Consider the following 55,920-nt stretch of genomic DNA (forward strand, 5'->3'; position numbering starts at 1 on the left):
TATATCGATTATCTATTGGGACAGACTCACAGGCACATCAAAAAGATACGAGATTTATTACGGCAATCCATATTCACCGTGTTGGAAAAGGGGCTTGGGGATGTTTACACCATAGGTCAGTAAAAGATAAGCCGGCAACATTACGGGAGAAAATATATTTAGAAACACAGTTTAGTCAAGAAATCGCTTGCCTATTTACTCCTAACCATATACAAACCATATGGGATTTATTGCATCCATATGCTCAAGATGGGGCTGGGTTCATAATGGAAATTCATTTGGACATAGGGAATGATGGTTTAACAAAAGAATTTATTTTAGATATGACAGCGAAAATTCAAGCGATGGGATTAACTGCAAAAATTAAGCCGGATGCTTATGCGGCATTTAGTTATGCAAATCGATATACGAAATAATTTTTATATGGTTACAATTGTTACATGTTTTTATTAAAAACTGAATATTACATCTACTAAATAAGTTGGAAATTTTATATAATGAGAGTAACGATGGGATTATAAGGAGAGGGGTATATGCAAAGGGAATTTGTTTTAACGAAAGAAGAAGAAAGTTTGTTACTAGATATTCTATTTCAACAAAATTATGCGAGTGAAATTTTAGCTGTAGAACTTACAGATATTGAGAATGGTTTGAAACAGACAGATGTGACGCAATATAAAAAAATCACAAGGTTATTTTACAGATTAAAAAATAAAGGGTATTAAGCGCTACCGTAATGGTAGTCTTTTTTTTGTGTTGTATGCTAAAATAGCTGTGTAATTGTATTTTTATTGAAATAAAGTTAGGACAAAATAATAATATGAAAACGCTGTCATAAAATAAGAATAGAGTCGATGAATATAAGCAGGAAAAAGGGAAAATGGGGGATGTAACATGATTAGTATTCCGAAAGACGAGTTTCAGCAAATTTTTGTGAAAGATTTAATGATTTCATCAGAAAAAGTAGCACATGTCCAAATTGGGAATGGATTAGAGCATGCTTTACTCGTTCTTGTGAAATCTGGATATTCGGCAATACCTGTTTTAGACCCAATGTATAAATTACATGGGTTGATTAGTACTGCTATGATTTTAGATGGTATGTTAGGGTTAGAGCGCATTGAGTTTGAAAGACTTGATGATATGAAAGTAGAACAAGTGATGAAGGAAGATATTCCGGTTCTTAAGTTAGAAGATTCATTTGCAAAAGCTTTAGAAATGACAATTGATCATCCTTTTATTTGTGCTGTAAATGAAGAAGGGTATTTCGATGGGATTTTAACACGTAGAGCTATTTTAAAATTATTGAATAAAAAAGTACGGCAGCATAATAGATAGATAATAGGAGGAAAGTGACTTCATAGAAACGGAGAAGTCACTTTTTTTCGTGCATATCAGTTGTGTATGTATTATATTTAAAAAGACATAAAACATAAGGAAAGTTCGAACTGAAAAATTGTATTTTTTGTATAAAAGTATTCAGTTAAATTCAGGATGAAAAGCTTATTGAAATAAGGTGTATGGAAGCTAAGGAAAGAGGGAGAAAGTTGCAAATTGATGATTTTCAAATGATGGTTGTGTTAGCCCAGGAATCAAATATGAGAAAAGCGGCGGAACGTTTATTTGTTTCCCAACCTGCGCTTAGTCAACGATTACAATCTATGGAGAAACAATGGGGAATGAAATTTTTTATTCGTTCACAAAAAGGATTGACAATTACACCTGAAGGGGAAAAAGTCGCAAATTATGCAAAAGAAATGTTACAAAGAGAAGAGAATATTAAGAGCGAACTGGCAGTTTTTAGAACGGAAACATATGGAACGTTAAAAATAGCTGTTGCATCGGTTATTGGTCAATATTGGCTCCCTCCTGTGTTGAAAAAGTTTGTACAAAAGTATCCTTCTGTGAAGATATCGCTGTTTACTGGCTGGAGTAGTGAAGTGCAAAAGCAATTTTATGAGGGCGATGTTCATGTAGCTATATTAAGGGGATCACAGGAATATAAAGGACAAAAGCAACAATTATTTGAAGATGAATTATATTTAGTCGATAAAGAAATAAAAGATATTTCGATGTTAAAAGAAACAAATAGACCATTTATTCAATTTAAAAGTGATTCGACTTATTATGGTCAAATACAAAATTGGTGGTATGGGTTATTCTCTAACCCACCTAAGCGAACAATTGTAGTTGATCAAATTGAGACGTGCAAACAACTTGTTCTAAATGGTATAGGTTATGCGTTATTGCCTTCTACAGTATTAAAAGAAGTGCAGGAAAATATGTATAAAACACCTGTTCAATTAACGAGAGAAACATGGTTGTTAACAAGTGAATCAGCAAGACAATTGAAGCAAGTACAAGCGTTTTTAGAAATTATAGAAGAAATTCAAAGGGAAAAATAAGATTATTGTCTTGCTACTCGCTCTATCGTTTGGTAGAGTAACAATATAAATGGATTTAGGAGGCAACAAGAATGAAAATGATGGACGCTAACGAAATTATTTCGTTTATTCAAAAAAGTGAAAAGAAAACTCCTGTAAAGGTATACATAAAAGGGGATTTAAAAGAAGTAACGTTCCCTGAAACAGTACAAGCATTTGTAAATAAAAAATCTGGTGTAGTATTCGGAGAATGGTCTGAAATTAAGACAATTCTTGATGAAAATAGCAAGCACATTGTTGACTATGTAGTTGAGAACGATCGTCGTAATTCTGCAATCCCAATGCTTGATTTAAAAGGTATTAAAGCTCGTATTGAGCCAGGCGCAATTATTCGTGACCACGTTGAAATTGGTGACAACGCTGTTATCATGATGAATGCAACAATTAACATCGGTGCTGTAATTGGCGAAGGTACTATGATCGACATGAACGCAGTGCTTGGTGGACGTGCAACGGTTGGGAAAAACTGTCACGTAGGTGCAGGTGCTGTACTTGCGGGTGTTATTGAGCCACCTTCTGCAAAACCAGTTATCGTTGAAGACGATGTTGTAATTGGTGCAAATGTAGTTGTTTTAGAGGGCGTTACAGTAGGTAAAGGTGCAGTTGTAGCAGCAGGAGCTGTTGTAACAGAAGATGTGCCTCCATATACAGTTGTTGCGGGAACTCCAGCACGTGTAATTAAAGAAATTGATGAGAAGACAAAAGCGAAAACTGAAATCAAACAAGAGCTTCGTCAATTAAACCCAGAGAAATAAAAAACAAAAAGCGTAAGAGCATAAATAGGCTCTTGCGCTTTTTATAGATAGAGGTGCAAAAATGACAGTAAGCAAATTTGTCCAAGTTCGTAGAGATTTACACAAAATCCCGGAAATTGGATTTAAAGAGTGGAAAACACAACAGTACATTTTAGAGTATATAGAAACACTTCCTAACGAATATTTGGAAGTGAGAACATGGAAAACAGGTGTAATTGTTAAAGTAAATGGGAAAAGCCCAGAGAAAATAATAGGTTATCGTGCAGATATAGATGGTTTGCCAATAACAGAGGAAACTGGATACGAATTTGCTTCTGTACATAAAGGAATGATGCATGCATGTGGACATGATTTGCATACAACAATTGGTCTAGGCCTCCTAACAGCAGCTGTGAGTGAAAGAATAGATGACGACCTTGTGTTTCTATTCCAGCCGGCAGAAGAAGGTCCAGGTGGCGCTCTTCCTATGTTAGAAAGTGAAGAGCTAAAAGGATGGAAGCCTAATATAATTCTTGGTCTTCATATTGCACCAGAATACGCTGTAGGAACAATTGCGACAAAAGAAGGTCTGTTATTTGCGAATACATCAGAATTATATGTTGATTTAAAAGGAAAAGGTGGACATGCGGCTTATCCACATACTGCGAATGATATGATTGTTGCAGCCAGTCACCTTGTTACACAACTTCAATCCGTTATTAGTCGTAATGTGAATCCTCTTGACAGTGCGGTAATTACAATTGGAAAAATAACAGGTGGTACAGTTCAAAATATTATCGCAGAAAAATCTCGTTTAGAAGGAACGATTCGAACATTATCAGTGGAATCAATGAAGCGTGTGAAAAGCAGAATTGAGGCAATTGTTGCAGGTATCGAAGCTTCTTTCCAGTGTGAGGCGATTATAGATTACGGAGCAATGTATCATCAAGTATATAACCATGAAGAGTTAACGAGAGAGTTTATGCAATTTGTACATAAACAAACTGATATGAATGTTATTACATGTACTGAGGCAATGACAGGTGAAGATTTTGGTTATATGCTTCGAGAAATCCCTGGATTTATGTTTTGGCTTGGAGTAAATTCAGAATATGGTTTACATCATGCGAAATTAAAACCAGACGAAGAAGTGATTGAAAAGGCAATTACATTTTTAAGCCAATATGTAAAGTGGAAAGGAAATAGAAAATAAAACTTCCGCTTTCTTGAAGGTTCCAAAAAACTTTTTGTTCGGAGGTGTAAGTAACGCTCGTATAGATTGATTTTAGACATTTACATACAAATGAAAGAATTAAAGTTAATTGTACTGTTTTAATAATGAGCAGGGGGTTTTAGCCACTGCTCATTATTAATTATTTGACTAACTTATATATGTTTACTTTTAGTATGAAAAGTGTGTAAAATCAATGTGAAACATAGAAAAAAGGGTGGGGAATTACGTGCAAATTAGCAGTGCGATTTTATGTTTCGTCTTATATGCGTATGTTATTATTGCGGCGGTTTATTTTGGAATAAGTTTTTATGCCTATCGTCTAGTAGATAATAATGAATATGACGAAACATACAAATGGGTGAAGAGGTATTTATCACCTGTACTAGAAATTATGAATGGGTTTGTGCTCTTTTTATTTATTGGATTAATTGCTTTCTCAACGAGTTTAGTAGGGAATAAAACTACATTATTTGTACTAGGTATCATTATTTTTATGCTGCTAGGTATACGAATTGGTAATACGGTCTTTTGGAATGAAAGAAAAGTAGATGGTTGGACGGGAATGTTAATCCCGTGTATGCTAGCTGCAATCGTGACAAATATAGAGCATGAATATTATCAATTACACTTTTGGCTTATTATCGTTTTAACGATTCTTTCTGTTTTGTATATAAGTACAGTAGTACTAACATACATTGCATATGAAAAAGGAGATGTTCAAGGTACCCGCTTCTTTAGAGGGCGAGCACTATTCTGGAGTGTGCCAACAATGGCGGTTATCGGGATTATTGCGATATTAGTGAATGGATACCAATTTTCTAATTGGCAACTGTTGTTAGAAAATTGGTGGATTTTCATCGTTTCATTTATTGCTTTTTTAGGCGCAACGCATTATTTATTCCATCAACATCATTACATATGGGCGCTTGTATTTGCTTTTACGCAGCTTCTATTTGCTTTTTTCGGCCAAGAAACGTTATTGTTCGTTTTTGAAACATTTAGTTCGTTTGGAAATATATTTGTATTTGGTATGTTACTTGTTGGTATCGCCTTTTATTTACAACAATATTTTTATATACAAAAACAAAAATAAGTATGATTTACACGTTTTTGTGACGTATATAAAGTATGTTACAATGAAAATACATAGTACTTGAAGTTATTGGAGGAATTCCTGTGAGTGAGAAAGAAAAAGAATTTGCTGTCATCGGGCTTGGGCGTTTCGGTGGAAGTATTTGCCGAGAACTAGCTCAATTAGGTATGGAAGTAATGGCAATTGATTCAGATGAGGATAAAATTAATGAGTTTGCAAATATAGCTTCACATGCTGTAATTGCAGATTCAACAGATGAGATGGTATTGAAAAGTCTCGGCATTCGTAATTTTGATCATGTAGTCGTTGCTATTGGAGATAATTTAAATTCAAGTATTTTAACAACGTTAATTTTGAAAGAGTTAGGTGTAAAAAATATTACTGTAAAAGCTCAAAATGACTATCATGAAAAAGTATTAAGTAAGATAGGTGCAGATCACATTGTACATCCAGAGCGTGATATGGGAAAACGGATTGCTAATAATATTGCATCAAGTAATGTATTAGACTATCTTGAGCTTTCAGATGAGCATAGTATTGTAGAGATTATTGCAAATAAAAAAATTGATGGGCACTCTTTAATTGAATTAGATATTCGTGCGAAGTTTGGATTGAATATTGTAGCAATTAAACGTGGTAAAGAAGTTATCGTCTCTCCTCGAGCTACGGAAAATATTCAAGCGGGGGATATATTAATTGTAATTGGTCATGATGACGAAGTAGATCGTTTTAAACACTTTTTAAGATAAGAGAAAAGGACAATGCCATGAAGGCATTGTCCTTTTCTCTTATATTTCCATAATGATTGGTAAAATCATTGGGCGACGTTTCGTTTTTTCGTATAGGAATGGTGCTAATGTGTCTGTAATCTCATTTTTAATTTCAGACCATTGTGTTGTTTTACGTTCCATTACTTTTTCTAAATGTGTTGTAATCAATGTTTGAGCATCGTTAATTAAATCGCTGCTTTCACGCATATAAACGAAACCACGCGAGATGATATCAGGTCCTGCTGCAACTTTAAATTCTTTCATATCAATGCTTACAACTACAATTACAAGCCCTTCTTCAGAAAGGATGCGACGATCGCGTAATACGATATTACCGATATCTCCAATACCATTTCCATCAATATAGACAGAACCAGATGGAATTTTTCCAGCTACACTTGCTTCATCTGAACGCAAGGCAAGAACATCTCCGTTATCCATGATGAAACAGTTCTCTTCTGGAATACCGCAATCATTCGCTAATTTCATATGCATACGTTGCATACGATATTCACCATGAATTGGCATGAAATACTTTGGTTTAATTAGACGTAGCATTAGTTTTTGCTCTTCTTGTCCGCCATGTCCACTCGTATGAATGTTTGACAGCTTGCCATGGACTACATTAGCACCAGCACGATACAACATGTTAATTGTACGGCTTACACTAATTGTGTTACCAGGGATTGGTGAAGAAGAGAAAACAACTGTGTCGCCAGGAATAATTTGAATTTGACGATGAGTACCATTCGCAATACGGGAAAGTGCTGCCATTGGTTCACCTTGACTACCAGTACATAAAATAACCACTTTATTAGCTGGTAGGCGGTTTAGTTGAGATGTGTCTATGAATGTATCTTTTGGACATCGGATATACCCAAGGTTTTGTCCAATCTCGATAGCTGCTTCCATACTTCGACCAAATACAGCTACTTTACGATTATTTTCAACAGCAGCCTCAACAACTTGTTGTAAGCGATGGATATTCGATGCAAAGGTTGCGAAGATAATACGACCTTCTACTTTGCGGAATATATCTTGAATACTATCGCCAACACGGCGCTCAGACATCGTAAAGTTTGGAACTTCACTGTTTGTACTGTCAGATAAGAGACAAAGTACACCGTCTTTTCCGATTTCAGCCATTTTTGTTAAATCTGCTGGCTCACCGACTGGTGTGAAATCGAATTTGAAATCACCTGTATGAACGACTTGTCCTTGAGGTGTTTTCACAACAACTCCGTATGAATCCGGAATACTGTGAGTTGTACGGAAGAAGGAAACAGATGTCTTTTTAAATTTAATAACATCATCTTCTTGAATTTCATAAAGCTTCGCTTTACGAAGTAATCCGTGCTCTTCTAATTTGTTTTTTATTAGTGCAATTGCTAATTTTCCACCGTAAATTGGAATGTTTACTTGACGTAATAGATAAGGGATTCCACCGATATGATCTTCGTGACCATGTGTAATGAATAATCCTTTAATTTTATCTTCGTTTCGCACAAAATAAGTGTAATCAGGTATTACATAATCGATCCCGAGGAGTTCGTCTTCTGGAAATTTAATTCCAGCGTCAATTATAATAATTTCATCTTGAAATTGAACAGCATATGTATTTTTACCGATTTCACCAAGACCACCGAGAGCAAAAACGGCAACTTGATCATTTTTTAGAAATTTCATATGGCTATACAATCTCCGCTAATACTAAATCAGCGTTTTGTTTTTCATATTCAAGATGAGCGCCAGTAACAGACTGAACAAACTCGATATTATATGCGAACTTATTTAATTTTTTACGAACATCCTTTTCAGACGTAGCCTCTAAATATACAACTTTTGTATTTTCACGTACTGGGACCTCAGTTAATTTTTCTTGATAAAATACTTTAAAAATCATTTGGAAAACCTCTCCTTGTCTATGTTTTGCATTATCTGTTACTTATTATAAAGCAAACAGTCACGATTTTCATGTTTTTTCGAATGAGAATGAAGAAAAAGCCCGAAATGGGCATAATTTAAGCGATTGTCTTCTTCCGGACTAAATCGTTTAAATAACGCTTAAGCTTTTTCTTCAGCTTCTTCAGCATGATTACTCCTTCCTTTCCTTATTCTAAACATGCATATTACTAGTGAAAACTCTATCTCTGACATAAGAAAGAGGGGAAAGTGAATGGAAAACCTTGTCCTTTCTCATACAGTGAAAGTTATTCTATAGTAACGATTAGTAGCCGTTAGTTATAGATATAGTATGAGGAAGAATGGACAAGAAAATTCATTAGAACAAGTATTCACCCTTTTTACTAATATATATATGCATGTTTCATAAATAAGGTCAGAAAGTGAACGCTTTCTTCACAGATGTTTAATATGTTATACTTTTTTTTAGAATTTGAAAAGCGATTATCAAAATAGGAGTAAAGAGTGCCAGAAAGGGTTTTGACAAATGAATGATAAAATTGTCTTTTTTGATATTGATGGAACATTATTAGATCACGATAAAAAAATTCCGCAATCTACACGAGATGCAGTAAGACATTTGCAGGAAAAAGGGGTGCATGTAGCAATTGCGACAGGGCGCGCACCGTTTATGTTTGAAGATATTCGTAAGGAACTCAATATACATAATTATGTTAGTTTTAATGGACAGTATGTTGTCTTTGAAGATGAAGTAGTATTTAATAATCCGTTACACCCAGCTGCCTTGCATAAGTTTACTCAGTTTGCAAAACAAGAAGGATATCCACTTGTATATCTTGACCATCAAGAAATGAGAGCGACAGTGGAATATCATGATTATGTGAAAGAAGGTTTTGGAAGCTTGCAGTTCGAGCATCCGGCATATGAACCTGATTTTTACGAAAAACGCGATATTTATCAAACGCTTCTTTTTTGTGAAGTAAATGAAGAGGAAAAGTTTATTAATCAATATCCAGATTTTCATTTTATTCGTTGGCATGCGTATTCAATGGATATCATTCCTAATGGTGGTTCTAAGGCAAAAGGGATTGAGAAGTTCATTGAAAAATTAGGATTTAGCCGTGAACAAGTGTATGCATTTGGGGATGGTTTAAACGATTTAGAAATGATCGAAGCAGTTGGGACGGGCATTGTGATGGGGAATGGTCATGAAGATTTGAAAAAACTTGCAAATCATGTGACAAAGGATGTAAGTGAAGACGGTATATATCATGGATTAAAATGGGCTGGCCTGTTATAAGTAAATATGGAACCCATTTCATAAAATAAAAAGGCGGGAGATTAATTCCCGCCTTTTTATTATTAGCGCTCTAAAGGTTTTGAATCATCAGGAGCGGTAAATGGATTTTCTTTATTAATATGGTCATAGAACATAACACCATTTAAATGATCAATCTCATGTTGGAATACAATTGCCGGTAAGCCTTTTAAGCGTAATTTTACTTCTTCTCCATTAATAGATGTTGCTTTCACTGTAATTCTTGTGTAACGAGGGACATAGCCAGGTACTTCGCGGTCTACAGATAGACAACCTTCACCGCTTTGTAAATATGTACGTTCAACAGAATGACTAATGATTTTTGGATTGAATAATGCATGGCTATATAACGTACCGTTCGTATCAGTTACATGAACCGCAATCATTTTCTTTGAAATACCGATTTGCGGAGCTGCTAATCCGATTCCAGGGCGTAAACTGTATTTTTCAGCCAGTTCAGGATCCTGGCTATTTATTACAAAATCAATCATTTCTTTAAGGGTATTTGTATCTTCTTCACTCGCTGGTAACGACACCTCTTCTGCAACATCCCGCAAAATAGGATCTCCTTCGCGAATTACATCGTTCATTGTAAGCATATGTAATCTCTCCTTTCCTCTTTAGTCTACCAAAGGAGATGAGAAAAGTCATCGGCAAGTAAGGGTAACTATTTGCAAATCGTTCTTCTATAGAGGAGTTATGTATGAGATAAAAAGAAAAGACGGCAAAGCCGTCTGTTTCTTTCCATAGTTGTTTCATTTTACATTAGCGAATGCAAGCAGCACCAACGATAATTAAAAGGATAAACAACACAACGATTAAGGCAAAGCCGCGTCCAGATCCGCCACAAGAACCGCCATAACCGTAGGAAGGATATGAACAAGTTGGATAGCAATATGAGTATCCGTACATGAGATGACCTCCTTTTTCATTTCCCGCTAATACTGCGGTTACTATAATGTATGGAAGAGAGTGTGGTGATGTATAGGTATTTACCTAAAAAAGGAAGAAGAGTTTGTATATTTTTGTTACGAAGAGAGAAAAACTAAAGAGAATTAAATCGTTTACATATTATTCTAAGAGAAAAAATAAGTGAAAAAGGGAATAATATAACAGTGGGTCAATGCTTACTAATACAGATGTGAAAAATAAAAACACGTTTGTGTAATAGAAACCTGCATATTATTTATAAAAAAACGTATTCAAAGTAATTGACATCGTAATTAGAATAGTTGTAAACTAAAAAACGTGATCAAGATTGTATTAATATGTTTCTGAAAAAACATTAGTACAGATTGTTAGGTACACAAAATTATTCTCAACCGACAGACAAACATGTTGGTTTACATCGTTGCGCTTTTTAAACTGGAAAATAGCCAGTGAAAGCGTTTCAGAATATGGTTCAAGAGAGGAAGAGGTGAACGGAATGGGTACTAAAACAAAAAAGACCCTATTTAATGTTGATGAGCAAATGAAAGCTATCGCAGCTCAATTTGAAACATTACAAATTTTAAATGAAAATGGCGAAGTTGTGAATGAAGCAGCTATGCCTGAATTATCTGATGATCAATTAAAAGAATTAATGCGTCGTATGGTGTATACTCGCGTACTAGATCAACGTTCTATTTCTTTAAACCGTCAAGGACGTTTAGGTTTCTACGCACCTACAGCTGGACAAGAAGCTTCTCAATTAGCAAGTCATTTCGCACTTGAAGCAGAAGACTTTATCTTACCAGGATACCGTGATGTACCACAATTAGTATGGCACGGATTACCATTATATCAAGCATTCTTATTCTCTCGTGGACACTTCATGGGTAACCAAATGCCTGAGAATGTAAATGCACTAGCTCCACAAATCATTATCGGTGCGCAAATCATCCAAACTGCTGGTGTTGCGTTAGGTATGAAACTACGTGGTAAAAAATCTGTTGCAATTACTTACACTGGTGACGGTGGTGCTTCACAAGGTGATTTCTACGAAGGTATGAACTTTGCAGGTGCATTCAAAGCTCCAGCAATCTTCGTTGTTCAAAACAACCGTTATGCAATCTCTACTCCAGTAGAAAAACAATCTGCAGCTAAAACTGTAGCACAAAAAGCAGTAGCAGCAGGTATTTACGGAATTCAAGTAGACGGTATGGATCCATTAGCTGTATACGCAGCAACTGCTTTCGCTCGTGAGCGCGCAGTAAATGGCGAAGGCCCTACTTTAATCGAGACTTTAACATTCCGTTATGGTCCACATACAATGGCTGGTGATGACCCAACTCGTTACCGTACAAAAGATATCGAAAACGAATGGGAACAAAAGGATCCAATCGTACGCTTCCGTAAGTTCTTAGAAACTAAAGGCCTATGGTCTCAAGAAGTTGAAGAGAAAGTAATTGAAGAAGCAAAAGAAGATATCAAACAAGCAATTGCTAAGGCTGACCAAGCTCCAAAACAAAAAGTTACTGATTTAATGGAAATCATGTACGAAAAAATGCCTTACAACTTAGCTGAACAATATGAAATTTACAAAGAAAAGGAGTCGAAGTAAGCCATGGCTCAAATGACAATGATTCAAGCAATCACTGATGCTTTACGCGTTGAAATGAAAAATGACCCTAACGTACTTGTGTTTGGTGAAGACGTTGGTGTAAACGGCGGTGTATTCCGTGCTACTGAAGGTTTACAAGCTGAATTCGGTGAAGATCGTGTAATGGATACTCCACTTGCAGAGTCTGGTATTGGTGGACTTGCAGTTGGACTTGCACTTGAAGGATTCCGTCCAGTTCCAGAAATCCAATTCTTCGGTTTCGTTTATGAAGTAATGGATTCAATTTCTGGTCAATTAGCTCGTATGCGTTACCGTTCTGGCGGACGTTGGACTGCTCCAGTAACAGTTCGTTCTCCATTCGGTGGCGGTGTTCATACTCCTGAACTACATGCTGATAGCTTAGAAGGATTAGTGGCTCAACAACCTGGTCTAAAAGTTGTTATTCCATCTACTCCATACGATGCAAAAGGTCTTTTAATCTCTGCGATTCGTGACAACGATCCAGTTATCTACTTAGAGCATATGAAATTGTACCGTTCATTCCGTCAAGATGTACCAGAAGGTGAATACACAATTGATTTAGGTAAAGCTGATATCAAACGTGAAGGTACAGATGTATCTGTTATCGCTTATGGTGCTATGGTTCATGCTGCATTAAAAGCTGCTGAAGAACTTGAAAAAGAAGGTATCTCTTTAGAGGTTGTTGACTTACGTACAGTTCAACCATTAGATATCGAAACAATCATCGCTTCTGTTGAAAAAACAGGCCGTGTAGTTGTAGTTCAAGAAGCTCAAAAACAAGCTGGTATTGCAGCTAACGTTGTAGCGGAAATTAACGACCGTGCAATCTTAAACTTAGAAGCTCCAGTTGTACGTGTTGCAGCTGCTGATACAGTATTCCCATTCTCTCAAGCTGAGAGCGTATGGTTACCAAACCATAAAGATATTGTTGAAGCTGTTAACAAAGTAATGAACTTCTAATTTTTAGTTTTTCATGTGCAAAAGAAATCAGCACATGCTGGTTTCTTTTGTACATATTCCATAATAATGAAATGAATCAGGGGGCTGAATTCCGTGGCATTTGAATTTAAACTACCAGATATCGGTGAAGGTATCCACGAAGGTGAAATCGTAAAATGGTTTATTAAACCAGGCGATGAAGTAAATGAAGACGATGTACTTCTTGAAGTACAAAATGATAAAGCAGTAGTAGAAATCCCTTCTCCTGTTAAAGGTAAAGTACTTGAAGTACTTGTAGAAGAAGGAACAGTTGCAATTGTAGGAGATACATTAATTAAATTTGATGCTCCTGGATACGAAAACCTTAAATTTAAAGGTGACGATCATGATGAAGCTCCAAAAGCTGAAGAAGCAGCAGTAGAAGCTCCAGCAGCGGAAGCTACTCCAGCAGCAACTGCAGAAGTAGTAGATGAGCGCGTTATCGCTATGCCATCTGTTCGTAAATATGCTCGTGAAAAAGGTGTAGATATTCATAAAGTAGCTGGATCTGGTAAGAACGGTCGCGTTGTGAAAGCTGACATCGATGCATTTGCAAATGGTGGACAAACTGTAGCAGCAACTGAGGCTCCAGCAGCAGTAGAAGCTACTCCAGCAGCAGCGAAAGAAGAAGCACCAAAAGCACAACCAATCCCAGCTGGTGAATATCCAGAAACTCGTGAGAAAATGAGTGGTATCCGTAAAGCGATTGCGAAAGCAATGGTTAACTCTAAGCATACAGCTCCTCACGTAACATTAATGGATGAAGTTGATGTAACTGAGCTTGTTGCTCACCGTAAGAAGTTCAAAGCTGTTGCAGCTGACAAAGGTATTAAATTAACTTACCTTCCGTACGTTGTTAAAGCTTTAACATCTGCATTACGTGAATACCCAATGTTAAACACTTCTTTAGACGATGCATCTCAAGAAGTAGTTCACAAACATTACTTCAACATCGGTATCGCAGCTGATACAGACAAAGGTCTATTAGTACCAGTTGTTAAAGATACAGATCGCAAGTCTATCTTCACTATTTCTAACGAGATCAATGATCTTGCTGGTAAAGCACGTGAAGGTCGTTTAGCTCCAACTGAAATGAAAGGTGCTTCTTGCACAATTACAAACATTGGTTCTGCAGGTGGACAATGGTTCACTCCAGTTATCAATCACCCAGAAGTAGCAATCCTTGGTATCGGCCGTATCGCTGAGAAGCCAGTTGTGAAAAATGGTGAGATCGTTGCAGCTCCAGTATTAGCATTATCTCTAAGCTTTGACCATCGTTTAATTGACGGCGCAACTGCTCAAAAAGCATTAAACCAAATTAAACGTCTATTGAATGACCCACAATTATTAGTAATGGAGGCGTAATAACAATGGTAGTAGGAGATTTCCCAATTGAATTAGATACAGTCGTTGTTGGTGCAGGTCCTGGTGGATACGTTGCGGCAATTCGTGCAGCACAATTAGGTCAAAAGGTAGCAATCATTGAAAAAGCTAACCTTGGTGGCGTATGCTTAAACGTTGGATGTATTCCTTCAAAAGCGTTAATCAATGCAGGTCATCGTTATGAGAATGCAATGCATTCTGATGACATGGGTATCACTGCAGAGAACGTAAAAGTTGACTTTACAAAAGTTCAAGAATGGAAAAACGGCGTAGTTAAGAAATTAACTGGCGGTGTTGAAGGCCTTCTTAAAGGTAATAAAGTTGAAATCATTCGCGGTGAAGCTTACTTCGTAGATGCTAACACATTACGCGTAATGACTGAAGATGCAGCTCAAACGTATACGTTTAAAAATGCTGTTCTTGCAACTGGTTCTACACCAATCGAAATTCCTGGATTCAAATACTCTAAACGTGTTATCAACTCTACAGGTGCTTTAAGCTTACCTGAAATTCCTAAAAAACTTGTTGTAATCGGCGGCGGTTACATCGGTATGGAATTAGGTACTGCATATGCTAACTTCGGTACAGAAGTTACTGTAGTAGAAGCTGGCGACGAAATCTTAGCTGGTTTTGAAAAAGCAATGAGCTCTGTTGTTAAACGTGCTCTTCAAAAGAAAGGTAACGTAAATATCCATACAAAAGCTATGGCTAAAGGCGTTGAAGAAACAGAAACTGGCGTAAAAGTTAGCTTCGAAGTTAAAGGTGAAATCCAAACTGTAGAAGCAGATTACGTATTAGTAACTGTAGGTCGTCGTCCAAACACTCAAGAAATCGGTCTTGAGCAAGTTGGAGTTAAAATGACTGACCGCGGTATCATCGAAATCGATGAGCAATGCCGTACAAACGTACCAAACATCTATGCAATCGGTGATATCGTTCCTGGACCACCATTAGCTCACAAAGCTTCTTACGAAGGTAAAGTAGCTGTTGAAGCAATTAGTGGCCATGCATCAGCTATCGATTACATCGGAATTCCTGCAGTATGCTTCACTGATCCAGAATTAGCATCTGTTGGTTACACTAAGAAACAAGCTGAAGAAGCAGGAATGACTGTAACTGTATCTAAGTTCCCATTCGCTGCAAACGGTCGTGCGTTATCATTAAACAGCACTGACGGTTTCCTACAACTTGTAACACGTAAAGAAGATGGTCTTCTTGTAGGTGCTCAAGTTGCAGGCGCAGGTGCTTCTGATATTATCTCTGAGATTGGTTTAGCTATCGAAGCTGGAATGACAGCTGAAGATATCGCTCAAACAATCCACGCTCACCCAACATTAGGTGAAATCACAATGGAAGCAGCTGAAGTTGCTCTTGGAATGCCAATTCACATTGTAAAATAATAAAAAAACGTCTTCTAAATTTAGAAGACGTTTTTTTACGTATGTGTTATATGAATAGAAAAACAAGAGGTGAATCGGAATGATTCACCTCTTGTTTTTTATTCTTTATTTTCAAATTGATACATTTGTTTACTTGTACTAGTGTCATTATAAAGAAATAAGACGATATCAGCATTTAGTTTTTCAAGATCTTGTTTAATATTTTTACTTGCCCCAAATCGTGGATCAATAAAAGTTGTTTGTTCGAATTCTTGTGCGAATAAAGGATAAGTTGCATCTGCATAAGAATCTTTAATAATGACAGCATGCAATTTACTTTTTGCATTTGGATTTAAGATGTTAATCTGTGAATAGTCTGTTTGATAAACCGATGCATAGTCTGGTGAAAGCTTCTTTTTGTTCACTGCAAAGAATTCTTTCATCGGTATTTTACTTGTTTCTTCTGATTTTGGACCGAGATAGACAGTATAATTATCCCACACATTTGGGTTTTCTTTTAATTGTACATATGGAATTGTTTCAGGTGTTTTTATTAATTTGTATAATTGTCTATTCCAACTACCGATAAATTGCCCATTAGGTTCTTCTATAGTGGTTTTATAATCATCTCGATTAACAACATTTCCTGTAAATACTTTAGAGTGATTAGCAATGTAATTCATTGTTTGTTCGTATGCATAAAACGCACCTTTCATATTCCAATGGTGATCCGTTTTAAAGTATAGTTCTTCTAATTGTTCGTGAGTAAATTCTTTTTGAATAGCAGGTAGAACATCAATAAATGGAAAATTTATTTTCTGTAATTCTTGTACAAAATAATCACGATGTTTTTGATCATACCCACGATCTACATATGGTGGGTACTTATACGAAAATGTCGTTAGTTTACTTGGAGCTAACAGGAAATAAAATTCTGTTTTTGTAAATTGATTTCTTAAGTTGTCTAGTTCACTTACAGATTGCTTTATTTGATCACGCATATCAATATTTGTAGGTGCAGACAAAATGAAACCGTCATCTGCGACGAAATTATTATTTACAAAAGTGCGATTGAATTTTAATTGCAACTTTGTGTAAGTTTCAATAAATTTATCTCGTGCGGCAATATGATCTGTAAAGTGTAATTCAGTATCTTTGAAATATTTTCCGGATTTTATAGTATCCATAGTTAGGACTGGATCTAAAGCTAATTCTCTGTTTTCAAAATCAGAAAAACTTTTTTTATCCCAATATATTATTTTGGCTGTCCATATACACATCCCGAAAATAATAGCGAGAAATCCAGTGATTAATATACGATTAGTTAAATTTTTCATAGTTAGCCCTCCTTTAGAAGCGGAAGTAAATAAATGGATTGTAAGTTGCATTCGTTAAGTACATCATAGTAATGATTAAAACACTCAAATAGTAAAGTGGAGATAAAAGTACTATCTTTTTATTTACAAATAGAGTCTTGATCCAAGAGAAAATTGGAGCTGATGTCACTATTGCAAGTATAAAGATTCCCCAATAATTCATCACATAGAAATAACTAGTAATGTCAGTCAACGATCCATTTAATCCGAACATTGCTTGTAAAAATTTAGAACAGTAGCTAAAGTTGTCAGCTCTGAAGAAAACCCAACCGATAATCACTAAAAACAGCACGTATACATGTTGAATTGGCCACCATAATTTTTGCAAGATTTTCTCAAAACCGGATTTTTCCAAAGCAATTAAACATCCGTAATAGATACCCCAAATCATAAATGTCCAACTAGCCCCATGCCAAAAACCTGTTAGCGCCCATACTATAAAGAGATTACGATAGATTTTCCAGCTAGATACTCGATTGCCACCTAGTGGGATATAGACATAATCACGGAACCATGAACCAAGGGAAATATGCCAGCGACGCCAAAATTCAGAAATCGATTTTGATATATACGGATAATTGAAGTTTTCTAAGAAATCAAACCCGAACATTTTTCCTAATCCAATGGCCATATCACTGTAGCCTGAAAAATCGAAATAAATTTGTAATGTATAAGCGATCGCACCAATCCAAGCAGTAGATACGCTCATTGTTGCTGGGTCCATTGCAAATATTTCATCGGCAATAGCTCCCAATTGATTTGCAATCAAAACTTTTTTTCCTAATCCAAGGATAAAACGACGAATGCCTTCTGAAAACATATCAGCATTAACGGTTCTAACATGTAATTGATGAGCTATTGTGTTATACCGAACAATTGGTCCCGCAACTAATTGAGGGAAAATAGTAAAGTATAGCGCCAAATCAAACAGATTTCGCTGAGCCTCTACTTTTCTTTTGTAAATATCAATAATATAACTCATTGCATGGAAAGTGAAAAATGAAATCCCGATTGGTAATGGGATTTTTTCGAGTACAATGTTTGTATGAAAAATCCCGTTTATATTATCTACTAAGAAATTAGCATATTTAAAATATCCTAGTATAGCAATATTGACGACGATTGCTATAGTAAGAATGAGTTTTCTATTTGTATTAGATATTTGTCCTGTATTAAGCCATAACCCGAACCAATAGTTAATGAAAATAGAAAAAAGCATAAGGAAGACATATATAGGCTCTCCCCAGGCATAAAATAATAAACTAAATAACAAAAGAACGATGTTTTGTAATTCTTTACGTACTGAATAGTACACTAGAAGAATTGCAGGTAAAAAAAGACATAAAAAAAATAGGTTACTAAATACCATGTATCATTGATTCCTTTCTATAGTTAATCCAAAGGAATTATACCATGCAACTGATAGAAAATTCTATATTGTAAGAAAATAAAGATAATGTAACGTAAAAACGAGGGAGTTTGGGCATATAAATAGTTAAGCACTTAAATAAATGGTAGAAGATAAATCATAGAGTAAGTAGAAGCTTCAAATGTTTTCTATACGAAGAAGTTTGTTTTTTTAATATGGAGAGGGATGGACTCCACATTATAATAGAAGAGATAGGAGGTAACGCTATGAAAATTACGCTAGTTTCATTTTTACATCTAGCTTTATGGAGTGGATTTTCAGCAGTGTTATTATTGTCAAGTCGTGATAAACTTCATTATAAAATTTTTCTTTTTCTCATATTTTTTTATTTAGCGTATGTGATAGCGTATGTCATACTAAGTGCAAGGAGAAAAGCAATGCTTCTTACTTGCACGAATAGTATGATTTTTCTAATCGTTTATTTTTGTTTTTAAACTAACGTTTATAGAAATACATTATCCTTCCATTAAATAATTGTAATTCTCCTTCTAATTTCTTCGCTAGAAAACGGCAAAATTCATTTGCTTTTCCTTTATCACCAAATGTTGCATTAGAGGGTAAAGAAATTTGAATGAAAGATTGTTCATTTTCTATTCCAACACCGACATAAATTGAGTCATATCGATCATGATTGGATTGAAGCTTTAGTGTTGTTGCTGATGTATCTAAAATTTCATAAGGAAAAGCGGTATTTGTATAAGCGTAATTAATTTGAACTCCGGTTTGGGAAGTAACTGTTTTATAGTACTGAAAAAGTTGTTTTATATCATCTGTTGAAACAGAGTGTTGATTGGATTTAGGTACAAGCGTAATAAAGGCATGTTGCATATAAGTTCCCCCTAGCTTAGTAGAATAATATCATTCTACAACCTACCGAATTTTTTGACAATTAAAAGGAGTATTGCTTTTTTTGTTTAATATATGTATGAGTAGGAAAGGTGATGTAGAGAGGTGGAAACCAATGTTTGAAAAATTGTATGATGAGCATGAAAGTGTGAAGGTACGATTTTTAGGATTTATGACACATGATACTCGTTATGACTTTGGGATTGTTTATACAAATATGTTTTTTGGAAAGCCACTCATTGTTTGTATGCAAACGGGAAGGTCTACTTTACTGGGACAAGATGATGTAGAGAATGTGCAGTATATGCAGGAAATTTTCAAGTTAGGATCTCAAGAGGAAGCAGCGGAGTTAGCTCAGTTTTTTAAATTTCTCGTTCCATCTACTTCATTGCATGCAGAATATGAAGAATAATTAATTTGAAACAGTCGTACGTATAAATATGGCTGTTTTTTTGTGTCAATATCGCATACTAATTTAAAATTAAAATATTTAATGTGTTATACTAAAAACCTATTGACGTAAAAAGTATAACATATTAAAATAAAGACAGAAAGTTAAGCGGTTACAAAAGTTTTTGGGATTATAAACTTAGGGGGAAATGAAAAATGGGAACAATCGTATGTCAAGATTGTGAAGGTACAATTGCACACTTCGAGGATGAGAAAGTAACGGTACTTTACGGGAAATGTGGATCTTGCGGATGTGATCACACAGAGCATACAAAAGCCCAATAATTGATAGGACATGGACAACTGAAAGTTTTTAGGACCATAAACTTAGGGGGAAATGAAAAATGGGAACAATCGTATGTCAAGTATGCGAAGGAACAATCGCACATTTTGAAGATGAGAAAACGACAGTACTTTACGGAAAATGTGGTACAAATTGTGATTGTGCTAATAGAGATAATGCGAAAGCTTAATGATAAATAAGTAGATTACTATTAAAAATCAGGGGGAAATGAAAAATGGGAACAATCGTATGCCAAGTATGTGAAGGAACAATCGCACATTTTGAAGATGAAAAATCAACAGTATTATATGGGAAATGTGGATCTCATTGCGAATGTGACCATAAAGAACATACAAAAGCTTAATTATTAAAAAAAGCGCCTACATGTGTAGGCGCTTTTTTTAATAAATTGTAGTTGTATGGCCAACTGTAGCAACGATTGCATCATCTCTAATCGGAATAAACCCTATGGCTGTTTGTGGTGTGTTTGGAGAGGCGTATTGACTCATTATACGGCTATCAATACGAGTAATAGTATCGGTCAAAAAAGCTGAAATAAAAGCGTAAGGGACGCGTCGTTCATTTAATGAGTAGATAATTTCTTCTTTTGTTTTTACACCTACGCCATGTCCGTAAAAAAAGAAATTTCCTAGATAGATTGTGTTTTCTCCTTGCCACTCAATCGTAGCTGGATTCACTTGTGGGTTTTTAAAGTAAACGAGATCACCAGGAACAAGGTCGCCACCTGTTTTTGTTATGAGTTTTAAATCTTGATCGTAGTCCCAAGTATAAAGTAAAAGATTTGCAAAGAGGCGATTGAAGGTTTCTTCCTCATACAATGATAGTAAAGCTTTGTAAAAAATAATTATCATAGCGGTTGCGCATTCAGTCCCATATAGTTTCCCGTTTTTGAAAATATCTTGTATGGCAATAGAAGGTGGTATATTTGGAAGTAGTTGGAATCCCCCTAAAGATGTTCTTTTCCAAAACTGGGGGTTGCAAAAGGATTGTTGAAACGTACGAAACTGAAATCCACTTTGAAAAAGTTCTAATGCAGAAATAATAATATTAACTCGCAAATTTAAATCAAAGCTGAGTTCGTCAGCAGTTCGGAAGGAATAAACTTCTTGATTTCCTGCCATTATGGATAAAATTTGTTGCTTCTCAGCTGCAAATGGCTCATATTCATTTGTGATATAAGGGTGTACAATAGAACGACCTATTACAATCATAATGGTATCCCCACCTATACGTTACATTCTTTAGTAGCGTATGAAGAAAGGGAAAAAAGGTGAAAGAAAAGCCTATCAACTGATAGGCTTGTACTCTTTAATAACACGTAATGTTTGTAATGTCATATCTTCAGGACCTTGTACAGGTAAACCTGCTTCTAAATTTTTACGAATATACTCTAAGTTATCTTGTGTAATAATTTCCCCCGGAGTAAAGATTGGAATCCCTGGTGGATAAACCATAACAAAATCAGCTATAATACGACCTGCCGCATTTTCAAATGGAATGACTTCTGTTTCTGAATAAAAAGCATCTCGTGGAGAAAGTGCTAGCACCGGTATTTCTGGAATTTCTACTTGTACTTGAACACCTTTATCTGCCCTATTTCTAAATGTTTCCGCTAAATCTTGTAATGCTGCAATAAGCGTATTTGTATCGCTTTCTGTATCTCCAAAAGTGATAAGACATAGTATGTTGTATAAATCGGAGAGTTCTACTTCAATGTTATATTGCTCTCTAAGCCATACTTCAGCCTGATGGCCGGTAATACCTAAATCTTTCACAGACACAATTATCTTTGTAGGATCATAGTTAAAAGTAGCGTCTGTACCTAACATTTCTTTTCCAGGACAGTAAAGGTGCTCAATAGCATTTATAGCATCACGAACATGTTCAGCTAATTGTATTGTTTGTTCTATGAGCGCTGTTCCTTCTGTAGCAAGACGTTTTCTTGCTACATCAAGAGATGCTAATAAGATGTAAGAAGTTGATGTAGTCGTAAGCATGCTAATAATAGATTGAACATGTTTTACGTTCACAAGACCTTCTTTCACATTAAGAATAGAACTTTGAGTTAAAGAGCCTCCTAATTTGTGAACACTTGTTGCTGCCATATCTGCACCAGCTTGCATCGCTGACATCGGTAATTCATCGTGAAAATGAATATGAACACCATGAGCCTCATCGACTAGTACAGGGATATCATACGAATGTGCTAATTGTACAATCTGTTCTAAGTCTGCAGCAAAGCCAAAGTAGGTTGGATTAATAACAAGTAAGCCTTTGGCATCTGAGTGTTCTTCAAGTGCTTTTTTGACAGATTGAATTGTAATTCCATGAGAAATACCAAGTTTTGGATCGATTTCAGGATGCATGAAAATAGGTTTTGCACCTGAGAAAATAATAGCTGACATTACTGATTTATGCACGTTTCGTGGTACTAGGATTTTGTCACCAGGACCGCAAACGCTCATCACCATTGTCATAATAGCGCCACTTGTACCTTGAATAGAAAAGAAAGTATGATCTGCACCAAATGCAGCAGCAGCTAAATCCTGTGCTTCTTTAATCATACCCTTTGGATGATGTAAATCATCGAGTGGCGCAATATTAATTAAATCAATTGCTAATGCGTTATGCCCAATAAATTCGCGAAATTCAGGATCCATGCCCTGTCCTTTTTTATGACCAGGAATATGGAATTGGATTGGATTTCGCTTACTGTGCTCAACTAAAGCGGTAAACAATGGTGTTTCGTATTGGGACAATCTATACACCCCTTCTTTTTTGTAATATTTATTAGAATTTGTTTTATATGATTTCATCTCATTCTAAAAGGAAAGTAAGGTAATTAACTTTTAAAACGAGACTTGTTTTCCTGCCATTCACAAAATCCTTTTGGATGGTAGTCACACTTTATTTTCTATAAAACAAAAGCATTATATCACCAATAATTATGGATGTATATAAAAAAATATTTTTATGGTGAGTATGTGTAATAGTTATTTCCAAGTCAACTCATAGAGGAAGACAATTCCATTAAAATGAATAAATAGTGTATAATGCAGAGTGGCTATAATGAAGAATAAAAAATTCTCTTTAAGATAGCATAATGAAACACGTAGAAATGATAAATGAGGTGTAAAATGGAATATCAATATCCGTTAGATTACGATTGGTCAAATGAAGAAATGGTTGCCATTGTGAAGTTTTATGAAGCAATTGAGAAGGCATATGAAAAAGGAATTAGAAGAGAAGAATTAATGGGATTATATCGTCGTTTTAAAGAGATTGTTCCATCAAAAGCAGAAGAAAAGAAAATTGATAAAGAGTTTCAAGAAGTAAGTGGATATTCTATATATCGTACTATTCAAAGGGCGAAAGAAGTCGAAGAACAAAAGCTTGTGAAAATGTAAAAATATTTTGAAAAATAAAAACTGAAGTGATATAATGTGATAACAACTAAAAACGGACAATATAAATTGTCCGTTTTCTACTATCGATTACAAAGTGCATATAAAGGAAGGAGTGATTGCATCGTAGATTCAATCTTAGCAAGGAATTGTTCGTTGGTCATTGCTGAAAACTCCTCTGGTGATATATGAATACCAACTAATAGTTCTGCTTTTTTCACAGTAGCTAAACGTTCAATCATCTTTTGTAAGTCTTCTGTTTCAAGCGTTTTATGCAATTTTACACTTGGTTTAGTATGGTCAATGGACCAAACGAAGTCATTTGGAATATTTGTTTTTAAATCATTTAAATGTTCTAAGAAGGCGTGAGCCGTCTCCACTTTTTGTGGACACTCATAGATTAAACCAAAGTATATGAAGGCATGAGTACCCCATAAACCAATTTGAAAATGTGGTAGCATTTTATATCCTCGTTTATTTGTTGAAAAAGCAACCCAAGTATCGTTTGGTGGATTGACTTTGCGGCGTGCATGTTTTGCAACATGATAAAAAAAGTTCTCATCAGTTTGTTTGGATAAATACTCTGCAAACTGTTCCCCTAAAGCTTCTAGCTTAGGATGAATGTTCGTTTTAATTGCACTCATTCGTTCTTCGAGACCATCAACTGTAAAGACATCAAAATCAGTTGATTTGAATGTTTGTAGTGTCATGATTGTTCCTCCAACTCCTATTTTGTTTTTATTTTAGCATAGCTTGTACTATTCATAAAAAAAACAGCACAAAAAAATTTAAATAAAAAAATATAATTTTGTTGCATAGATGATTTATCCAACATAGTATAGTATAAAACAAAAAATCAGAAAATTGAATTAATTCTAGTCCGAGGGCAGACGAATATTGGGAGGAGGCAAATAATATGAGACAGGTGATTAATGCGTTAAAGAGAACAGATGCTGAAAAGAGAATACCGGTGCTACGTTTGGAGCTAGATTATGAATTAGCAACTTTATATGATGCAATGATGGAGGATGACAAACAGAAAAAAGAAGAGTGCGTACAAAAATTAGAAGTGTTGAGACTTGAAATGATTCGTTTAGAAGCGTAATAATAGTATATGTATAAAAAATTAGTTGGTGCGAACCTTATAAAGGGTTCGTTTTTTCTGTGAACAGTATAGATCGGAGTGTTTAAACATGCAAGAGGTATGGAAAGATATCGATGCACATGCCAAACGGTGGATTCGAGATGCAGGAGAGCGCTTAATGGCATCACTGAAACAAGCACTTATTATAGAAACGAAATCAAATGCAGCTGATTTAGTAACAAACATGGACCGGGAAATAGAACAGTATTTAATTGGGAAAATTAAAGAAACATTCCCAACCCATAATATTTTAGGAGAAGAAGGCTATGGAGATGAGATAACTTCTTCTGACGGGGTTGTTTGGTTAATTGATCCAATTGATGGTACAATGAATTTTGTACATCAAAAAAGAAATTTCGCAATTTCAATTGGAATTTATGAGAACGGTATCGGAAAAATTGGTCTTATTTATGATCCTGTTCATGATGAATTATATCATGCGGTAAAGGGAGTTGGAGCGTTTTGTAATGATACGCCAATTCCTCTATTGGAAAAAGGAACAGTAGAGAATGGTATTATAGCTTTAAATGCGATATGGCTTACCGACAATCCATTGCTTAATATGGAAAGTATGATGGCACTTGTTAAGAAAGCAAGGGGTACGAGATCATATGGCTGTGCAGCATTAGAAATGGTATACGTTGCAACGGGAAGAATAGATGCATATGTAACGCCGAGATTATCACCATGGGATTTTGGTGGGGGGCAGATCATAGTTGAGGAAGTTGGAGGAAAGGTGACAACATTCTCCGGAGCTCCGCTGTCTATTATAGAGAAAAGCAGTGTATTAGTTGCAAAACCGGGAGTATATGAGGAAGTATTATCATTTATATCGCAGTAACAAAAAAAGTAAGAGGCTATATACAAGCTTCTTACTTTTTAACATTATTGCGATTTACGCATTTTTCTTTTTGTTACAAAACCATATCCAACTGTAACAAATGTGCCGATAATGCAAATAATAATACCAATGGGACTATTTTCAGCAACCATAATGCCGATACCGATTAAGAAAATAACACCGATAATTGCAGTTAATAAAAAGCGATATTGAATGTGTTCCATTTCTTCACCCTCCAATCTCATTTTACTTTCACAAAAGTAAGAATACAACTATATTTTCATTCTTGATTTTATTTTGATTGCCATTGTATCCCCTTCGCTCTTATAATAGAGAAGGATTAAAAAGACATTAGGAGTTGGACATGTTGAAAAAACGACAAGATTTACGAAATATAGCAATTATTGCCCACGTTGACCATGGTAAAACAACACTTGTTGACCAGTTATTACGTCAAGCGGGGACGTTCCGTGCGAATGAACATATTGAAGAACGCGCAATGGACTCAAATGATCTAGAAAGAGAACGCGGTATTACAATTTTAGCGAAAAATACTGCGATTCACTATGAAGATAAAAGAATTAACATTTTAGATACACCTGGTCATGCGGACTTCGGTGGAGAAGTAGAACGTATCATGAAAATGGTTGATGGTGTTCTACTTGTTGTTGATGCATATGAAGGTTGTATGCCACAAACACGATTTGTTTTAAAGAAAGCTCTTGAGCAAAACTTAACACCAATCGTAGTTGTAAACAAAATTGACCGTGACTTTGCTCGCCCTGACGAAGTAGTTGATGAAGTTGTTGACTTATTCATCGAGCTTGGTGCAAACGAAGATCAATTAGAGTTCCCAGTTGTATTTGCATCAGCAATGAACGGAACAGCAAGCTTAGATTCAAATCCAGCAAATCAAGAAGAGAATATGAAATCATTGTTTGACACAATTATTGAACATATTCCAGCACCAGTGGATAACAGTGAAGAGCCACTTCAATTCCAAGTAGCACTTCTTGATTACAATGACTATGTTGGTCGTATCGGAGTTGGACGCGTATTCCGCGGTACTATGAAAGTAGGACAACAAGTTGCATTAATGAAGGTTGACGGAAGTGTAAAACAATTCCGTGTAACGAAATTATTTGGTTACATTGGATTAAAACGTCAAGAAATTGAAGAAGCAAAAGCTGGAGATTTAGTAGCTGTTTCAGGTATGGAAGACATTAACGTTGGTGAAACAGTATGCCCAGTTGAGCATGAAGAGGCTTTACCATTATTACGTATTGATGAGCCAACACTACAAATGACATTCCTTGTAAATAACAGCCCATTTGCAGGTCGTGAAGGTAAATACATTACATCTCGTAAAATTGAAGAGCGTCTTCGTTCACAATTAGAAACAGATGTAAGTTTACGTGTAGATAATACAGATTCTCCTGATGCGTGGATCGTATCTGGACGTGGTGAGTTACATTTATCTATCCTAATTGAAAACATGCGTCGTGAAGGTTATGAACTACAAGTATCTAAGCCTGAAGTAATTATTAAAGATGTTGATGGCGTAAGATGTGAGCCTGTAGAGCGCGTACAAATCGATGTGCCTGAAGAATACACTGGTTCTATTATGGAATCAATGGGTGCACGTAAAGGTGAAATGTTAGATATGGTGAATAACGGAAACGGTCAAGTTCGCCTTACTTTCATGGTTCCAGCACGTGGTTTAATTGGTTACACAACAGAATTCTTAACATTAACTCGTGGTTACGGTATTTTAAACCATACATTCGATTGCTACCAACCAGTACACGCTGGACAAGTAGGTGGACGTCGTCAAGGTGTTCTAGTTTCACTTGAAACAGGAAAAGCATCACAATACGGTATTATGCAAGTTGAAGATCGTGGTGTAATCTTCGTTGAACCAGGTACAGAAGTATATGCTGGTATGATTGTTGGAGAACATACACGTGAAAATGATTTAACAGTTAACGTTGTAAAAATGAAACAACAAACTAACATTCGTTCTGCAACGAAAGACCAAACTTCAACAATGAAAAAACCACGCTTAATGACTTTAGAAGAGTCATTAGAGTACTTAAACGATGACGAGTTCTGTGAAGTGACTCCGGAATCAATCCGTCTACGTAAAAAGATTCTTGATAAGAGCGAGCGCGAAAGAGCTGCTAAGAAAAAGAAATCTGTAGAAGCGTAAAAACAAAAAAACAACTACCTTTCCAAAAGGTAGTTGTTTTTTTGTTTTATTTATTTTTAGAATATTTATTCTTTTTTGTGGACAGTATTTTTTTTGCGAGTTACTCTTGTATTAAGTGTATAAAGAAAACTTGTTTTTATAGCTAGGGGGGAAGAGTGTGTTAGAAAGGATGTCTTTTTTTGCTAAATTATGTAAGGTGGATGAAAATCCAGAGTTAGGAATGTGGTTACTTTATGGAACGATTATTATATTAAGTGCTCTCGTTTATAATTTAGGATTTGCTAGAAAATTATCTGTACTAAAAAATATCGTGATATATATTTCTTTAGCAATTGGGTGTACAGTGTTAACCTTTTTTGCTGTATTTTTACCTGTTGGGGAGGGGCTTGTTGTAGCAGCAATTGTACTAGGAATTTATAGATTGCGCTTACGCAAAACAAGAAAAAGTAGGATGAGGGGGAATTAATGACATGCGTTCAGTACAAGATGCACTATATAATTGGTTAACGATTAAAACAGTTGCGGAAGCACGCCCCGATGATAGTGCTGCGAAAGAAACGTATTTGTTATTTCAAAATATGATATATGAAGAACATAAATTAAGGGATGTGGAAGTTAAAAAGAATGAGGAAATGTATTTGATTACATATGAAATTGATGGGGAAAGAAAATCTGTGAGATTTCCATTAGAAGCTATTGATTGTTTTTTGGATCAGATGAATCGTGAACCTGAAAAATATAAATAAGTCCTTATCGATATGATTAAGGACTTATTTATATTTTACCAATCGTCTTCAACTTTTTTATCACGGTATAATCGGAAATTACCACTTGCATGACGTTCCATCGTACGCTCTGCAATTCGTTCCGAACATTCCATGCACATATATGTATGAATAGGGCGATTACGCAGTTTTTTTGCCGTAGGATTTTCGTCATCTAACATATCTTTTTTATCACAGATCATACATTTGACTCTCATTTCGTCACCTCAATACGAATTCTATCGGTATAAGTATATCATGGAAGTATGATGTTTTTGAATAATAGGAGGAAAAAATAATATTTTCGCAATTCGAAAAATAAGTTATGATAAGGATATATTAAGTATATTTGGAGGTGGAAATATGGCGAATGTAGTAGAGCCTACATTAACAGATGATTTAGTACAAACGTTCCGTAAAGAATGTATTGTTATGGTAGCAACAACAGATTTCGAAAAACAAGTTCCTAACGTAAGTGCTATTTCTTGGGTGTATGCAGTGAGTGAAACTAGTATTCGATTTGCGGTAGATCAACGTTCACGTATTGTGGAAAATATAAGGCGCAATCCGGGAGTGGTATTGACTATAATGGCGAATGGATCCGTATTTTCCATAAGTGGTGCAGGTGAAATTTTGACAGATAGAATGGAAGGCATTCCTCTAAAATTAGCTGTAATAGAAGTAAGTGTGCAAGAAGTACGTGATGTTATGTTTTATGGAGCAAAACTTGCAATTGAACCAAAATATGAAAAAACATACGATCTTCGGGCAGCAAAAAAACTGGATAACCAAGTGTTGGTAGGGATAAAAGAATTATAAGTGAGATGAATAAGAAAATTGTTCATTAACTTTTGGAATCAGTTATTGCGATTTAACGTTAATAATTAAAATTAAAAGTAATATATTGAATAGAAATGAATAAAAAATAAAGAAAAGGTTTAATTGCTATAATTTTCGATTCTACCTCGTTTATACGGTACATATAATTATAACAATGGTTCGTCCATATTTTATGGATGAAACCCTTGTTCTACAAATTTAAAAGTGGAGTCAGGGGGTAACAGGTTGGATAAAATTTATGTGTTAGATACGAATGTACTTTTGCAGGATCCTTTATCTATTTTTTCATTTGAAACCAATGAAGTAGTGATTCCGGCAGTTGTATTAGAAGAGGTTGATTCGAAGAAACGTTATATGGACGAAGTAGGACGAAATGCTCGTTATGTATCTAAGTTAATAGATAAATTTCGTGAAATAGGAAAGCTGCATGAAAGTATTCCGCTAGAAAACGGCGGTACATTTCGTATTGAATTAAATCATCGTTCATTTGTTCAACTACAAGATATTTTTGTAGAAAAAACAAATGATAATCGAATTTTAGCAGTAGCGAAAAATCTATCTTTAGAAGAACAAGAAAAAGAGGACGGGAAGTCTGTTATTTTAGTAAGTAAAGACGTGCTCGTAAGGGTAAAAGCTGATGCAATTGGATTGAAGGCTGAAGATTATTTAAGTGATCGCGTAATTGAAGTAGATAATATATATTCAGGTTTTTTAGAAGGGTATATATCAAAAGAACAATTGGATTATTTTTATGAAAAAGGTGAATTACCTTTATCTGAAATTGCAAATCATCCTTTTTATCCAAATCAGTTTGTGGTAATGAAGGATGCACTTGGGGGTTCTAGTTCTGCACTTGGCATTGTAGATCACTTAGGTAAGAAGGTGAAGAAACTTATTTTTCACAATGAGCAAGTGTGGGGGATACGACCACGAAACGTGCAGCAAATAATGGGATTAGAATTGTTGCTTCGCGAAGATATTCCGCTTGTAACGTTAACGGGGAAAGCTGGTACAGGAAAAACGTTACTTGCGTTAGCTTCGGGATTAATGCAAACGGAAGATTTAGGGTTATATAAAAAATTACTTGTTGCAAGACCAATTGTTCCAGTCGGAAAAGATATCGGTTATTTACCAGGAGAAAAAGAAGAAAAGTTAAGACCATGGATGCAGCCGATTTTTGATAATCTAGAGTATTTATTTAATACGAAAAAGCCAGGGGAATTAGATGCTATTTTAGCTGGAATGGGTTCGATTGAAGTAGAGGCTCTTACTTATATACGTGGCAGAAGTATTCCAGACCAATTCATTATTATTGATGAGGCACAAAATTTAACGAAGCATGAAGTGAAGACGATATTAACGAGAGTAGGAGAGAAAAGTAAGATTGTATTAATGGGAGATCCTCAGCAAATCGATCATCCATATTTAGATGAATATAATAACGGTTTAACATACGTTGTCGAGAAATTTAAAGAGCAACGTATTAGTGGTCATGTAAAGTTTGTTAAAGGGGAGCGCTCGAATTTAGCTCAACTAGCAGCGGATTTATTGTAAAAAGGAGTGAGCTTCAGCTCACTCCTTTTTTTCTTTCAAGTATACTCGTTAAATAATTGTGAATTTACGGATGTTACGGATTGGATTTTGTCTATTAGATCCATCATTGAAATATAGATGTACAGGTCCGTCTTCTTTTAATGGTTTTCCTTCTTTTGAAAAACCAAGAATGGCCTTGTTGACCGTTTCTAATGGAAGTGTAATGATAGTATCTACTGTTTCAATTTCAACTTGCATAGCGTCCTCTAAAATTTCGGCGTTAGCAAGAAATGGATGAAATGGTATACCAAATGTCCCAGTAATCAGCTGTTCTTTTTTATATTTCTTTACACTTTGTTGTATTGGCGGGAAGGCAGCACCATCACGGATTTCACGATCCCAATGTTCTGAAGTGTTCTTTAAGTAAGCTTCTAGTTCAGACGTGTTTTCTCTAGTTTCATCAAAGTAAGTTGTCAAATCTACTTTTCGATCGTCAAAAATCCAAACAGTTGGATCAATAGTGATTGGAAAACGTACTTTTCCATTAATAAATAAAATTTCGCTCATTGTTGTTCCCCCATTTGTGTTATACTCCCACTTTTCAGTATAATAGTATTAGACACTGTTGTCACAAAAAATGTTTCTATTGCAATTTATTAAAACTATCGCTAATATTAATAGATATGAGAGAGTAGGACGGAAACGGAGGGAATCAATTTGGCGTCTGAGACAGTATCAAATCATCAGGAAAAGGCACTAGCCCTTCTACAAGCGGATGCAGAGAAGATTTTAAGACTTATTAAGGTGCAAATGGACCATCTTACAATGCCGCAATGTCCATTATATGAAGAAGTTTTAGACACACAAATGTTTGGACTATCCCGCGAGGTCGATTTTGCGGTTCGCCTTGGTCTTATTGCAGAAGAGCAAGGGAAAGCAATGTTAGGAGAGCTCGAACGTGAGTTATCTGCACTTCATGAAGCATTTACAAACAAACAACAATAACGGGTTCAAATAAGGGGGCTCAAACTAAAACAGTTTGAGCTTTTTATCTGTATAATAAAGCAGGAAGAACGTATATACATATGGAATACAACAATAATTAATTTGAAACAGAGAGAGGAAATGAAATGAAAAGAATATGGAAATCAATGGATTATTCATTATTACTTCCTCTTGTTATTTTATGTGTGCTGGGAGTCATAATGGTATATAGTTCTAGTTCCATTGTTGCGATTTCGCGGTTTGATAAACCAGCAAATTTCTTTTTTAAAAGACAATTACTTACTTTAGTTGTTGGGACAATGGTATTAATAATTATGGCTACTATCCCATATAAAGTTTGGAGAAAACGAATTTTTTTGTTGGGGAGTTACGGTGCTAGTGTTGCCTTATTAGCGGCAGCTGCCTTTTTCACGAAGTCAGTAAACGGTGCAAACGGATGGATATTTGGAATACAGCCTGCGGAATTTGTAAAGATAACAGTTATTCTCGTATTGGCTCATTTTTTTGCGAAAAGGCAAGAAACGAATACGTCCGTTTTCAAAGGATCGGGACCGGTACTTTTAGGTATTGGTTTAATTATGTTTTTAATTTTAAAGCAAAATGACTTAGGTACTGATATGTTAATTGCGGGAACGGTAGGAATCATGTTTCTTTGTTCAGGAGTTAGTGTTAATTTATGGATAAAAAGATTCTTATTAACGTCTATAGTATGGGTCCCGATGTTGTATTTTATTGGGAATTATAAATTAAGTCCATACCAAAAAGCGCGATTTTCAGTTTTTCTGGATCCATTTAGCGATCCGCAAAAGGATGGATTTCAATTAATAAATTCATTTATTGGAATTGCTTCAGGCGGGTTAAATGGTAGAGGATTAGGGAATAGTATACAAAAGTATGGTTACTTACCAGAGCCACAAACGGATTTTATTATGGCGATTATATCTGAAGAGCTAGGCTTTATAGGTGTAGCTATCATTTTAATCTGTTTATTGTTAATTATCATTCGCTCATTTAGAGTGGCGCAAAAGTGTACAGATCCATTTGGAAGTTTAATAGCCATCGGAATTGCAAGTTTGTTTGGAGTTCAAACGTTTATCAATGTCGGTGGTATGTCTGGATTAATACCGCTTACTGGGGTACCGTTACCTTTTGTTAGTTACGGCGGAAGTTCCTTGTTAGCCAATCTACTTGCGATGGGGATATTATTGAATATTGCTAGTCATGTGAAAAGACAAGAAAAACAACAAAATGAGTTAGCTAAAGAAAGAGAACAAGGTGGACCGCATCTTGTAGTTGTAAAATAAAAACACATTGTGCTGTAGAGCACAATGTGTTTTTTTATTTAAAGTAATTTCAAATGTGATATATTAATTATTTTTATATCCAAAAAATATATCACATTAAAACAAATGTGATATACAATTAGGTTGTTCGAAAAGGAAGAGGTATGCTATACTATTTTTGTGAAACAAATTGCACAGAAAACTTATCATTTGTTAAAAAATAAGGTATGATGGATAAAAATAAAGTGAAACTTTCTAAGTATAATATAATGTGGAAAGTGAAGAACTTCACGCTTTTTATGGTGTGTATATATTTTATCTCTAAAGTGGTAGGAAAGTAGAGGGGGAAAATCATGACAAAGCTGCAACGTATTCAAAAAGTATTGGTAGCTAACCGTGGAGAGATTGCAATTCGTGTGTTTCGAGCTTGTTCGGAACTTGGATTAAAAACAGTTGCAATCTATTCTAAAGAGGATAGCGGTTCTTATCATCGCTATAAAGCCGATGAGTCCTATTTAGTTGGGGAAGGGAAAAAGCCAATTGATGCTTATCTAGATATTGAGGGCATTATTGAGATTGCGAAAAGCAATCATGTAGATGCAATCCACCCTGGATATGGTTTCTTGTCAGAAAATATCCAATTTGCAAAACGTTGTGAAGAAGAAGGAATTATCTTTATTGGTCCGAAAAGTGAGCATTTAGATATGTTTGGAGATAAAGTGAAAGCAAGAACACAAGCGCAGCTAGCACAAATTCCGGTTATTCCTGGTAGTGATGGCCCAATAGATTCAATAGAAGAAGTCGAAGAGTTTGCTGAAAAGTATGATTACCCGATTATTATTAAAGCGTCCCTTGGTGGTGGCGGTCGAGGTATGCGTATAGTACGAGCTAGTGAAGAATTAAGAGAATCGTATAATCGCGCGAAATCAGAAGCAAAAGCAGCCTTTGGTAATGATGAAGTATACGTTGAAAAATTCGTTGAAAAACCTAAACATATAGAAGTACAAATTTTAGCAGATGAAGAAGGCAATGTTGTTCACTTATTCGAGCGTGACTGTTCTGTGCAACGTCGCCATCAAAAAGTTGTCGAAATCGCACCAAGCGTTTCGCTTTCAGATGATTTGCGTCAACGTATTTGTGAAGCTGCTGTGAAGTTAACGAAAAATGTAAACTATTTAAACGCAGGAACGGTAGAATTTCTTGTAAAAGGTGATGAGTTTTACTTCATAGAAGTAAACCCACGTGTTCAAGTTGAACATACGATTACAGAGATGATTACAGGAGTGGATATCGTTCAATCGCAAATTTTAATAGCTGATGGACATGCATTACATAGTAAAATGGTAGGTGTTCCGAAGCAAGAAGAAGTGGTTGTGCACGGATTTGCAATCCAATCTCGTGTAACGACTGAGGACCCACTAAATAATTTTATGCCGGATACAGGAAAAATTATGGCGTACCGATCAGGCGGTGGCTTTGGTGTTCGTCTTGATACAGGTAATAGTTTCCAAGGTGCAGTTATTACACCGTACTACGATTCTTTACTTGTAAAAGTTACGACTTGGGCTCTTACTTTTGAACAAGCTGCTGCAAAAATGGAACGTAACTTAAAAGAATTCCGTATTCGTGGTATTAAAACAAATATTCCATTCCTAGAGAATGTAGTAAAACATAAAAACTTCTTATCAGGAGAATATGATACGTCGTTTATTGACGCGTCACCTGAACTGTTCTTATTCCCGAAACGTAAAGACCGCGGAACGAAAATGTTAAATTACATTGGTTCAGTAACAGTAAATGGTTTCCCGGGAGTAGGGAAAAAAGAGAAACCAATTTTCCCGGATGCTCGTATACCAAATGTAGTACACTCAGAGCCGATACAAAATGGAACAAAACAAATTTTGGATGAGCGTGGAGCGGATGGATTAGTAAAGTGGGTTCAAGATCAAAAACGTGTACTTTTAACTGATACAACATTTCGTGATGCGCATCAGTCACTACTTGCAACTCGTATTCGTACAAAAGATTTACATCAAATTGCAGAGCCGACAGCGAGAATTTTACCGAACTTATTCTCAGCGGAAATGTGGGGCGGTGCAACGTTCGATGTTGCGTATCGTTTCTTAAAAGAAGATCCATGGGAACGATTACTAGATCTTCGTGAAAAAATGCCGAATGTTTTATTCCAAATGTTACTTCGCTCTTCAAACGCAGTTGGTTACAAAAACTATCCAGATAATTTAATTCAAAAATTTGTGGAATGTTCTGCTCAAGCTGGCATTGATGTATTCCGAATTTTTGATAGCTTAAACTGGGTAGAAGGTATGAGAGTTGCGATTGATGCTGTACGAGATACTGGCAAAATTGCAGAAGCGACAATGTGTTATACAGGAGATATTCATGATCCGTTACGTAGTAAATATGATTTGAATTATTATAAAAACTTGGCGAAAGAATTAGAAGCATCAGGTGCTCATATATTAGGTATTAAAGATATGGCAGGTTTATTAAAACCTAATGCTGCATACGATTTAGTTTCTGCATTAAAAGAGACAGTATCGATTCCGATTCACTTGCACACACATGATACGAGCGGAAACGGTATATTAACGTATACGAAGGCAATTGAAGCGGGTGTTGATATTGTCGATGTAGCGGTGAGTTCAATGGCAGGTCAAACGTCACAACCAAGTGCGAACACACTATACTACGCATTAGGCGGAAATGAAAGACAACCAGATGTTAATATAGATTCATTAGAAAAACTATCTCATTACTGGGAAGATGTACGCAAATACTATGCACCGTTTGAAAGTGGTATGAATGCACCTCACACAGAGGTATATATGCACGAAATGCCGGGTGGGCAGTATAGTAATCTTCAGCAACAAGCAAAGGCGGTTGGTTTAGGAGATCGCTTCGATGAAGTGAAAGTAATGTACCGTCGTGTGAATGACATGTTTGGAGACATTGTAAAAGTAACGCCATCTTCAAAAGTTGTTGGTGATATGGCATTATTTATGGTTCAAAACCATTTGACAGAACAAGATATTTTAGAGCGTGGACATGCTTTGGATTTCCCAGGATCTGTTGTTGAAATGTTCTCTGGTGATTTAGGTCAACCGTACGGTGGTTTTCCGAAAGAATTACAAAAGATTATTTTAAAAGGGAAAGAGCCGTTAACAGTAAGACCGGGTGAATTGTTAGAGCCAGTAGATTTTGATGCTTTAAAAGAAGAGTTATTCCATAAACTTGGACGCGAAGTAACGATTTTCGATGTAGTTGCGTACGCGTTATATCCGAAAGTATTTATGGACTACGAAAAAGTTGCTGAGATGTATGGTAATGTATCTGTGCTTGATACACCGACATTCTTCTATGGTATGAGACTTGGTGAAGAAATTGATGTGGAAATTGAGCAAGGTAAAACATTGATGGTTAAACTAGTATCAATTGGAGAACCTCAGCCGGATGGAAATCGTATTCTTTACTTAGAATTTAACGGACAACCACGTGAGATTGTTGTGAAAGACGAAAGTGTGAAAGCAACAGTTGCACAACGTGTGAAAGGAAACCGTGAAAATCCAAACCATATTAGCGCAACGATGCCAGGAACGGTTATTAAAGTAGTTGTAAAAGAAGGCGATGAAGTGAAAAAAGGCGATTCTATGGCAATTACAGAAGCGATGAAAATGGAAACGACAGTTCAAGCGCCGTTCAATGGTAAAGTGAAGAAAGTATATGTTAACGATGGTGATGCAATTCAAACGGGTGATTTACTTATTGAATTAGATCACTAAAATAAAAAAAGAGCTGTGTAAATACAGCTCTTTTTTTATTGCAAAAAATCCCTTGCCGATTCGGCAAGGGATTTTAGTTTTAAATTATTTTGTTTGTTTAGAAGTTGATTCGGATTCTTTTGCGTTCACTTTACTTCTTGTTCCTAACATAACTAAATAGCATAATACAGCAAACAAGCAAGAAATGAATAGGGAATGTAATAATGCCATTGCTAAACTAGCATTTGTATATACAACTAAAATCCCAACAATAGCTTGAAGTGTTACAAGAATAAAGGAAATAATCCATCCCCAGTATACTACGCTTTGTTGCTTATATTGACGAATAGCAATAATCATTGCGTATAGTATCCAAAGGAATATTAATATCGCTGCAGCTCTATGCCCCATTTGAACCCACTCATGTAATTGAGTCGGCCATGGTCTATTTTTACTACATAAAGGAAAGTCTGGACAGGCTAAGCTAGCTCGTTCGTGACGTACTAAAGCCCCTGTGTAGACGACGATATAACTGTAAATTGTTACACCATAAATGTGAAATTTCATTTTTTTATCCATAATAAGTGAACGTGCATCAAATTTCTGATCAATTTCAAAAATAAGACACGTTAACAAAATAACAGAAGCGAATGAAATTAAGGAAATACCAAAATGGATAGCAAGTACAGCTGGCATTTGACCCCAAACAACGGCTGCCGCTCCCATTAATGCTTGTGCAACTAAAAATACGAAGGATAAAATTGCTAACGTTTTTGTTTCGCGCACATGTTTATAATACTTCCAGGATAAAATACAAAGGAGAGTGACAAGTATTCCTGCTGATCCTGATGTAAGGCGGTGACTTAGTTCAATAATAGTTTCCATCGATAAATTAGATGGAACTAACTCACCATTACAAAGCGGCCATGATTTACCGCAGCCTTGGCCAGAACCTGTTTTTGTAACTAAAGCGCCTCCTAATAATACTACTAATAAATCAAGACTTGTAATGACTGCTAACCATTTAATAAAGCGTTGCAATCTCTTTCACCATCTTTCTGCTATGAAGTTATTGCGAAATATTTTCATTCCATTATGTATAGAATAAAACGCGCTAGTTCCTATGATATATAAAAAATAATAAAATAGCAAAGAAATGGAGGGGGAAGACAAAGGGGAGAAAAAGGGTGTGAAAATAGAATTTATAAGGGAATTTTTAGGGGGGAAATAGGCTATTTTGAAAAGAAATGGGGAGAATACGTGTTAAATATGACAAAATAGTTTATTATAGAAAGTAACATCATGTTATGATAAGGATAAGTAAGAAGTAAGCTTTTTTATATTCGACACAAAAAGTTCATGTTTTCTTCACAAAATGTTCGGGAAATATGATTTAATATATTGGAGTATGGGCGTAGATTAGTAGTAGAATGGGTTAACAATATTTCTACTGTAATAATATTGCTATATAGAAGCGAATTATTTCATTCGAAATAGGCGCAAAAAGAAAGATGAAAGTTTTAAGAGGGGGTTAAAGTGATGAACCATGCAACAAGTGAGCTGCATGATGAGTCAGCTGTAACAAATGTACCCGAAACAACTCGGTTACAAGATTTATCAGCGCTCGTTAAAATGGGGATTGTAAACTCAAATACACTTACTGTATTTACAGGATTTTGGTTGGCGTTACACTTTAATGGATTAAGTGTGATGGACAATCTGGATAAGCTATTTTTTACAATCGTTGGTTCCGGATTAATTATGGCAGGGGTATGTTGTTTAAATAACTACATTGATCGAGACATCGATCCGTTAATGGAAAGAACAAAAACCCGTCCAACGGTTACAGGAAAGTATAAACCAGGTTTTGCACTTACATTTGGACTAGTTATATTACTACTTGGATTTGTATTCTTATTATTAACAACACCGATGGCAGTATTAATGGGATTTATTGGTGCCTTCACATATGTTGTCTTATATACTTTATGGACAAAGAGAAAGTATACGCTAAATACTGTTGTAGGTAGTATTTCTGGAGCAGTTCCACCTTTAATTGGATGGGCAGCAATTGATCCATCTTTAGGCCATCCAATTGCTTGGATGTTATTTTTAATTATGTTTATTTGGCAAATCCCACATTTCCTTGCGTTAGCGATGAAACGTGTTGATGAATATCGAAATGCAGGAATTCCAATGCTTCCTGTAGTTCATGGATTTGAAATTACGAAACGCCAAATTATGATTTGGACAGTATGTTTATTACCACTACCATTTTATATGAGTGGACTTGGGATAACATTTATGGTACTTGCAACATTGCTTAACATCGGATGGATTGTTTTAGGATTTTATGGCTTCCGTAAGAAGGATGACATCAAATGGTCCGTACAAATGTTTGTTTATTCCCTAAATTATTTAACAATCTTATTTGTATCAATGATTGTAGTTACATTCTTCTAAGACAACGACATAATTGGATTTCTTTACGTTGAGATTTACTTTACTTAACTATAAAGTACAATCTAATTCACAAGGAAAGTGGGGGTTGTTTGTATGAAGAAACAGTGGCGACTGCTTTCGTTCGTTTCACTGCTGGCTTTACTGTTAGGGGGATGCGGTAAAGCCTTTCAATCTACTTTAATTCCGCAAGGAGAAGTAGCAAAAATGCAATATGATCTGCTCTTACTAGCGAGTGCGATCATGGTAGGAGTAGTACTAGTAGTTACTATTATTTTCTTGTATGTAATTGTGCGTTTCCGACAAAAGAAAGGTCAGGAAGATTATATTCCAGAACAAGTTGAAGGGAATCACAAACTAGAAATTATATGGACAGTTATTCCGATTATTCTTTTACTAATCTTAGCTGTTCCGACGGTTACATATACATTCAAACTTGCTGATGTAAGTGCGATGGAGAAAAAGAATATTGATAAAGATACGATCGTTGTTGATGTAACAGCGAATCTTTATTGGTGGGAATTTTCTTATAAATCAGAAAAAATAGTAACTTCTCAAGATTTGGTTATCCCCACAGGTAAGAAAGTGTATTTGAATTTGAAGGGTGCCGATATTAAACATTCATTCTGGGTTCCATCTTTAGCTGGTAAAATGGATACAAATACAGACAATGTAAACAAAATGTGGTTAAAGGCAGATAAATCGGGCACTTATAATGGTTTTTGTACAGAGTTTTGCGGCCCGTCACATTCTTTAATGCAATTTAAAGTGAAAGCTTTAGATGAAAGCGAGTACAAAAAATGGCTTGCTGATATGAAGAAGATTGATGGGAAAAAAGAAGTAGCTTCAACAAAGGCGCAAGAGGGCCAAGAAATATTTAATAAAAGCTGTATTGGTTGTCATGCAGTTGGATCTAATGATAGTAGACCACCTTCCGCTCGTATCGCACCAAACTTAGCAAACTTTGCTGATCGTGATACGGTTGCTGGTATTGCCGAAAATAATGAAGAAAACTTAAAAAAATGGCTGAAAGATCCTGAAAATATGAAGCCAGGAAATAAAATGACTGGTAAATATGGCAACTTAACGGATGATCAAATTGATGCATTAAATGCATACTTACAAACGTTAAAGATTGAAAAGTAAAGAGGGATTATTCGCGAAGGGGAGGTTGAAAACGTGAGCTCTGTAGCAAAAAAACAGGGGATGGGTGCTGTCATATGGGATTATTTAACGACAGTAGACCATAAAAAGATTGCCATTCTCTATTTAATTGCAGGTGGATTGTTTTTTATAATAGGCGGAATAGAAGCACTATTTATTCGCCTTCAATTAGCGATTCCTAACAACGCTTTTCTTGTTGGGGATGCTTATAATCAAGTATTAACGATGCACGGTACAACAATGATTTTCCTCGCAGCTATGCCACTCGTGTTTGCATTTATGAACGCCGCCGTGCCACTTCAAATTGGTGCGCGTGATGTAGCGTTCCCGTTTTTGAATTCACTCGGATTTTGGTTATTTTTCTTTGGTGGAGTATTTTTAAATTTAAGTTGGTTTTTAGGTGGAGCACCTGATGCAGGATGGACATCTTATGCATCATTAGCTTTAGCTTCTAAAGGCCATGGTGTTGATTTTTATGTACTCGGCTTGCAAATTTCAGGTATTGGTACATTAATTGGAGGTATTAACTTCCTTGTTACAATCATTAATATGCGTGCGCCAGGAATGACGTATATGCGTATGCCAATGTTTACATGGACAACGTTTGTAACATCTTCACTTATATTATTTGCTTTTCCGCCGTTAACTGTAGGATTAGGACTTTTAATGTTAGATCGTTTATTTGGAACAAGTTTCTTTAATCCAGCATTAGGTGGGAACACAATTATATGGGAGCATTTATTCTGGATTTTCGGTCATCCGGAAGTATACATTCTTATACTCCCAGCTTTCGGAATATTCTCAGAAATCTTCGCGACATTTTCGAAAAAACGATTATTTGGTTATTCATCGATGGTGTTTGCGACAGTATTAATTGGATTTTTAGGATTCATGGTATGGGCGCATCACATGTTTACTGTTGGCCTTGGTCCAGTTGCAAATGCTATTTTCTCAGTTGCGACAATGGCAATTGCGGTTCCGACAGGTATTAAAATATTTAACTGGCTCTTTACAATGTGGGGCGGAAGTATTCGTTTTACAACACCGATGATGTGGGCGGTAGCTTTTATTCCATCATTCGTAATGGGTGGAGTTACAGGCGTTATGCTTGCATCTGCACCAGCTGATTATCAATTTCATGATAACTATTTCGTAGTAGCGCACTTTCATTATGTAATCGTCGGTGGTGTTGTATTTGGTTTACTTGCAGGGGCTCATTATTATTGGCCACTGATGTTTAATAAAATATTAAATGAAACATTAGGTAAGATAACATTTTGGTTATTCTTTATCGGTTTCCATTTAACATTCTTTATTCAGCATTTCCTTGGATTGATTGGTATGCCACGTCGTTACTACACATATCTTGAGGGGCAAGGATTGGAAATGGGGAATATGATTAGTTCTATTGGAGCTGTGTTTATGGCTCTTGGAACGATTGTTCTTCTATTCAATGTAATAAAAACAACTGTATCAAAAGAGAAGGCTGGTCGTGATCCATGGGATGGACGTACACTAGAATGGACAATGCCAGCACCTACACCGGAATATAATTTCAAACAATTACCATTTGTTCGCGGGTTAGATCCGTTTTGGATTGAAAAACGTGAAGGTAATAAAGAGATGACGGCGGCGGAACCAGTTGGTGATATTCATATGCCAAATGCTTCATTTTCACCATTTATCATTTCTCTAGGCTTATTCATAGCGGCATTCGGTGCAATGTATATGCAAGGTGGAAAAGATAAGTTCTGGTTATTAGTAGCAATTATTGGTTTAATCATTACATTTGGCGCAATGTTCCTTCGTTCAGTAGTCGATGATCATGGATATCATATTCATAAGGAAGATTTAGAGGATAAGGGGGGCAAGGCATAATGCATGTAGATGAAAAATTAACGAATGAAACATTTCCAGCAGAGCCTGAAAAAGCAACCCTTGAGGGGAAAAATAAGTTTGTCGGTTTTTGGTTATTTCTTGGAGGCGAAACAGTATTGTTCGCTTCCTTGTTTGGCACATATTTAGCATTAAAAAACTCTACAAATGGTGGACCAACATCTCAAGAGATGTTTCAAATGCCGCTCGTTTTCATAATGACGATGCTTTTATTAACGAGTAGTTTAACGAGTGTATATGCGATGTACCATATGAAAAACTTTAGTTTTAAGAAAATGCAACTTTGGCTACTTGTAACAGTGTTGCTTGGCTTAGGGTTTTTGGGATTTGAAATATATGAGTTTTATCATTATACACATGAATTTAAGCATACTATGAGAAGTAGTGCATTTGGCTCTGCATTTTATGCTCTTGTTGGTACACATGGACTTCACGTATTGTTTGGATTGTGTTGGATTTTAACATTAATCTTTAGAAATGCGAAGCGTGGTTTAAATTTATACAACGCACCAAAGTTTTATGTTGCATCAATTTATTGGCACTTTATTGACGTAGTTTGGGTGTTTATTTTCACTGTAGTATATTTAATGGGAATGGTGGGATAAACAATGGCGATAAGACAAACAAATAATCCTAAGGTGGATCTTGTTTATCGGAAGAGAAAAAGTGCAGAGGAGATGAAGCACCAAGTTATTACGTTTGCGCTAATGATTTTCCTGACATTAGTTGCATTTGTAGCGGTAGCATATCCAAAAACTTTTAGTCCAACCTTCTCTGTTCCGTTTATTTTACTATTAGCAGTGGTGCAAGTAATTTTTCAATTGTATTATTTTATGCATATGAGCCATAAAGGGCATGAGGCTGCAAGTTTCTTTCTGTATTCTGGCCTGTTAATAGGATTAATTACAATTTTAGCTTTTATGACAATCGTGTGGATTTGAAAAGTGAAGAATAAGGGGGCTTGTGTTGTCACAGCCCCCTCTTCACATTATGTGGAAGGATAACCATTAGGAAGGTGGGGGTGACAATGAGTAACTTATGGATATTTGGCTTTCAAGCTTTATGGAGTCCATTCTTTTTATTATTTATGCTTTCGATTCTTATTGGATACTTCTTAATTATTGGACCATATAGAACTCGATTTGAAAATGCGACGAAGGTAAGTAAAAAGCAAATTTTTTATTTTACGTCTGGAATTGTTCTTTTGTATTTTGTAAAGGGTGGACCTATTGATTTAATTGGCCATATTATATTTAGTGCACATATGTTTGAAATGGCAGTCATGTATATTGCAGTTCCGCCTTTATTATTACTTGGTATACCAGTTTGGTTATATCGTTATATTACTTCTTTTAAGCTAGTTCAAATTGTGTTGAAAATTTTTGCTAAACCGCTTATTGCATTGTTTGTATTTAATGGACTGTTTTCTTTTTATCATTTGCCAGTTGTTTTTGATGCAGTAAAACAAAGCCAAATTGCCCATCCGATTTGCCTCGCTATATTATTTTTTGCGGCAATCATGATGTGGTGGCCGATGTTAAATCCGTTACCAGAATATCAAACGTTAAGTGATATAAAGAAACTTGGTTATATGTTTGCTAACGGTATATTATTAACGCCAGCTTGTGCATTAATAATTTTTGCAACTGCACCGTTATTTGCAACGTATACGGATTCAGCTGCTTGGATGAAAGCGATGGAACTATGCGTACCTGCGGGAACTTTATCAGAATTAAATATAACTGGACCAGAATTTTTGCACTGGATGCCAGTAGTACAAGACCAACAAACGGGCGGTATCATTATGAAAATTGTCCAGGAAATAGTGTACGGTACGATTATCGGCTATGTATTCTTTAAATGGGCGCGTAGAGAACGCGAAAAGGATAAGGAGCAGTTGCAACAATTGCCGCCATATTTACAGACTAAGTAAAAAAGTGTATGGGATTCCATATGCTTTTTCTTTTTTTAGTTTTAGCTTTAGGTATTTATGAAAGATTGAATTTTCAATCTTTTCATGTTAAGTTAGTGTTGGCGTGTACTAAAAGTGGATATAAAATTTACTACTAGCTTTCATGCGTAATAATTCCATATGTAGTGCAAGTTTTTTAGAGAGTTACAAATTTATATTGTTATCTTTAATAAACACGAACTATTTTAAGGGGGAATTTAAATGGGTAGTAGCGGAAGTATGGTAAAGCCGATTAGTGGTTTTTTAACAGCGTTAATTCAATATCCAGTACCGGTAGTAGAGTCACGTGCAGACATTGATAAACAAATTAAACAAATCATAAAAACAATTCATTCAACTAAATCAGGTTATCCTGGATTAGAATTAATAGTATTTCCCGAATATAGTACACAAGGGCTCAATACAAAAAAATGGACTACAGAAGAGTTTTTATGTACAGTGCCTGGGCCAGAAACAGACTTATTTGCTGAGGCATGTAAAGAATCTGAAGTGTATGGTGTTTTTTCTATAATGGAAAGAAATCCTGATGGTGGAGAACCTTATAATACAGCGATTATTATTGATCCACAGGGTGAAATGATTTTGAAGTATCGTAAGTTAAATCCTTGGGTGCCGGTCGAGCCTTGGAAAGCTGGAGATTTAGGCTTACCTGTTTGTGATGGACCTGGAGGGAGTAAATTAGCTGTTTGTATTTGTCATGATGGCATGTTCCCTGAAGTAGCCCGTGAAGCAGCCTATAAAGGTGCGAATGTCTTGATCCGTATTTCCGGATATAGCACACAAGTTAGTGAACAATGGATGTTAACCAATCGTTCAAATGCATGGCAAAATTTAATGTATACATTGTCAGTGAACTTAGCGGGTTATGATGGTGTATTTTATTACTTTGGTGAAGGACAAGTATGTAATTTTGATGGGACTACTTTAGTGCAGGGGCACCGAAACCCTTGGGAGATTGTTACTGCCGAAGTATATCCAGAGCTAGCAGATCAGGCTAGATTAGGATGGGGGCTCGAAAATAATATATATAATTTAGGCTCAAGGGGATATGTAGCGACTCCTGGTGGAGTGAAAGAGAACCCGTATACGTTTGTAAAAGATTTAGCTGAAGGTAAGTATAAAGTTCCCTGGGAAGATGAGATTAAAGTGAAAGATGGATCCATTTATGGGTATCCAGTTAAAAAGACGATTCATTCTTAAGGAAGATAAATAGAACAAGCGCATCATATTGATGCGCTTGTTCGGTTTACTCAATAATTTGAAATTCTTTTAACTCTTTTTCGACATTTTGTAGGAGTTGTTCGCTTTTTTGGAGTACATTTGTTGGGAAAGTCTCATCATCACCATATTCAACACCGTGAGGATAATAATGTTTTCCTAATAAGGGAGGGAGTAGTTTTACTTCAGCGTGTCTGCTGCCAATGTCGCCTTCAACAGCAACTCCGCGCACTCGTAAGTAATAAATATCCTTTAATATTTCAAATTTATAATCGTATGTAACTCTTTCGTAATCCCACTGTCCAGCTAGTACAAAATGGTTCTTTTCCATAATCTCAGTTAAAAGGGATAAATCAACGACGGCCCCATTAAATTTCGTATTTGTAAATTGCATATAATACCTCCTTTTTTAATGTTACATCATTATTTTTATAATAGTATGAATAATAAGAAAGTGCAATTCATATTGAGAGAAAAGGGATAATCCAGACTTTTTTTGTGAAAATATGATATAGTGAAAAGAGTACGGTACACACAAAAAAGGAAATAAAAGGATTTGTGTATATCTCAATTTTATGTTTTGTGCAGGAGGTATATCGTTTGAAGAAATTATTGCGTATCGTAATGATTACATTTTTAATTTTAGCTGTTGATTTATACGGGAAATTACTCGTTTCACAATATATATTAACCCCATCTCAATCAAAACAAGAAAATAAAATTGTGAAAAAGAAAAAACAAGTCGATGAGGACTCCTCAGACACTGTTTTAAATATGATTGGTGGAGATTCTGAAAATCTATTGGCAAAGTGGGGAGAACCAGCTCGAATAGAGCCATCTGCTTACGGTTATGAATGGTGGGTGTACAATCAAGATTTAAATCAGTACGTTCAATTTGGAGTTGCTGAACGTAAAATTGTAACAGCGTATGTTGCTGGTGAACAAGTTAAGGTACCGCCTTATTATATAAATGAAAAATATGAAGATGTATACAAAAAGAATCCGCTCTCGCATGAGATTTCATTAAAAAGAGGGAAGAATAGTTATCAATTTGAGTTATCTGATACGGAAGTAATGGAACAGCCGTTAGTACCTGTAGAAGATGGATGGGCACAATTATATTTTGATCATTTCACACATGAACTCGTTGGTGTTCGTTATATGGATGATGAAACGTTATTGCGCCAAAGACCGTATCAGCTTGTTTATTCAGGTGAATTAATAGCAGAACAACCATTAACACCAGAAAAGATGAAACAAGTAGAGAATGGGAATATGCAACAAATTTTTGATTTAACAAATATTATTCGAAGTCGTCATGAACTACCATTGTTAACGTGGGATCAACAAACAGCAGATGTTGCTATTGGACATAGCAAAGATATGAAAGACAATAATTACTTTTCACATGATTCACCTACATTAGGTACGTTAGGAGATCGTTTACAACGAGGACGAGTAGGGTTTCAGCTTGCTGGTGAGAATATAGCGGCACAACATAGTGATGGAATTGCGGCGGTACAAGGTTGGTTAAATAGTGAGGGGCATAGAAAAAATTTATTTAATGAACAATTTACCGGATTAGGTGTTGGGGTATATGATAAATTTTATACGCAAAACTTTATTCGAAAATAGAGTGAAACTTTAAGTAGTGTAAAAAAGGTGCATGAATCGTCTAAAAATAGGCGAACCATGCGCCTTTTTTTTCTTACAATATAAGTAGATATACATGAAGAGGTGAGGATTATGCCAACAACAAAAGGACCGTTACATCCATCGGTTCAACAGTTTAAAGAATTTGTAAACCATCACCCTAAAATGGTTCATGACGTTAGAAGTGGTCAAAAAACTTGGCAGCAATTTTATGAAGAATGGTACTTACTTGGTGAGGAAGATCCAATATGGGCAACTTATAGACCTGATGGAGCGCCTGCCTTTTCTTCAGTAAAAGAAAATAAAAAAGAGAAGGAAAAAGACAATCGAACTGAAGAGGAAAAAACTGCTGATGTGATGGGACAAATGCTTTCTTTTTTTAAAAAGCTAGATGTGGAACAAATGCAGCATCATTTAGCTAATGTGACGAGTGCTATCGGGAGTGTGCAACAAGTTATTCAACAGTTTCAAGGAAGTCGCACGCAACAAGAACAAAGTACTTCCAAAGAAAATAATCCATTTTTCTTTCAAAAGGATTAGGGGGAAAGATGATGAGAGAAGAACTTATGGAGTTTATAAAGGCTGATGAGGACTTATCGCGTTATATTAGGGAGCAGCCATACTGGTATAGGAAGTTAACCCGAAATCCTGAAGAAAAAGAAGCTTTTGAGCTGGCTGCTATGCAACATTTCAAAAAAACGATACCAGATAAAGTAGAAAAATTTCAAAATCAATTGGCGGTTGCTTCGATCATGATTGATATGTTTCAGTATATGAAGCAGCAAAATACGACATAATTGGAAGGGAAAACTATGTCCGTCATGCAGAACTTTTGTTACAATAGAAGCGGATTATTTAAAAAAGGAGTTGCAGCATGACGGAAATTTGTTTAGTACGACATGGACAAACTGATTGGAATTTTCAAGAGATTATTCAGGGGCGTGAAGATATTCCACTTAATGAAGTTGGGAAAAAGCAAGCGAGTCAAAGTGCGGCTGCTTTGCAAGTAGAATCGTGGGATATTATTATAAGTAGTCCGTTAATTAGAGCACAAGAAACGGCTAAGGCAATCGCAGAGGCAGCTGGATTACAATCCATTTTATTAGATGAACGATTTGTTGAACGGAATTTTGGAGAAGCTTCAGGGAAGCCGGTTGCGACTGTTAGAGAGTTAATTGCGGAGGGTAAAGTAGAAGGTATGGAGTTAGATAAAGAAATTGTAGCTCGTTGCTTTGCTGCTTTAGAAGATGTTGCAGTAACTCATTCTGGTAAACGTATTATTATTGTTGCTCATTCACATGCGATAAAAGCTATTTTACATGCAATTGCACCAGATGAAATTACGTTTAAGACCCCGTTAAAAAATGCATGTATTAGTTATGTGAAAGAAAACGGCGGAGAATGGGATGTTCTTAAATATAATATTGCGGAACATATTAATGTATAAGCGTATCTGAGATTGTTTGAAAATAGTTAGAGTCATATCTTTCTTTTAAGTGAGTCACTTCAATTAGTAGTTCTATTCTAAATGTGGTATGATGAATACTCGGAGGTGTCTCTCATGATTGTAGCGACGCTAGAAAGCGTATTAATATTAGATAAGGCAGAGCAGCTTGCAAAAGCGATCATCTGTTCAGATATAGCAGAAGATTATCGTAAGTGTTATAAAGAATTGCATGAGGATGTGGAAGTTCAGACATTAATTCAGCAATTTACAGCGATGAAGGAACGATATGAGGAAGTGCAGCGTTTTGGGAAATACCATCCTGACTATACTATCGTGTCAACAAAAATGAGGGAATTAAAGCGTTCTGTAGACTTGCATGATAAGATTGCAACCTTTAAACGAGCAGAAACTGCTTTACAAAAGTTATTAGATGAAGTTAGTGTAGCAATTGGTTCTGAGGTATCCTCTTCTATTAAAGTTCCAACAGGAAATCCATTTTTCGATGCTGGTGGCTGTGGCGGAGGTTGCGGTACTGGCGGAGGTTGCGGTTGTAAAAAAACGGGGTGATGTACCCCGTTTTTTAGAAGATGTAAGAAAACGTATACAGAGTTTGTTTCATTATGTCATAAATTTCTGGTTAGTTTTCAAAAATATAAAATATAAGTTTTTAAAAGGAGAAGATGGAGAAGATTATGTTCGGGCAACGACAAAGTATGATTGTTTATTTACATTCATTGAAACATGCCAAGATTTTAAGAAAATATGGTAACATACATTACATATCAAAACGATTAAAATATGCCGTTGTATATTGTGATATGGAACAAATTGAGCATATGATGCATAAGTTGAATAAACTTCCTTTTGTGAAAAAGATAGAACAGTCGTACCGTCCGTTTTTAAAAACGGAATTTGAAAATTCCCGTCCTGATCGGGCAAAAGAATACGATTATAGTTAAAGTAAAAAAATCCCCTGCTACGTTTAGCGTGGGATTTTTTTACTTTAAATAAAGTGTTATTTCATTGGAGGAATGAAATTATTCATTCGTAAAATACCAATTAGATGATTGAAAAATAGTTCTTTTTCTGGGAAAGTTGTGGACGGTTTTACAGTAAATGTGGTCACTTTTTTTCCTAGTTTTTCTGCCATCTCTTCAAATAAAATGACACGTTTACTTTTTTTATTTTCAGGCATAGGAATACCTTCACGACATATGTATAATGGCTGGAAATCACCAGTAGTGGTCGGTTTTAATATTACAACAAGCGAGCATACTTTCTTTTCGTTTTTAATTGTTTCAAATTGTAACATATGTGTTATACGTTCTTGGTTTGCTTTGGCAATTTCAAGTAATTCATATAAATCAGAGTAGCCTTCTCCAAGTTCTATAAAGCGTTGAATCATATCTTTTCCTCCTCTTTCTTTTACTGTACCATCTCACTTTTTAAATGAAAAGTAGACAAAGAAAAAAAACCCTGCAAAGCAGGGCCCTTCTTATACTAGTATGTACTAGTAAGAAGGCAAAGGGAGAGGAGAAACCGGAGGAAGAACTTATGGGGAAACGTAAGTCTTCTCCGCGGTTGGCAACAACATCGAAGGTGATGTTGTTATAATTATTTATGTCCAATCTAAATGAAGATATACATAATGAATTTAAATTTTATGTTTGGCTTTTTATTTTTCTTTTTTTTATTTTATGATAGGATAAAAAAAGATAAAGTGAAACTTTAATCAGTGGGGGTATCCCTGCTGATTATTAGCCTTCACTAATCGGGCGTTTACGGGCAGTTAATTTCCCACCTCACTTTTTGTTCTAACCGAATTTTGAGTTGGGAGTTTTACTGCCCGTTAATGCGGGGGAAAGTGGAATTAATGTACATAATGGGTTTGTGTTAGCGTATGGCGAGATAAATACATAAAAAATGACGAGCGGTTATTTTTAGAGAAAGTTTCTTATGGATAGGTGAAAGTTACATATAGTTTTGCAGCGGTTACTGAAGTGGGAAATTATTTTATAAGCGCTCGATAGATTGAAATAAAGGTAGTGACAACAGATGAGAGTAGTTTCAGGAAAATGTAAAGGGCACCCACTTAAAGCGGTTCCCGGCAATACAACACGTCCAACGACGGATAAAGTAAAAGAATCTATTTTTAATATGATAGGCCCTTATTTTGATGGTGGTACCGCTCTTGATTTATTTGGCGGTAGTGGTGGCCTTGGAATTGAGGCTATAAGTAGAGGGATTGAAAAAGCGATTTTTGTTGATCGAGATAGTAAAGCAATAAAAGTCATTCATCAAAATTTAGAAAGTTGTAGAATACATGAACAAGCTGAAGTGTATCGAAATGATGCAGAGCGTGCGGTGAAAGCGCTCATAAAGCGTGAAATGTCATTCGATCTTATACTAATAGATCCTCCATATAAAGATCAAAAAATTGTATCTTTGATTAGTGTGATGGATCAACATGGATTGCTACATAGAGATGGATTAATTATGTCAGAGCATGGTAATGATGTTGTTTTACCTGATTCTATAGGGAATCTTGTAAAAGTAAGAGCTGAAAATTATGGGATTACAGCAATATCGATTTATAAGTATGAAGGTGAGGAGACAGAATGACAAGTATAGCTATTTCTTCAGGGAGTTTTGATCCAATTACCCTTGGGCATCTTGATATTATTAAAAGGGGAGCAAAAGTGTTTGATGAAGTGTACGTAGTTGTTTTAAACAATTCATCAAAAAAACCATTCTTTTCAGTTGAAGAACGTCTAGATTTAATTCGAGAAGCAACAAAGGATATCCCAAATGTAAAAGTGGATTCGCATAGCGGGCTATTAGTGGAGTATGCAAAAATGCGTAATGCAAATGCAATTTTACGTGGTTTACGAGCGGTTTCTGACTTTGAATATGAGATGCAAATTACTTCTATGAATCGAAAATTAGATGAAAATATTGAAACCTTTTTTATAATGACAAACAACCAATATTCATTTTTAAGTTCGAGTATTGTGAAAGAAGTTGCGAGGTATGGAGGAAGTGTAGTAGATCTTGTGCCTCCTATTGTAGAGCGTGCTTTAAAAGAAAAGTTTCAAACCCCGTTAAAGTGAACGGGGTTTTTCTTTATTCATGCGTAAAAACAATAAGATAACATATAAGTATAAACAAAATAATGTGAAAATCGGTCCGTAGTGTACAAAAGATGTCCAAATTTCAAGTAGTGTAGAAGAATGATTGGATAAAAATACGGGAATATCTTTTTCCATAGGTGAGAAAGAACTTACTTTCTCATAAAAAGGTTTCCAAAATATAAACGTAAAAATAGGTGCAAGAATACTTTGGATAATTCGTGCGAAAAAATATGGCTTAAATCGGATATCCGTTTCAGCTAGTATGCTAGCAACTTGTGCCTGAATTGAAAGGCCGCTAAATGCTAAAATGAAGCTTGTTACCATCGCTTGTTGCAGAAGGGGTGTTTCATTTATTTGACTAATCATTTGGCTTCCGAGTGTCATTTCAAAAATACCTGATAATATCGGAATACTAAAATCAGTACTTAGTTGGAAGAATGATAAAATATGTTGCATAATAAAAGAAAGAGTTGCTGTAATATGGAATACAGTAATCATTTTGTTTAACACAGAAAATAAAATAATAAATCCGCCAATCATAAGTAATGTTTGAATGGAAGAAACGATAGCGTCCCCAAGTAATTTTCCTATTGGTCTTTTTTCTTGCAAGCGTGTTTGGTGAAGGATTGAAAAAGGGTTTTGAAAAGGACGTTTTTTAGTAGTTTGTTTATCATTTGTGTAAGATGTGTTATGCCCGTAAAAACGCATTATTAATCCGACGGCAAAGTTGCTTAAATAATGTGCAGCAGCTAGTACGATTCCTAATTTCGGATTATTGAAAAAACCGATAGAAACAGCTCCAAAAATAAAAAGTGGATTAGAAGAGTTTGTGAAAGATACGAGGCGCTCGGCTTCAATTTGTGTTATTTGATCGCTTTTACGCAGTCTAGCGCTTAATTTGGCGCCAGCAGGGAACCCTGAGGCCATGCCCATTGCCCAAACAAATCCACCTATTCCTGGAACGCGAAAAAGTGGTCGCATGAGTGGTTCTAATATAACGCCTATAAATTTTACAACACCGATACTAATTAGAAGTTCCGCAATGATGAAAAACGGTAATAGTGAAGGGAATACAACTTCCCACCATATATTTAACCCTCGAATGGAAGCTTGCAAAGCAGCTTGGGGGTGGAGTACAAGAGAAAAGGTTAAAAATAGTGTTGATATGGTAAGGAAAGCGGTTTTCCATTTTTCATACATGTAAGTAAATCCCCCTTTGTCCCAAAAAACGTTCATTTCAGTATACGTGGATACGTGGTGAATTTAGACCATAAGTATGAAAAAGGGATGAAAAAAATTAAAGGGTGAGAAAAATGAAAGAACCGAAGATTGGTTTAGCGCTTGGATCTGGGGGAGCGAAAGGATTTGCTCATATTGGCGTTATAAAAGTTTTAAGGGAAGCGGGTATCCCGATTCATATGATTGCAGGGAGTAGTATGGGGGCCTTAATAGGTACATTTTATGCAGCTGGCTGTAACGTTGAACGATTGTATAAATTGGCGACTGTTTTTAAGAGGAAATACTATTTAGATTTCACGGTACCAAAAATGGGGTTTATTGCTGGTAAACGTGTCAAAGATATGATTAAAATGTTTACATATAATAAAAATTTAGAAGAGTTAGATATCCCGACAGCTGTTGTGGCTACTGACATATTGAAGGGGGAGAAAGTGGTTTTTACAAGTGGTCCTGTTGCAGATGCGGTGAGGGCTAGTATATCTGTCCCTGGAGTGTTTGTGCCAGAAAAGGTAAATGGACGATTATTAGTAGATGGTGGAGTGATTGATCGCATCCCAGTTTCGGTTGTAAAAGAGTTAGGTGCCGATATTGTTATTGCTGTTGATGTATCTCCGATTAAGGTGAATGGTGAGGTTACATCTATTTATGATGTAATTATGCAAAGTATTGAAATTATGCAGCATGAGCTTGTAATGAATCGGCAAATTGCATCAGATTTAATGATGCGACCAGCTGTGGAACAATTTAGTTCACGTGCTTTTACAAACATTGAAGACATTATTCGAGTCGGAGAAGTAGAAGCAGAAAAACATGTTTCAAATATTTATTTATTAATTGAGCAGTGGAAGGAGAAACATAATGTTTAAGCGTTTTCGGTTTATATATGCAATCTTAATAGGTGTGATATTGGCGATGTTACTTGTTTATGTGCGTTTACCGTACTATGTAACAAAACCAGGAATGGCTGCGAAATTAGAGCCGTATGTCCAGGTTGAGGGTGGAACAAAAGAATCTGGTGATTTTATGCTTGTAACGGTTTCGATGGGGCCGGCAAATGTGGTGAATTTAATAGCGGCACAATTTAATAAATATACACATGTTTCGAAGGCGGAAGAAATATTGCAAAGGGGCGAGAGTGATGAAGAATATCAATTCCGCCAAAATTATGCAATGAAAGACTCGCAAAATGCAGCAATTTATAATGCGTATAAACAAGCGAATCGTACTGTTTCTTTTGAAAATAAAGGTGTATTAGTTGCTGGTGTAGCGAAGGGTATGCCGTCAGAGGGGAAGCTTAAGCTTGGAGATATCATCATAGCTGTCGACGGAAAAACATTCGAAAAGACGGATCAATTTATTGAGTATATGACAGGGAAAAAAGAAGGAGATACAGTAAATATTGAGTACATGCGAGGCGGAAAACAGTTAAAAGAAAATTTAAATGTAAAGACAATTCCTAATGGAAATGGCCGCGTAGGTATAGGTGTCTCTATCGTGACGGAAAGAGAGTTAGTAGTAGATCCGAAAGTGAAAATTGATTCCCATGAAATAGGTGGGCCATCAGCAGGCTTAATGTTTACATTAGAAATATATAATCAACTTGTGGAAGAAGATTTAACAAAAGGACATGAAATTGCTGGAACAGGTACAATTAATGAAAAGGGAGAAATTGGCCCAATTGGTGGTATACAGCAAAAAGTGGTAGCTGCTAGTGATGCGGGTGCTGAGGTGTTTTTTGCGCCAAATGAAAAAGGTGCGGAGAAATCCAACTATAAAGATGCACTTGAGGCTGCGAAAGATATTAAAACAAAAATGAAGGTTGTACCAGTGGATACGCTGGATGATGCGTTGAAGTATTTGGAAAAAATGGGTGAGAAAAAATAAACCTCTCTGAAATAGAGAGGTTTTTTTTATAGAAACGTTGTAGTTGTTTCATCGTAACGAATTGGATGGTGTGTTACGTCTTGTTTTAGTAGTTGTGTCCGTAATGGTTCTTGCATGATGGAGAAATATACAGAATTGGCTTTTCGCTCTATATGTAAAGTAGGATGGTCAAATGTTTTTGTATGGGTAAGGATGGGAAGTTCTATTTTTTTCTTGTTTTTTGAAAGATAAGTTTGTCCTTTTTGTGACATGCCGAGTAGACGAATATACGGTGCATGTTGTTCTATATTTGCCGTATGCATCTCTTCTTTTGTCGTGTTTGTTAAAATATGTGTACAGGCTCTTTGTAATCTAGTCCATGTATAACGTTTTGTTTTTAATGCTTCCATGAATGAGTGGAAGGAAGAGCTGTTTTGTATTTTTGATAAAATACGATGCTCTAAACCTTCTTCGATTTCATATATATGTCGTAAGTCCCCTGGAGACATCGTCATAAGTTTGTATTTAAAAAATGAAAAGTATTGTTCCCAATTATGTAATATCCCGAAGTTTTGTTTATAAGTTGCTAAAAGAGAAGCGGTTGCTTTCGGGATAAAAGGCTCAATTTCTGTAAATGAACCATTTTCGCTAAAGAGTTGTTTACGAATACTCGTTGCACTTGCGATATGTTGGCTGCTAAATGTTTCATCGTGATAATGAGATGCGTATCTTTTTATAGTTTGTGCTTGCATAGAACTATTTTGCGCCAGAATTGCTTTTATGTATTGAAAGCCTAAAATGTTATTTGGTTGTGACATATCGATGTTTTTTTTGGATTGTAAAATGTGTAG

64 protein-coding genes (2 of these 64 only partly in view) are annotated in these 55,920 nt (G+C 35.7%); 46 read left to right on the forward strand and 18 right to left on the reverse strand.

Going from position 1 to position 55,920, the window contains the following annotated elements; translation table 11 throughout:
- From JDS81_RS03735 to JDS81_RS03770, 8 genes are all read left to right on the forward strand, one after another.
- On the forward strand, positions 1 to 416 hold the 3' portion of the coding sequence (locus JDS81_RS03735) for a ribonuclease H-like YkuK family protein (RefSeq protein WP_000348650.1). The gene continues 103 nt to the left of window position 1, outside the view; only the last 416 of its 519 coding nucleotides appear in the window; the start codon falls outside the window, past its left edge; it ends in the stop codon at positions 414 to 416.
- 117 nt (positions 417 to 533) lie between these two features.
- Positions 534 to 725, forward strand: coding sequence for an antirepressor AbbA (gene abbA / locus JDS81_RS03740; RefSeq protein ID WP_001188532.1), 192 nt, complete (start codon positions 534 to 536; stop codon positions 723 to 725).
- Between the two features lie 169 nt (positions 726 to 894).
- Entirely contained in the window at positions 895 to 1,338 is a 444-nt protein-coding gene (gene cbpB / locus JDS81_RS03745) for a cyclic-di-AMP-binding protein CbpB (RefSeq protein WP_097954285.1), read from the forward strand.
- A 182-nt stretch (positions 1,339 to 1,520) separates the two neighbouring features.
- Entirely contained in the window at positions 1,521 to 2,405 is an 885-nt protein-coding gene (locus tag JDS81_RS03750) for a LysR family transcriptional regulator (protein WP_002039481.1), read from the forward strand.
- A gap of 71 nt (positions 2,406 to 2,476) precedes the next feature.
- Positions 2,477 to 3,199 carry a 2,3,4,5-tetrahydropyridine-2,6-dicarboxylate N-acetyltransferase gene (gene dapD, locus JDS81_RS03755; RefSeq protein WP_000783253.1) on the forward strand — a complete coding sequence of 241 codons (723 nt, stop codon included), beginning with the start codon at positions 2,477 to 2,479 and terminating at the stop codon, positions 3,197 to 3,199.
- A 61-nt stretch (positions 3,200 to 3,260) separates the two neighbouring features.
- Positions 3,261 to 4,391: an N-acetyldiaminopimelate deacetylase gene (locus tag JDS81_RS03760; protein WP_000218682.1), complete on the forward strand. Its 1,131-nt coding sequence runs from the start codon at positions 3,261 to 3,263 to the stop codon at positions 4,389 to 4,391.
- Positions 4,392 to 4,638: 247 nt separating this feature from the next.
- Positions 4,639 to 5,505, forward strand: coding sequence for a hypothetical protein (locus tag JDS81_RS03765; RefSeq protein ID WP_001167326.1), 867 nt, complete (start codon positions 4,639 to 4,641; stop codon positions 5,503 to 5,505).
- An 83-nt stretch (positions 5,506 to 5,588) separates the two neighbouring features.
- Positions 5,589 to 6,254 (forward strand): potassium channel family protein, encoded by a 666-nt coding sequence (locus JDS81_RS03770; RefSeq protein WP_001290442.1) that lies wholly within the window; start codon positions 5,589 to 5,591, stop codon positions 6,252 to 6,254.
- Between the two features lie 39 nt (positions 6,255 to 6,293).
- Here the strand turns inward: JDS81_RS03770 and rnjA are convergent, their stop codons facing one another.
- On the reverse strand, positions 6,294 to 7,961 hold the full coding sequence (gene rnjA / locus JDS81_RS03775) for a ribonuclease J1 (protein ID WP_000670378.1): 1,668 nt from the start codon (positions 7,959 to 7,961) through the stop codon (positions 6,294 to 6,296).
- 4 nt (positions 7,962 to 7,965) lie between these two features.
- The gene (locus tag JDS81_RS03780) at positions 7,966 to 8,178 is read right to left on the reverse strand and encodes a DNA-dependent RNA polymerase subunit epsilon (RefSeq protein ID WP_000576438.1); all 213 of its coding nucleotides are present in this window, start codon (positions 8,176 to 8,178) and stop codon (positions 7,966 to 7,968) included.
- 546 nt (positions 8,179 to 8,724) lie between these two features.
- On the opposite strand from JDS81_RS03780, the gene JDS81_RS03785 reads away from it, so the two are divergent.
- Complete coding sequence (locus tag JDS81_RS03785; RefSeq protein WP_000998284.1) at positions 8,725 to 9,498, forward strand: Cof-type HAD-IIB family hydrolase; 774 nt, start codon at positions 8,725 to 8,727, stop codon at positions 9,496 to 9,498.
- Between the two features lie 62 nt (positions 9,499 to 9,560).
- On the opposite strand, the gene def is transcribed toward JDS81_RS03785, so the two are convergent.
- A complete protein-coding gene (gene def / locus JDS81_RS03790; RefSeq protein WP_000957068.1) occupies positions 9,561 to 10,115 on the reverse strand; it encodes a peptide deformylase in 555 nt (184 codons plus the stop codon).
- A 166-nt stretch (positions 10,116 to 10,281) separates the two neighbouring features.
- Entirely contained in the window at positions 10,282 to 10,428 is a 147-nt protein-coding gene (locus tag JDS81_RS03795) for a YjcZ family sporulation protein (RefSeq protein WP_000274562.1), read from the reverse strand.
- 514 nt (positions 10,429 to 10,942) lie between these two features.
- Here JDS81_RS03795 and pdhA point away from each other — a divergent pair.
- From pdhA to lpdA, 4 genes are all read left to right on the forward strand, one after another.
- Entirely contained in the window at positions 10,943 to 12,058 is a 1,116-nt protein-coding gene (gene pdhA, locus JDS81_RS03800; RefSeq protein ID WP_000536896.1) for a pyruvate dehydrogenase E1 component subunit alpha, read from the forward strand.
- A 3-nt stretch (positions 12,059 to 12,061) separates the two neighbouring features.
- A complete protein-coding gene (gene pdhB, locus JDS81_RS03805; protein ID WP_000068166.1) occupies positions 12,062 to 13,039 on the forward strand; it encodes a pyruvate dehydrogenase complex E1 component subunit beta in 978 nt (325 codons plus the stop codon).
- 93 nt (positions 13,040 to 13,132) lie between these two features.
- On the forward strand, positions 13,133 to 14,422 hold the full coding sequence (gene pdhC / locus JDS81_RS03810; RefSeq protein ID WP_097954284.1) for a pyruvate dehydrogenase complex dihydrolipoyllysine-residue acetyltransferase: 1,290 nt from the start codon (positions 13,133 to 13,135) through the stop codon (positions 14,420 to 14,422).
- Positions 14,423 to 14,427: 5 nt separating this feature from the next.
- On the forward strand, positions 14,428 to 15,840 hold the full coding sequence (gene lpdA, locus JDS81_RS03815; protein WP_000260104.1) for a dihydrolipoyl dehydrogenase: 1,413 nt from the start codon (positions 14,428 to 14,430) through the stop codon (positions 15,838 to 15,840).
- 98 nt (positions 15,841 to 15,938) lie between these two features.
- Here lpdA and JDS81_RS03820 read toward each other — a convergent pair whose 3' ends face one another.
- Positions 15,939 to 17,156 carry a DHHW family protein gene (locus JDS81_RS03820; protein WP_079519572.1) on the reverse strand — a complete coding sequence of 406 codons (1,218 nt, stop codon included), beginning with the start codon at positions 17,154 to 17,156 and terminating at the stop codon, positions 15,939 to 15,941.
- A gap of 13 nt (positions 17,157 to 17,169) precedes the next feature.
- Positions 17,170 to 18,564: an MBOAT family O-acyltransferase gene (locus tag JDS81_RS03825; protein ID WP_000232074.1), complete on the reverse strand. Its 1,395-nt coding sequence runs from the start codon at positions 18,562 to 18,564 to the stop codon at positions 17,170 to 17,172.
- A gap of 266 nt (positions 18,565 to 18,830) precedes the next feature.
- Between JDS81_RS03825 and JDS81_RS03830 the strand changes: the two genes are divergently transcribed.
- Entirely contained in the window at positions 18,831 to 19,058 is a 228-nt protein-coding gene (locus JDS81_RS03830) for a hypothetical protein (protein ID WP_097880907.1), read from the forward strand.
- 1 nt (position 19,059) lies between these two features.
- Here the strand turns inward: JDS81_RS03830 and JDS81_RS03835 are convergent, their stop codons facing one another.
- Positions 19,060 to 19,452, reverse strand: a complete 393-nt coding sequence (locus tag JDS81_RS03835) for a DUF1885 family protein (protein WP_097954283.1) — start codon at positions 19,450 to 19,452, stop codon at positions 19,060 to 19,062.
- Between the two features lie 133 nt (positions 19,453 to 19,585).
- Between JDS81_RS03835 and JDS81_RS03840 the strand changes: the two genes are divergently transcribed.
- The 4 genes from JDS81_RS03840 to JDS81_RS03855 all read left to right on the forward strand — a co-directional run bounded on the left by JDS81_RS03840 (position 19,586) and on the right by JDS81_RS03855 (position 20,567).
- Complete coding sequence (locus tag JDS81_RS03840) at positions 19,586 to 19,882, forward strand: DUF3055 domain-containing protein (RefSeq protein ID WP_000462031.1); 297 nt, start codon at positions 19,586 to 19,588, stop codon at positions 19,880 to 19,882.
- A gap of 194 nt (positions 19,883 to 20,076) precedes the next feature.
- Positions 20,077 to 20,205, forward strand: coding sequence for a GapA-binding peptide SR1P (locus JDS81_RS03845; protein WP_000536778.1), 129 nt, complete (start codon positions 20,077 to 20,079; stop codon positions 20,203 to 20,205).
- A 59-nt stretch (positions 20,206 to 20,264) separates the two neighbouring features.
- Entirely contained in the window at positions 20,265 to 20,393 is a 129-nt protein-coding gene (locus JDS81_RS03850) for a GapA-binding peptide SR1P (RefSeq protein ID WP_000536788.1), read from the forward strand.
- A gap of 45 nt (positions 20,394 to 20,438) precedes the next feature.
- A complete protein-coding gene (locus JDS81_RS03855) occupies positions 20,439 to 20,567 on the forward strand; it encodes a GapA-binding peptide SR1P (RefSeq protein WP_000536785.1) in 129 nt (42 codons plus the stop codon).
- A gap of 37 nt (positions 20,568 to 20,604) precedes the next feature.
- Here the strand turns inward: JDS81_RS03855 and JDS81_RS03860 are convergent, their stop codons facing one another.
- Both JDS81_RS03860 and speA read right to left on the reverse strand, forming a co-directional pair.
- Entirely contained in the window at positions 20,605 to 21,435 is an 831-nt protein-coding gene (locus tag JDS81_RS03860) for a protein-glutamine gamma-glutamyltransferase (protein WP_000635336.1), read from the reverse strand.
- 75 nt (positions 21,436 to 21,510) lie between these two features.
- Positions 21,511 to 22,983 carry an arginine decarboxylase gene (gene speA / locus JDS81_RS03865; RefSeq protein ID WP_000084886.1) on the reverse strand — a complete coding sequence of 491 codons (1,473 nt, stop codon included), beginning with the start codon at positions 22,981 to 22,983 and terminating at the stop codon, positions 21,511 to 21,513.
- A 378-nt stretch (positions 22,984 to 23,361) separates the two neighbouring features.
- Between speA and JDS81_RS03870 the strand changes: the two genes are divergently transcribed.
- Positions 23,362 to 23,631, forward strand: coding sequence for a UPF0223 family protein (locus tag JDS81_RS03870; RefSeq protein ID WP_000456544.1), 270 nt, complete (start codon positions 23,362 to 23,364; stop codon positions 23,629 to 23,631).
- 80 nt (positions 23,632 to 23,711) lie between these two features.
- On the opposite strand, the gene JDS81_RS03875 is transcribed toward JDS81_RS03870, so the two are convergent.
- A complete protein-coding gene (locus JDS81_RS03875) occupies positions 23,712 to 24,338 on the reverse strand; it encodes a YktB family protein (RefSeq protein ID WP_000175079.1) in 627 nt (208 codons plus the stop codon).
- 206 nt (positions 24,339 to 24,544) lie between these two features.
- Here JDS81_RS03875 and JDS81_RS03880 point away from each other — a divergent pair, with 206 nt between their 5' ends.
- Together JDS81_RS03880 and JDS81_RS03885 are read left to right on the forward strand one after the other, a co-directional pair.
- Complete coding sequence (locus JDS81_RS03880; RefSeq protein ID WP_001250164.1) at positions 24,545 to 24,733, forward strand: hypothetical protein; 189 nt, start codon at positions 24,545 to 24,547, stop codon at positions 24,731 to 24,733.
- A gap of 88 nt (positions 24,734 to 24,821) precedes the next feature.
- Positions 24,822 to 25,613, forward strand: a complete 792-nt coding sequence (locus JDS81_RS03885; RefSeq protein WP_001158712.1) for an inositol monophosphatase family protein — start codon at positions 24,822 to 24,824, stop codon at positions 25,611 to 25,613.
- Positions 25,614 to 25,657: 44 nt separating this feature from the next.
- Here JDS81_RS03885 and JDS81_RS03890 read toward each other — a convergent pair whose 3' ends face one another.
- Positions 25,658 to 25,837: a DUF5325 family protein gene (locus JDS81_RS03890; RefSeq protein WP_000400129.1), complete on the reverse strand. Its 180-nt coding sequence runs from the start codon at positions 25,835 to 25,837 to the stop codon at positions 25,658 to 25,660.
- Positions 25,838 to 25,977: 140 nt separating this feature from the next.
- Between JDS81_RS03890 and typA the strand changes: the two genes are divergently transcribed.
- The 3 genes from typA to JDS81_RS03905 all read left to right on the forward strand — a co-directional run bounded on the left by typA (position 25,978) and on the right by JDS81_RS03905 (position 28,568).
- The gene (gene typA / locus JDS81_RS03895) at positions 25,978 to 27,822 is read left to right on the forward strand and encodes a translational GTPase TypA (RefSeq protein WP_000914753.1); all 1,845 of its coding nucleotides are present in this window, start codon (positions 25,978 to 25,980) and stop codon (positions 27,820 to 27,822) included.
- 157 nt (positions 27,823 to 27,979) lie between these two features.
- Positions 27,980 to 28,288 carry a YlaH-like family protein gene (locus JDS81_RS03900; protein ID WP_097954282.1) on the forward strand — a complete coding sequence of 103 codons (309 nt, stop codon included), beginning with the start codon at positions 27,980 to 27,982 and terminating at the stop codon, positions 28,286 to 28,288.
- Positions 28,289 to 28,292: 4 nt separating this feature from the next.
- Positions 28,293 to 28,568 carry a hypothetical protein gene (locus JDS81_RS03905; protein ID WP_001258146.1) on the forward strand — a complete coding sequence of 92 codons (276 nt, stop codon included), beginning with the start codon at positions 28,293 to 28,295 and terminating at the stop codon, positions 28,566 to 28,568.
- A gap of 35 nt (positions 28,569 to 28,603) precedes the next feature.
- Here JDS81_RS03905 and JDS81_RS03910 read toward each other — a convergent pair whose 3' ends face one another.
- Positions 28,604 to 28,804, reverse strand: coding sequence for a YlaI family protein (locus JDS81_RS03910; protein ID WP_002093346.1), 201 nt, complete (start codon positions 28,802 to 28,804; stop codon positions 28,604 to 28,606).
- A gap of 145 nt (positions 28,805 to 28,949) precedes the next feature.
- On the opposite strand from JDS81_RS03910, the gene JDS81_RS03915 reads away from it, so the two are divergent.
- Complete coding sequence (locus JDS81_RS03915; RefSeq protein WP_000024575.1) at positions 28,950 to 29,405, forward strand: pyridoxamine 5'-phosphate oxidase family protein; 456 nt, start codon at positions 28,950 to 28,952, stop codon at positions 29,403 to 29,405.
- A 246-nt stretch (positions 29,406 to 29,651) separates the two neighbouring features.
- Positions 29,652 to 30,980, forward strand: a complete 1,329-nt coding sequence (locus JDS81_RS03920) for a PhoH family protein (RefSeq protein WP_000358079.1) — start codon at positions 29,652 to 29,654, stop codon at positions 30,978 to 30,980.
- A gap of 48 nt (positions 30,981 to 31,028) precedes the next feature.
- On the opposite strand, the gene JDS81_RS03925 is transcribed toward JDS81_RS03920, so the two are convergent.
- Positions 31,029 to 31,526 (reverse strand): hypothetical protein, encoded by a 498-nt coding sequence (locus JDS81_RS03925; RefSeq protein WP_097880919.1) that lies wholly within the window; start codon positions 31,524 to 31,526, stop codon positions 31,029 to 31,031.
- 150 nt (positions 31,527 to 31,676) lie between these two features.
- Between JDS81_RS03925 and JDS81_RS03930 the strand changes: the two genes are divergently transcribed.
- From JDS81_RS03930 to pyc, 3 genes are all read left to right on the forward strand, one after another.
- Positions 31,677 to 31,964, forward strand: coding sequence for an Fpa/YlaN family protein (locus JDS81_RS03930; RefSeq protein ID WP_000135695.1), 288 nt, complete (start codon positions 31,677 to 31,679; stop codon positions 31,962 to 31,964).
- 125 nt (positions 31,965 to 32,089) lie between these two features.
- Positions 32,090 to 33,268 carry an FtsW/RodA/SpoVE family cell cycle protein gene (locus JDS81_RS03935; RefSeq protein ID WP_097954281.1) on the forward strand — a complete coding sequence of 393 codons (1,179 nt, stop codon included), beginning with the start codon at positions 32,090 to 32,092 and terminating at the stop codon, positions 33,266 to 33,268.
- Between the two features lie 332 nt (positions 33,269 to 33,600).
- Positions 33,601 to 37,047 carry a pyruvate carboxylase gene (gene pyc / locus JDS81_RS03940; RefSeq protein ID WP_097954280.1) on the forward strand — a complete coding sequence of 1,149 codons (3,447 nt, stop codon included), beginning with the start codon at positions 33,601 to 33,603 and terminating at the stop codon, positions 37,045 to 37,047.
- An 84-nt stretch (positions 37,048 to 37,131) separates the two neighbouring features.
- On the opposite strand, the gene ctaA is transcribed toward pyc, so the two are convergent.
- Positions 37,132 to 38,067: a heme A synthase gene (ctaA, locus tag JDS81_RS03945; RefSeq protein WP_001188753.1), complete on the reverse strand. Its 936-nt coding sequence runs from the start codon at positions 38,065 to 38,067 to the stop codon at positions 37,132 to 37,134.
- Between the two features lie 498 nt (positions 38,068 to 38,565).
- Between ctaA and ctaB the strand changes: the two genes are divergently transcribed.
- The 7 genes from ctaB (at position 38,566) to JDS81_RS03980 (ending at position 45,718) form a co-directional block, all read left to right on the forward strand.
- Positions 38,566 to 39,489, forward strand: coding sequence for a protoheme IX farnesyltransferase (gene ctaB, locus JDS81_RS03950; protein ID WP_097954279.1), 924 nt, complete (start codon positions 38,566 to 38,568; stop codon positions 39,487 to 39,489).
- A gap of 93 nt (positions 39,490 to 39,582) precedes the next feature.
- Positions 39,583 to 40,632 (forward strand): cytochrome c oxidase subunit II, encoded by a 1,050-nt coding sequence (gene coxB / locus JDS81_RS03955; RefSeq protein WP_000745270.1) that lies wholly within the window; start codon positions 39,583 to 39,585, stop codon positions 40,630 to 40,632.
- A 60-nt stretch (positions 40,633 to 40,692) separates the two neighbouring features.
- On the forward strand, positions 40,693 to 42,528 hold the full coding sequence (gene ctaD, locus JDS81_RS03960; RefSeq protein WP_170957719.1) for a cytochrome c oxidase subunit I: 1,836 nt from the start codon (positions 40,693 to 40,695) through the stop codon (positions 42,526 to 42,528).
- Entirely contained in the window at positions 42,528 to 43,151 is a 624-nt protein-coding gene (gene ctaE, locus JDS81_RS03965) for a cytochrome c oxidase subunit III (protein WP_097954278.1), read from the forward strand. The genes ctaD and ctaE overlap by 1 nt, the downstream gene beginning before the upstream one ends.
- Before the next feature lie 3 nt (positions 43,152 to 43,154).
- The gene (ctaF, locus tag JDS81_RS03970; protein ID WP_001007827.1) at positions 43,155 to 43,487 is read left to right on the forward strand and encodes a cytochrome c oxidase subunit IVB; all 333 of its coding nucleotides are present in this window, start codon (positions 43,155 to 43,157) and stop codon (positions 43,485 to 43,487) included.
- Positions 43,488 to 43,573: 86 nt separating this feature from the next.
- Positions 43,574 to 44,479, forward strand: coding sequence for a cytochrome c oxidase assembly factor CtaG (ctaG, locus tag JDS81_RS03975; RefSeq protein ID WP_000069006.1), 906 nt, complete (start codon positions 43,574 to 43,576; stop codon positions 44,477 to 44,479).
- A gap of 240 nt (positions 44,480 to 44,719) precedes the next feature.
- On the forward strand, positions 44,720 to 45,718 hold the full coding sequence (locus JDS81_RS03980; protein ID WP_000535796.1) for a formamidase: 999 nt from the start codon (positions 44,720 to 44,722) through the stop codon (positions 45,716 to 45,718).
- A 46-nt stretch (positions 45,719 to 45,764) separates the two neighbouring features.
- Here JDS81_RS03980 and JDS81_RS03985 read toward each other — a convergent pair whose 3' ends face one another.
- Entirely contained in the window at positions 45,765 to 46,130 is a 366-nt protein-coding gene (locus tag JDS81_RS03985) for a YugN family protein (RefSeq protein ID WP_001160935.1), read from the reverse strand.
- A 206-nt stretch (positions 46,131 to 46,336) separates the two neighbouring features.
- Between JDS81_RS03985 and JDS81_RS03990 the strand changes: the two genes are divergently transcribed.
- From JDS81_RS03990 to JDS81_RS04015, 6 genes are all read left to right on the forward strand, one after another.
- Entirely contained in the window at positions 46,337 to 47,371 is a 1,035-nt protein-coding gene (locus JDS81_RS03990) for a CAP domain-containing protein (RefSeq protein WP_000735382.1), read from the forward strand.
- Positions 47,372 to 47,482: 111 nt separating this feature from the next.
- Positions 47,483 to 47,929, forward strand: a complete 447-nt coding sequence (gene ylbD, locus JDS81_RS03995) for a YlbD family protein (protein WP_001143329.1) — start codon at positions 47,483 to 47,485, stop codon at positions 47,927 to 47,929.
- Positions 47,930 to 47,940: 11 nt separating this feature from the next.
- The gene (locus JDS81_RS04000) at positions 47,941 to 48,186 is read left to right on the forward strand and encodes a YlbE-like family protein (RefSeq protein ID WP_001206442.1); all 246 of its coding nucleotides are present in this window, start codon (positions 47,941 to 47,943) and stop codon (positions 48,184 to 48,186) included.
- Between the two features lie 77 nt (positions 48,187 to 48,263).
- A complete protein-coding gene (locus JDS81_RS04005; protein WP_000134950.1) occupies positions 48,264 to 48,836 on the forward strand; it encodes a histidine phosphatase family protein in 573 nt (190 codons plus the stop codon).
- Positions 48,837 to 48,950: 114 nt separating this feature from the next.
- Positions 48,951 to 49,403, forward strand: coding sequence for a YlbF/YmcA family competence regulator (locus JDS81_RS04010; RefSeq protein ID WP_000634357.1), 453 nt, complete (start codon positions 48,951 to 48,953; stop codon positions 49,401 to 49,403).
- A 125-nt stretch (positions 49,404 to 49,528) separates the two neighbouring features.
- The gene (locus JDS81_RS04015) at positions 49,529 to 49,795 is read left to right on the forward strand and encodes a YlbG family protein (RefSeq protein ID WP_002093356.1); all 267 of its coding nucleotides are present in this window, start codon (positions 49,529 to 49,531) and stop codon (positions 49,793 to 49,795) included.
- 56 nt (positions 49,796 to 49,851) lie between these two features.
- On the opposite strand, the gene JDS81_RS04020 is transcribed toward JDS81_RS04015, so the two are convergent.
- Positions 49,852 to 50,241: a DUF7147 family protein gene (locus tag JDS81_RS04020; protein WP_000616007.1), complete on the reverse strand. Its 390-nt coding sequence runs from the start codon at positions 50,239 to 50,241 to the stop codon at positions 49,852 to 49,854.
- A gap of 650 nt (positions 50,242 to 50,891) precedes the next feature.
- Here JDS81_RS04020 and rsmD point away from each other — a divergent pair.
- Positions 50,892 to 51,458, forward strand: a complete 567-nt coding sequence (rsmD, locus tag JDS81_RS04025) for a 16S rRNA (guanine(966)-N(2))-methyltransferase RsmD (protein ID WP_001266984.1) — start codon at positions 50,892 to 50,894, stop codon at positions 51,456 to 51,458.
- Positions 51,455 to 51,946: a pantetheine-phosphate adenylyltransferase gene (coaD, locus tag JDS81_RS04030; protein WP_000200597.1), complete on the forward strand. Its 492-nt coding sequence runs from the start codon at positions 51,455 to 51,457 to the stop codon at positions 51,944 to 51,946. The genes rsmD and coaD overlap by 4 nt, the downstream gene beginning before the upstream one ends.
- On the opposite strand, the gene ylbJ is transcribed toward coaD, so the two are convergent.
- Entirely contained in the window at positions 51,938 to 53,167 is a 1,230-nt protein-coding gene (gene ylbJ / locus JDS81_RS04035; RefSeq protein WP_016109036.1) for a sporulation integral membrane protein YlbJ, read from the reverse strand. The two genes, coaD and ylbJ, sit on opposite strands and share 9 nt — an antisense overlap.
- A gap of 113 nt (positions 53,168 to 53,280) precedes the next feature.
- Here ylbJ and JDS81_RS04040 point away from each other — a divergent pair, with 113 nt between their 5' ends.
- Both JDS81_RS04040 and JDS81_RS04045 read left to right on the forward strand, forming a co-directional pair.
- Positions 53,281 to 54,072 carry a patatin-like phospholipase family protein gene (locus tag JDS81_RS04040; RefSeq protein WP_000662585.1) on the forward strand — a complete coding sequence of 264 codons (792 nt, stop codon included), beginning with the start codon at positions 53,281 to 53,283 and terminating at the stop codon, positions 54,070 to 54,072.
- Positions 54,065 to 55,090: a SepM family pheromone-processing serine protease gene (locus tag JDS81_RS04045; RefSeq protein WP_000476315.1), complete on the forward strand. Its 1,026-nt coding sequence runs from the start codon at positions 54,065 to 54,067 to the stop codon at positions 55,088 to 55,090. The genes JDS81_RS04040 and JDS81_RS04045 overlap by 8 nt, the downstream gene beginning before the upstream one ends.
- A gap of 26 nt (positions 55,091 to 55,116) precedes the next feature.
- Here the strand turns inward: JDS81_RS04045 and JDS81_RS04050 are convergent, their stop codons facing one another.
- Positions 55,117 to 55,920, reverse strand: partial view of a nucleotidyltransferase gene (locus JDS81_RS04050; RefSeq protein WP_179864516.1) — the 3' portion only. It continues 438 nt past the right edge of the window; only the last 804 of its 1,242 coding nucleotides appear in the window; its start codon lies off the right edge, out of view; its stop codon occupies positions 55,117 to 55,119.

The organism is Bacillus cereus group sp. N31 (genome assembly GCF_016483245.1).
Classification (GTDB): Bacteria; Bacillota; Bacilli; order Bacillales; family Bacillaceae_G; genus Bacillus_A; species Bacillus_A toyonensis.

What these genes read in the sequence shown, in the direction of transcription:
- JDS81_RS04005 (WP_000134950.1), top strand. Translation starts at nt 48,264, where the DNA reads ATGACGGAAATTTGTTTAGTACGACATGGACAAACTGATTGGAATTTT.
- JDS81_RS03875 (WP_000175079.1), bottom strand. Translation starts at nt 24,338, where the DNA reads ATGACACTACAAACATTCAAATCAACTGATTTTGATGTCTTTACAGTT.
- JDS81_RS04010 (WP_000634357.1), top strand. Translation starts at nt 48,951, where the DNA reads ATGATTGTAGCGACGCTAGAAAGCGTATTAATATTAGATAAGGCAGAG.
- JDS81_RS03915 (WP_000024575.1), top strand. Translation starts at nt 28,950, where the DNA reads ATGGCGAATGTAGTAGAGCCTACATTAACAGATGATTTAGTACAAACG.
- JDS81_RS04040 (WP_000662585.1), top strand. Translation starts at nt 53,281, where the DNA reads ATGAAAGAACCGAAGATTGGTTTAGCGCTTGGATCTGGGGGAGCGAAA.
- JDS81_RS04015 (WP_002093356.1), top strand. Translation starts at nt 49,529, where the DNA reads ATGTTCGGGCAACGACAAAGTATGATTGTTTATTTACATTCATTGAAA.
- JDS81_RS03780 (WP_000576438.1), bottom strand. Translation starts at nt 8,178, where the DNA reads ATGATTTTTAAAGTATTTTATCAAGAAAAATTAACTGAGGTCCCAGTA.
- JDS81_RS03880 (WP_001250164.1), top strand. Translation starts at nt 24,545, where the DNA reads ATGAGACAGGTGATTAATGCGTTAAAGAGAACAGATGCTGAAAAGAGA.
- JDS81_RS03795 (WP_000274562.1), bottom strand. Translation starts at nt 10,428, where the DNA reads ATGTACGGATACTCATATTGCTATCCAACTTGTTCATATCCTTCCTAC.
- JDS81_RS04020 (WP_000616007.1), bottom strand. Translation starts at nt 50,241, where the DNA reads ATGATTCAACGCTTTATAGAACTTGGAGAAGGCTACTCTGATTTATAT.
- typA (WP_000914753.1), top strand. Translation starts at nt 25,978, where the DNA reads ATGTTGAAAAAACGACAAGATTTACGAAATATAGCAATTATTGCCCAC.
- JDS81_RS04045 (WP_000476315.1), top strand. Translation starts at nt 54,065, where the DNA reads ATGTTTAAGCGTTTTCGGTTTATATATGCAATCTTAATAGGTGTGATA.
- coaD (WP_000200597.1), top strand. Translation starts at nt 51,455, where the DNA reads ATGACAAGTATAGCTATTTCTTCAGGGAGTTTTGATCCAATTACCCTT.
- JDS81_RS03885 (WP_001158712.1), top strand. Translation starts at nt 24,822, where the DNA reads ATGCAAGAGGTATGGAAAGATATCGATGCACATGCCAAACGGTGGATT.
- JDS81_RS04000 (WP_001206442.1), top strand. Translation starts at nt 47,941, where the DNA reads ATGAGAGAAGAACTTATGGAGTTTATAAAGGCTGATGAGGACTTATCG.
- cbpB (WP_097954285.1), top strand. Translation starts at nt 895, where the DNA reads ATGATTAGTATTCCGAAAGACGAGTTTCAGCAAATTTTTGTGAAAGAT.
- ctaE (WP_097954278.1), top strand. Translation starts at nt 42,528, where the DNA reads ATGCATGTAGATGAAAAATTAACGAATGAAACATTTCCAGCAGAGCCT.
- JDS81_RS03850 (WP_000536788.1), top strand. Translation starts at nt 20,265, where the DNA reads ATGGGAACAATCGTATGTCAAGTATGCGAAGGAACAATCGCACATTTT.
- ctaB (WP_097954279.1), top strand. Translation starts at nt 38,566, where the DNA reads ATGAACCATGCAACAAGTGAGCTGCATGATGAGTCAGCTGTAACAAAT.
- rnjA (WP_000670378.1), bottom strand. Translation starts at nt 7,961, where the DNA reads ATGAAATTTCTAAAAAATGATCAAGTTGCCGTTTTTGCTCTCGGTGGT.
- rsmD (WP_001266984.1), top strand. Translation starts at nt 50,892, where the DNA reads ATGAGAGTAGTTTCAGGAAAATGTAAAGGGCACCCACTTAAAGCGGTT.
- JDS81_RS03910 (WP_002093346.1), bottom strand. Translation starts at nt 28,804, where the DNA reads ATGAGAGTCAAATGTATGATCTGTGATAAAAAAGATATGTTAGATGAC.
- JDS81_RS03855 (WP_000536785.1), top strand. Translation starts at nt 20,439, where the DNA reads ATGGGAACAATCGTATGCCAAGTATGTGAAGGAACAATCGCACATTTT.
- JDS81_RS03845 (WP_000536778.1), top strand. Translation starts at nt 20,077, where the DNA reads ATGGGAACAATCGTATGTCAAGATTGTGAAGGTACAATTGCACACTTC.
- JDS81_RS03905 (WP_001258146.1), top strand. Translation starts at nt 28,293, where the DNA reads ATGCGTTCAGTACAAGATGCACTATATAATTGGTTAACGATTAAAACA.
- lpdA (WP_000260104.1), top strand. Translation starts at nt 14,428, where the DNA reads ATGGTAGTAGGAGATTTCCCAATTGAATTAGATACAGTCGTTGTTGGT.
- JDS81_RS03835 (WP_097954283.1), bottom strand. Translation starts at nt 19,452, where the DNA reads ATGCAACATGCCTTTATTACGCTTGTACCTAAATCCAATCAACACTCT.
- ctaD (WP_170957719.1), top strand. Translation starts at nt 40,693, where the DNA reads ATGGGTGCTGTCATATGGGATTATTTAACGACAGTAGACCATAAAAAG.
- JDS81_RS03925 (WP_097880919.1), bottom strand. Translation starts at nt 31,526, where the DNA reads ATGAGCGAAATTTTATTTATTAATGGAAAAGTACGTTTTCCAATCACT.
- ylbD (WP_001143329.1), top strand. Translation starts at nt 47,483, where the DNA reads ATGCCAACAACAAAAGGACCGTTACATCCATCGGTTCAACAGTTTAAA.
- JDS81_RS03890 (WP_000400129.1), bottom strand. Translation starts at nt 25,837, where the DNA reads ATGGAACACATTCAATATCGCTTTTTATTAACTGCAATTATCGGTGTT.
- JDS81_RS03830 (WP_097880907.1), top strand. Translation starts at nt 18,831, where the DNA reads ATGAAAATTACGCTAGTTTCATTTTTACATCTAGCTTTATGGAGTGGA.
- dapD (WP_000783253.1), top strand. Translation starts at nt 2,477, where the DNA reads ATGAAAATGATGGACGCTAACGAAATTATTTCGTTTATTCAAAAAAGT.
- JDS81_RS03760 (WP_000218682.1), top strand. Translation starts at nt 3,261, where the DNA reads ATGACAGTAAGCAAATTTGTCCAAGTTCGTAGAGATTTACACAAAATC.
- JDS81_RS03870 (WP_000456544.1), top strand. Translation starts at nt 23,362, where the DNA reads ATGGAATATCAATATCCGTTAGATTACGATTGGTCAAATGAAGAAATG.
- JDS81_RS03980 (WP_000535796.1), top strand. Translation starts at nt 44,720, where the DNA reads ATGGGTAGTAGCGGAAGTATGGTAAAGCCGATTAGTGGTTTTTTAACA.
- JDS81_RS03825 (WP_000232074.1), bottom strand. Translation starts at nt 18,564, where the DNA reads ATGGTATTTAGTAACCTATTTTTTTTATGTCTTTTTTTACCTGCAATT.
- def (WP_000957068.1), bottom strand. Translation starts at nt 10,115, where the DNA reads ATGCTTACAATGAACGATGTAATTCGCGAAGGAGATCCTATTTTGCGG.
- abbA (WP_001188532.1), top strand. Translation starts at nt 534, where the DNA reads ATGCAAAGGGAATTTGTTTTAACGAAAGAAGAAGAAAGTTTGTTACTA.
- ctaF (WP_001007827.1), top strand. Translation starts at nt 43,155, where the DNA reads ATGGCGATAAGACAAACAAATAATCCTAAGGTGGATCTTGTTTATCGG.
- coxB (WP_000745270.1), top strand. Translation starts at nt 39,583, where the DNA reads ATGAAGAAACAGTGGCGACTGCTTTCGTTCGTTTCACTGCTGGCTTTA.
- pyc (WP_097954280.1), top strand. Translation starts at nt 33,601, where the DNA reads ATGACAAAGCTGCAACGTATTCAAAAAGTATTGGTAGCTAACCGTGGA.
- pdhB (WP_000068166.1), top strand. Translation starts at nt 12,062, where the DNA reads ATGGCTCAAATGACAATGATTCAAGCAATCACTGATGCTTTACGCGTT.
- JDS81_RS03840 (WP_000462031.1), top strand. Translation starts at nt 19,586, where the DNA reads ATGTTTGAAAAATTGTATGATGAGCATGAAAGTGTGAAGGTACGATTT.
- pdhA (WP_000536896.1), top strand. Translation starts at nt 10,943, where the DNA reads ATGGGTACTAAAACAAAAAAGACCCTATTTAATGTTGATGAGCAAATG.
- JDS81_RS03820 (WP_079519572.1), bottom strand. Translation starts at nt 17,156, where the DNA reads ATGAAAAATTTAACTAATCGTATATTAATCACTGGATTTCTCGCTATT.
- JDS81_RS03860 (WP_000635336.1), bottom strand. Translation starts at nt 21,435, where the DNA reads ATGATTGTAATAGGTCGTTCTATTGTACACCCTTATATCACAAATGAA.
- JDS81_RS03985 (WP_001160935.1), bottom strand. Translation starts at nt 46,130, where the DNA reads ATGCAATTTACAAATACGAAATTTAATGGGGCCGTCGTTGATTTATCC.
- JDS81_RS03935 (WP_097954281.1), top strand. Translation starts at nt 32,090, where the DNA reads ATGAAAAGAATATGGAAATCAATGGATTATTCATTATTACTTCCTCTT.
- JDS81_RS03750 (WP_002039481.1), top strand. Translation starts at nt 1,521, where the DNA reads ATGGAAGCTAAGGAAAGAGGGAGAAAGTTGCAAATTGATGATTTTCAA.
- ylbJ (WP_016109036.1), bottom strand. Translation starts at nt 53,167, where the DNA reads ATGTATGAAAAATGGAAAACCGCTTTCCTTACCATATCAACACTATTT.
- JDS81_RS03785 (WP_000998284.1), top strand. Translation starts at nt 8,725, where the DNA reads ATGAATGATAAAATTGTCTTTTTTGATATTGATGGAACATTATTAGAT.
- ctaG (WP_000069006.1), top strand. Translation starts at nt 43,574, where the DNA reads ATGAGTAACTTATGGATATTTGGCTTTCAAGCTTTATGGAGTCCATTC.